We start from the raw sequence: 56,416 nt of genomic DNA, 5'->3' as shown, positions 1-56,416 counted from the left end.
CTCAACCAGCATAATGGTTGGCTGCTGGAAGGGCAAATCGAGCGCAATCAACAGGCACTCGAGGTGCTTAAACCGCACCAGGAACCGACGCTGTATGGCGCTAATGGCCAGACATCCTCAGCCCATCGCGGCGGAAAAAAATTCTCAATTTAATCATTGCCTGATGGCACGCAGCGTTAGGGCCTACGCATTAAGTAGGCCGGGTTAATCGCCACGCCGCCATCCGGCAATCAGTTCGTTACGCCGTCCGGCGCACAAACTCTTTCACTTTAAAGCCCAGTACTGCCAGTGCGGCAAAGTAGGCCATAATACCGACCAGCACCACCGCCATCAGGCGCAGCAGACGCCACAGCATTGTCCCCTGAGACCACTCCGGCATGATGTACAGCATCCCCAACAGCGCGGCGGTCATGGCCAGCACCGATATCACCAGACGCGTCAGGAACCAAGCCCAGCCCGGCTGAGGGGTGAAAATGTTCTGTTTACGTAACTGCCAGTACAGCAGTGAAGCGTTCAGACACGCCGCCAGACCGATCGACAGCGACAGCCCGGCATGCTTCAGCGGCCCGATAAACGCCAGGTTCATTACCTGAGTCATAATCAGCGTGACGATGGCAATTTTCACCGGTGTTTTAATATCCTGACGTGAGTAAAAGCCGGGTGCCAGCACTTTTACGACGATCAGACCAATCAGTCCAACTGAATACGCCACCAGCGCGCGCTGGGTCATGGACGCATCAAAAGCGGTAAACTTACCGTACTGGAACAGCGAAACCGTCAGCGGTTTTGCCAGAATCCCCAACGCTACGGCGCTGGGCAACGCCAGCAAGAAGCACAGACGCAGACCCCAATCCATCAGTCGGCAATACTCATCATGATTACCGCTGGAAAAGCTTTTCGACAGCGAGGGCAGCAGGATAGTCCCCAGCGCCACACCCAACACACCTGACGGGAACTCCATTAAACGGTCGGCGTAGTACATCCATGAAACTGAGCCTGATGCCAGAAATGACGCGAAGATCGTATTGATAATCAGGGAAATCTGGCTGACGGAAACGCCGAGAATCGCCGGGCCCATCTGCTTGACAACGCGCATCGCGCCCGCATCACGAAAATTCACACGCGGCAGCACCAGCATGCCAATTTTCTTCAAGTGCGGAAGCTGATAAACCAGTTGCAGCACACCGCCGACGGTCACAGCCCACGCCAGCGCCAGCACCGGCGGATTAAAATACGGGGCGGCAAACAGCGCAAAACCGATCATGCTGATGTTAAGAAACGTCGGCGCAAACGCCGGAATAGAGAAGCGATTCCAGGTATTAAGAATTGCACCCGCCAGTGAAGCCAGCGAAATCAACAAGATATAGGGAAAGGTTATCTGCAGCAGCTGGGTGGTCAGAGCAAATTTGTCGGCGGTATCGGCAAACCCTGGTGCGGTGACCATGATCACCCACGGCGCTGCGAGCATCCCGGCAACCGTCACGACGGCCAGTGCCAGCGTCAGTAATCCTGACACGTAGGAAACAAACACGCGGGTGGCATCTTCGCCCTGCTTACTTTTGTACTCAGCCAGAATAGGGACGAACGCCTGAGAAAATGCACCTTCAGCAAAAATTCGACGCAGCAGGTTAGGAAGTTTGAATGCCACAAAAAAGGCATCTGTCGCCATCCCTGCGCCAAAGATTCTGGCAACGATTGCATCACGCGCAAAACCCAGCACGCGTGAAAACATCGTCATCGAGCTGACGGCTGCCAGCGACTTTAATAAATTCATCTATGTTGTATTCCAGACTCTGAGGCAAAACCCCGCATTCACTGTCAGAATGCGGGGTTATTTTGAGTGGGCATATATACCCGTCATACTTCAAGCCGCATGTGCGTTGGCTGCGCTCGCTCACCCGAATCACTTACCAGAGTAAGCTCAACGGGATTCACTCCCTTGCCGCCTGCCTGCAACTCGAATTATTTTGGGTATAGTACCTGGATTATGCTGAATTACTACCGCCAGATGTTACAGGGGGTTATTCGGCCATCGCATCCCGCCACAGCTTATCCACCACGCGCTGAGCCATAATTGCCTGTTCTCCAGCCGTCTCAGGAACGGTCTGATTTTGCACACATTCAATAAAATGGCGCGCACATCCGGCAAAGCCTCGCTGCTCCAGCGTCGTTTGCCAGCCAGGTATCGGTTGCAGGACCACGCCACGTCCGCGTTCTTCACGCCATTCTCGCATATCTGTGATGTCAATTAACCCACCGTCGGTGACCGCCTGCACGCTCTCACGCTGGCTACCAGCACGACGATGCATACTGGTTGTTATCTGCACCTGATCAACACAAAAATGGTGTTCTGCATACAGCATTGCTCCGGACTCATTGGTTAACAACGTGCCGCTATTTAACTGTGCCTTTCCCCCCGCCAGCCACAGCGCGGTGTCCACCACATGCAGGTAGTCATCCAACAGCGTAAAACGCAGATCGTGAGGCCCGACGCTATCGCTACGATGCTTATCCATGCGGATGGAGGCTGGCTCGCTTAGCTGCGACTTTAACTCGCGGTACAGCGGCGCAAACCGGCGGTTAAATCCAACCATCAGCGTCAGTTTTTTTCGCGCCGCCAGCTCCACCAGTTGTTCCGCATCGCGCAGGTTTTCCGCCAGCGGTTTATCCACACAAACGTGGACCCCGGCATGAAGCAACTCGCCGACAACCGCATGATGCGTCGCGGTGCTGGAGTGTACGAAAACCGCATCACAAGTAGCCGCCAGATTCTGTAGCGAATCAACATACGGCATGCGCCAGGCTGCACAAATCCGTTCTGCTTTTTCACGCGAAGGCGACCATGCCCCCTGTAACGTCCAGTCCGCGGCAACGCCCAGCACGGGCAGCCAGGCCTTTTGCGCAATGCCACCCAAACCCACGACACCGATACGAAGTTTTGTCACATTATTCTCCCAGATGCTCCAGCAATGATTCGAGCCGCTGTTTTAACTCTGCTACTTCGCTTTCCAGCACCTCGACGCGCGCCTGCAAATCGCTGGATGCCACCTGAGATTGGTCTGCGGTTATCGCCATCGTCTCATCGACGTCACCACAGAACAGGTGCATATAGCGGCTTTCGCGTTTACCCGGTTCCCGCGCCAGACGGACCACGTAAGGACCATCTTCGCGGGTGGCCAACTGTTCCAGCGTTGACTCCACTTCCGCCACATCGCTAAATTCATACATACGGGATGCGCGGCTTCGCAGCTCACCCGGGGTCTGGGCACCACGCAGAAGCAGCGTGGTAATCAATGCCACCTCACCGGCGCTGAGCTTAAGATTGCCAAACTCAGAATTGCAGAAGCGCTGTTCGTATTTGGTGACGCGATTGCCAAACCCGCTCACCGTACGCAAAAAATGGCGTTTGACCAGATTATCGAGCTGATCCTGCACGTCCGATTCTGACAGGTTCATCACCGGCTCACGGTTAGTTTTTTGATTACAGGCGGTCACAACACCATTTACGGAGAGCGGATATTGTTCCGGCGTAGTCACCTGTTTTTCCAGCAAACAGCCAATCACGCGCGCTTCGGTAGCGGTTAATTCATATTTCATCGTCTTCTCCATTCATCAGCTAATACAGCTGAAACTTAGCGACCGGGGGTCCATTCTGATGTTGTTAACGCCGTCAGCACATGATCGCGCCACTGCCCATCAATCAGCAGGTAGTCTTTGGCATAACCTTCTTTTTCAAATCCGAGTCGCGCCAGCAAATCGCCGCTACGTTTATTGTGCGGCATATAGTTCGCCATAATGCGATGAATATGCTGTGTGCGCTGCATATAGCGAATAGCCGCGACTAAAGCTTCATACATCAACCCCTGCCCTTGCCACTTTTGCGCAATGGAGTAACCGAGATAACACGCATGAAAAGATCCGCGCACGACGTTGGAGAAGTTTGCGACGCCAATAATCTCTTTCTCTTCCAGATCGAGCAGCGCAAAATAATAGGCAGAGCCTTGTTTATGAAACTCGGTGATCATACTCAGACGCGCCTGCCAGCCAGAGGGATAGCAGTGGCTTTCATCGCGAATAGGTTCCCAGGGTTTTAAGAAATGACGATTCTCTGCGTAATAATCTGCCAGACGCCAGGCATCACGCTCATGCACTAAACGCACGACCAGGCGGTCCGTGGTTAAGCGCACTTTTGGCACGTTACTGCGATAGCCAAACATTCTATACCTACTCCTTCCCGTAACGTCTTCAATACGCTATTCGCGATACTATACCTGTACAAATATGCCCGATGAAAAGAGCAAAACATCATTTTTTGAATTATTCACACATTTTGATGAAAACTCTCTATCAAGACGGACTTTTGATAAAAAAATATTGTCCCGCCGAGGGTGGGAAAAGACCTGACAACACCGCAGAATAGGAGGTGCTTATCTTTTAAACTCTAATCAGAGTGACGAGTTTTTCCCTGGAGGGGAAATGTCGCAAGTCTCGCAGGCAAGGAACCTGGGTAAATACTTCCTTCTTATCGATAACATGCTGGTCGTGCTGGGTTTTTTCGTCGTTTTCCCGCTGATCTCAATTCGTTTCGTCGACCAAATGGGTTGGGCCGCCGTGATGGTCGGTATCGCACTCGGGCTACGCCAATTTATTCAGCAGGGATTAGGGATTTTTGGCGGGGCTATTGCCGATCGTTTTGGCGCAAAACCGATGATCGTCACCGGCATGCTGATGCGCGCCGCCGGATTCGCGACGATGGGGATCGCCCATGAGCCCTGGCTACTGTGGTTTTCCTGTTTTCTCTCAGGATTGGGCGGCACACTGTTCGACCCTCCCCGCTCGGCACTGGTGGTCAAACTGATCCGCCCGGAAAAGCGCGGGCGCTTCTTCTCCATCCTGATGATGCAGGACAGCGCCGGAGCTGTCATTGGCGCATTACTGGGAAGCTGGCTGTTACAGTACGACTTCCGACTGGTCTGCGCCACCGGGGCCATCCTGTTCATCCTGTGCGCCGCCTTCAACGCCTGGCTGCTCCCCGCGTGGAAGCTATCGACAGTGAAAATTCCGGTGCGTGAAGGGATGAACCACGTGATGCGTGACAAGCGATTCGTCACTTACGTGCTGACGCTGGCGGGTTACTACATGCTGGCAGTCCAGGTCATGCTGATGCTACCGATCATGGTTAACGACATTGCCGGATCCCCCTCGGCCGTCAAATGGATGTACGCCATCGAGGCGTGCCTCTCGTTAACGCTGCTCTACCCGATTGCCCGCTGGAGCGAAAAACGTTTTCGCCTTGAACACCGCTTGATGGCTGGTCTGTTAATCATGTCACTCAGCATGATGCCAATTGGGTTGGTCGGAAACTTACAGCAGCTATTCACCCTGATTTGCACGTTCTATATCGGCTCCATTATTGCTGAGCCAGCACGTGAAACGCTCAGTGCCTCGCTGGCGAGCGCGCGTGCTCGGGGGAGCTATATGGGCTTTAGTCGGCTGGGACTCGCCATCGGTGGGGCAATAGGCTACATCGGCGGCGGCTGGCTGTTTGATATGGGCAAAGCAATGTCGCAACCCGAATTACCGTGGATGATGTTGGGCGTTATCGGCTTTATCACCTTCCTGGCGCTGGGCTGGCAGTTTAGCCACAAACGCCCGTCGCGCGGAATGCTGGAGCCTGATGCCTGACGCGTAATTCGCTGCACGGGCACCTTTTCAGTTTTTTCTGCTGGTGTCCGGGGCGCTGGTACTGGATGCTGCTTTGTGTCACGATTACACCATAAGCATCATGTTGAGGAACCCCATGAAAAAGTTTTTTTTTGCTGCTGCACTGATTGTCAGCGGCCTGTTGGTTGGTTGTAATCAACTCACACAATACACGGTAAGCGAGCAAGAAATTAACCAGGCGCTGGCAAAGCATAATAATTTTTCGAAAGATATCGGTTTGCCCGGCGTGGCTGAAGCCCATATCGTTTTAAGTAACCTTACCAGCCAGATCGGTCGTGAAGAACCCAATAAAGTGACCCTGACCGGCGACGCCAACCTGGACATGAATTCATTGTTTGGCAGCCAGAAAGCGACGATGAAGCTGAAATTAAAAGCATTACCGGTCTTCAATAAAGAAAAAGGCGCGATTTATCTGCAAGAGATGGAAGTGGTTGATGCGACCGTCACACCAGAAAAAATGCAGTCGGTCTTGCAAACCCTGATGCCATATTTAAATCAGTCACTGCGCAATTATTTCAACCAGCAACCGGCATACGTCCTGCGTGAAGACAGTAGTGAAGGCGAAGCGCTGGCGAAAAAGCTGGCAAAAGGAATTGAAGTAAAACCGGGCGAAATAATCATCCCGTTCACCGATTAACACACCAAAGGGCGCATCGGCGCCCTTTTTTTTCGTGCAAACGAAAACGTTTCCGCTTATCCTTTGTTTCCGGCAAAAAAGACTATCCTCAGCCGGAGCATATTGATGACTGCACCATCCCAGGTATTAAAGATCCGCCGCCCAGACGACTGGCATCTTCACTTTCGCGATGGCGACATGTTGAAAACTGTCGTTCCCTACACCAGTGAAATTTATGCACGCGCAATTGTCATGCCGAACCTGGCACCGCCCGTCACTACTGTTGACGCAGCCATCGCTTACCGTCAGCGTATTCTGGACGCCGTACCTGTCGGACACAATTTCACCCCGTTAATGACCTGCTATCTGACAGACACACTGGATCCCAACGAGCTGGAGCGTGGGTTCAACGAAGGTGTTTTCACCGCCGCTAAACTCTACCCGGCTAACGCCACCACCAACTCCACTCACGGCGTGACCTCTATTGATGCCATCATGCCGGTACTGGAGCGGATGGAAAAACTCGGTATGCCTTTGCTGGTGCACGGTGAAGTCACGCATGCGGAGATCGATATATTCGATCGCGAAGCACGCTTTATTGACACGGTGATGGAGCCATTGCGGTCGCGCCTGACCTCACTGAAAGTGGTATTTGAACATATCACCACTAAAGACGCCGCCGACTACGTGCGTGACGGCAATGACCTGCTGGCAGCGACCATTACCCCGCAGCATTTGATGTTTAACCGCAACCATATGCTGGTCGGGGGCATCCGGCCGCATCTGTATTGCCTGCCCATCCTCAAGCGTAACGTCCACCAGCAGGCGCTGCGTGAACTGGTCGCCAGTGGTTTCAGCCGGGCGTTCCTCGGCACTGACTCGGCGCCGCATGCGCGTCATCGCAAAGAATCCAGCTGCGGCTGCGCAGGGTGCTTTAACGCCCCTACCGCACTCGGCAGTTATGCCACCGTCTTCGAAGAGATGAACGCCCTGGCCCATTTTGAGGCCTTCTGCTCGCTCAACGGCCCTCGCTTCTACGGACTGCCGGTTAACGACACCTATATTGAACTGGTTAAAGAAGAGCAGCAGATACCGGAAAGTATCGCGCTGGAAGGGGACACGCTGGTGCCTTTCCTCGGCGGTGAAACAGTACGCTGGTCAGTGAAACGCTAAAAAAATGTCGCCACCTGTTGTTATTTACTGAACTTAACTGTATAAATAACCAGTATATTCAACAGGGGGCTATTATGCGTATTGAAGTCACTATTGCCAAAACTTCACCTTTGCCTGCTGGCGCCATTGACGCGCTGGCAGGTGAACTCTCCCGTCGTATTCACCATCATTTTCCGGATAACGAAGGTAACGTCACCGTCCGTTATGCCGGCACAAATAATCTGTCGGTCATTGGCGCGACAAAAGAAGACAAAGAACGCATCAGCGAGATCCTGCAAGAGACATGGGAAAGCGCGGATGACTGGTTCATTAATGAATAAAAAATGATATGCAGTGATGTTTTTTGCCGGGTCGCCCCGGCTTTTTTATTTGCATTCGCCTTATAGATTTCAATCAATCTCTGCCAACAAAACAGTTAATTTTTATTTACAGGCTGATTATCTTTTAGTCAAAACCACAAAATAACTGCACAACATACCAAAAAAATATGAATGACATGCCGGTTTATCGTTCAGATAACACTTAAAACAAAAAAATTATGCCCTGCCCTCTTTAAATTTTCAGTGAATACCCTTATTTATTGATATACTGAACTTGCTTCAGATAAAAACGCATTGAACCTCGAAAACCGTTGTCTAGTAACACGAATTAGGGGGCATGATGGAAAAGAATAATGAAGTCATTCAGACTCATCCGCTTGTAGGATGGGACATCAGCACTGTTGATAGCTATGATGCGCTGATGCTGCGTTTGCACTACCAGACCCCAAATCGTCCAGACCCAAATGGGACTGAAGTTGGTCAAACGCTCTGGTTAACCACTGATGTTGCCAGGCAATTTATTTCGATATTAGAAGCCGGAATCGCCAAAATTGAATCAGGTGATTTCCCCGCGAATGAGTATCAGCGTCATTAAATCTGATGCACCTAACCTTCAAAAGGCACCCTCACGGTGCCTTTCTTATTTGATAGTTGAATAATGCGGGTCAGTTATTTACCCTGCTATACCTGTCATACTTCAAGTTGCATGTGTGTTGGCTTTCTTCGCTCACCCCAGTCACGTACTGATGTACGCTCCCAGGGATTTGCTGCGTCGCCGCCTTCCTGCAACTCGAATTATTTAAGGTATACTATCGCGATTGCAGAGAGAAGCGGATGAAATACGACTTAATCATTATTGGCAGCGGTTCCGTAGGCGCCGCCGCCGGATACTATGCCACGCGCGCCGGTCTGAATGTACTGATGATCGATGCACATATGCCGCCACACCAACAGGGTAGCCATCACGGCGATACACGCTTAATTCGTCATGCCTATGGTGAAGGTGAAAAATACGTTCCGTTGGTCCTGCGCGCGCAGACATTGTGGGATGAACTCACTAAACATAATGAAGAACCTATTTTTGTCCGTTCTGGCGTTGTCAACCTCGGCCCGGCAGATTCCACGTTCTTATCTAATGTGGCGCAAAGCGCAAAACAGTGGCAGCTCAACGTTGAACAGCTGGATGCCGCTGCCATCATGGCCCGCTGGCCCGAAATTCGTGTTCCGGAAAACTATATTGGTCTGTTTGAGGCCGATTCAGGTTTTCTGCGCAGTGAGTTAGCCATTAAGACCTGGATCCGCCTGGCTGAGGAAGCAGGCTGCGCTCAGCTATTTAAATGCCCGGTCACCGCGATTCACCATCATGATGATGGTGTAACGGTTGAGACCGCAGATGGCGACTATCACGCGAAAAAAGCGCTGGTCAGTGCCGGTACCTGGGTGCAAGCATTAGTACCGGAACTACCGATCCAGCCTGTGCGTAAAGTGTTCGCGTGGTATCAGGCCGACGGACGCTACAGCGTTAAAAACAACTTCCCGGCATTTACCGGAGAATTACCTAATGGCGATCAATATTACGGTTTCCCAGCCGAGAACGACGAACTGAAGATTGGTAAACATAACGGCGGGCAGGTTATTCAATCAGCCGAAGAGCGCAAAGCGTTTGCCACTGTCGCCAGCGATGGTTCAGAAGCCTTCCCATTCCTGCGTTCCGTTTTGCCGGGTGTAGGATGTTGTCTGCACGGTGCGTCCTGCACCTACGATAACTCTCCGGATGAAGATTTTATTATTGATACGCTACCAGGGCATGACAATACGCTGATCGTTACCGGACTGAGTGGGCACGGTTTTAAGTTCGCCTCAGTGCTGGGGGAAATTGCAGCTGATTTTGCCCAGGGCAAACCTTCAGCTTTCGACCTGACACCGTTTAAACTTAGCCGTTTTAAACCATAGCCACAAAATGGCCTCGTCAATGAGGCCATTTTTATTTAAGGAATACTGTTGATGCGCCGCATCGTTGACTATCTGGTGAATAATATACGCGAGCATTTTATGCTCTACATTATTTTATGGTCACTGCTGGCGATCATGGACGTAATATATATTATGTTTTTTTGACCTTACCTTACTGACAATAATTGACAGTAATTGAAATTACCTTAATTTTTATTGCAATTAATTGAATAATTAAAAAACCCACCAACCACCAGTAGAGCAAGCATCATTTATCATCTCTCACTAATCCCCTGATGATCAATCCACAAATAAATCAAATTTATTGAATTAAAAATAAATATCATCACTATTGTTATTTATTAGTTGCATTAATGTCTTTTACACGCCATTTTCATTCACTTCTGAATTATTTATCGGTGTGCTTATGCAATTCAATAATAGTCCACAGCGCTATGGCGTTGTGTCAGCCGCATTGCACTGGCTTATCGCGCTTGCCGTGTATGGCATGTTTGCGTTGGGTTTATGGATGGTCACGCTCAGCTATTACGATGGCTGGTATCACCAGGCCCCTGAGCTGCATAAGAGCATCGGTGTGCTGCTGATGATGGGGCTGGTGGTACGCGTGGTCTGGCGGCTGCTCTCCCCTCCACCTCCAGCGCTGAAAAGCTACTCTCGTTTAACACGCATGGCTGCTGCCCTGGGTCACCTCAGTTTATATCTGTTGCTGTTTTCCATTGTCATCAGCGGGTATTTGATTTCGACCGCAGACGGCAAGGCGATCTCCGTCTTTGGCTGGTTTGAGGTCCCTGCCACGCTTGCCAACGCAGGCGCTCAGGCCGATCTCGCCGGTAGCCTGCACCTGTGGCTTGCCTGGACCGTTGTGGTTCTGTCACTTCTGCATGGACTGATGGCCCTGAAACATCACTTTATCGATAACGACGATACCCTTAATCGCATGTTGGGAAAATCGTCATCTGACTATGGAGCTTAAAATGAAAAAAAACCTGCTGGGACTGACTCTCGCTTCTTTACTGTTTACCACCGGCTCGGCCATCGCGGCAGATTACAAAATCGACAAAGAAGGACAACATGCCTTTGTTAATTTTCGTATTCAGCATCTGGGCTACAGCTGGCTATACGGCACCTTTAAAGACTTCGATGGATCGTTTACCTTTGATGAAAAAAATCCTGCCGCCGATAAAGTGAACGTCACCATTAACACCAACAGCCTTGACACCAATCACGCTGAACGTGACAAACACCTGCGCAGCGCAGATTTCCTCAATGTCGCCAAATTCCCGCAGGCGACCTTCACCTCCACCAGCGTGAAGAAAACAGGTAATGACCTGGATATCACCGGGGATCTGACCCTCAATGGCGTCACCAAACCGGTCACGCTGGACGCTAAGCTCATCGGTCAGGGTGGCGATCCTTGGGGTGGCACCCGCGCGGGCTTTGAGGCCCAAGGGAAAATTAAGCTGAAGGACTTTAACATCACCACCGACCTTGGGCCTGCGTCACAGGAAGTCGACTTAATTATCTCGGTGGAAGGCGTTCAGCAGAAATAACGTAGCTGCTATGCCAGATAGGGATGCCGGATGACATTGCTGATATCATCCGGCATCATTTTATTGCGCAGGGTCCGGAATACCCAGTTTGGTATTCAAACGTCCGCGGGACTTATTAAAGATTTTATTGCCATTCTCACGACCCGCACGACGGCGGCGTTGCTCTTCTTCCGGCAAGATACTCTCTTCACAGCACAGATCGCTGCAACACCCTTTATGCTTTTCGGCACAGACAGGGCATTGAATAAACAGCAGATGGCAACCATCATTCTTGCAATTAGTATGGCTGTCGCACGCCACCCCACACTGATGACAATGCGCAATAACGTCTTCAGAGATCCGCTCTCCCATACGCTCATCGAAAACAAAATTTTTACCGATGAAGCGTACCGGAAGTCCTTGTTCACGGGCTTTGCGCGCATATTCAATAATACCGCCCTCAATGTGCCAGACTTTACTGAATCCGTTATGTTTCATCCAGGCGCTGGCCTTCTCGCAGCGAATACCGCCAGTGCAGTACATCACGATTTTTTTGTCTTTATGTTCCTGCATCATTTCAACGGCTTTCGGCAACTGATCGCGGAACGTATCTGCCGGGATCTCCATGGCGTTCTCGAAATGGCCTACCTCATACTCATAGTGGTTGCGCATATCGATAAATACCGCCTCAGGATCGTCAAGCATGGCATTCACTTCTGCCGCCTTCAGATAATCACCGACGTTGCTGGCATCAAAAGTCGGATCATCGATGCCATCCGCCACAATTCGCTCACGGACTTTCATACGCAGTACCCAGAACGATTTTCCGTCATCGTCCAGTGCAATATTAAGACGCAACCCGGAAAACGCAGGATCAAACGCGTACAGTTGCTGACGGAAGGCTTCAACCTTGCTTTGCGGCACACTGATTTGCGCGTTAATGCCTTCGTGCGCCAGATATACGCGTCCGAAAACGTTCAGTTCGGTGAACAGTTGGTACAGCGCATCACGGGTATGCTGGGGATTAACGAGAGTAAAATATTTATAGAACGAAATCGTGATGCGCGGCTCAGACTCAGCCAACATTTTAGCTTTGAGCGCGTCATTCGAAATGCGGTTGTGTAACACTGGCATGGTGTACGTATCCTGCAATCAGTAAAAAGATGAAAATCGGCCGGCATAATAAAGCAAACATCGACAATTTACATCCACACATTTTACGCTACATTTCATACTTCATGATAAAAACGTCACAACAATTGACGAAAACTCAGCCATTCTCCCGTCACAAATTTTTGATACGCGCGAAAAAATGCGACAATACAGGGCATTGGTCGTTTAATGACAGGATAGACATGACGAATTTACCCAAGTTCTCGGCTGCGTTACTGCATCCACGTTATTGGTTAACCTGGCTAGGTATTGGCATCCTTTGGTTAATCGTGCAGTTACCCTATCCGTTTCTCTATAAGCTGGGCTGTACATTAGGCCGTCTGGCATTGCGAGTAATGAAACGCCGGGCAAAAATTGTTTCGCGTAATCTGGAACTCTGTTTCCCGCAAATGAATACGCAAGAACGCCAGCAGATGGTAGTAAAAAACTTTGAGTCCGTCGGCATGGGCGTGCTGGAAACAGGCATGGCCTGGTTTTGGTCCGACCGCCGTATTATGCGCTGGACAGAAGTTATCGGCATGGAGCATATCCGTGACGTTCAGGCGCAGCAGCGCGGGATCCTGTTAGTTGGCCTGCATTTTCTGACGCTTGAGTTGGGCGCACGCCAGTTTGGTTTACAGGAACCCGGTATCGGTGTGTATCGCCCCAACGACAACCCGCTGCTCGACTGGTTGCAAACCTGGGGACGTATGCGCTCCAATAAATCAATGCTCGATCGTAAAGATCTGAAAGGAATGATCAAAGCGCTGAAGAAAGGTGAAGTAGTCTGGTATGCGCCGGATCACGACTACGGCCCGCGTGCCAGCGTCTTTGTGCCGCTGTTTGCTGTGGAACAAGCTGCAACGACGTCAGGTACGTGGATGCTGTCACGGATGTCCAATGCATGTCTGGTACCGTTTGTTCCCCGTCGTAAACCCGACGGCAAAGGGTATCAGCTGATTATGCTGCCGCCAGAATGTTCGCCACCGCTGGACGACGCTGAAACCACCGCCGCGTGGATGAACAAAATTATTGAGAAATGCATCATGATGGCGCCGGAGCAATATATGTGGTTACACCGCCGCTTCAAAACACGCCCAGAAGGCGCCCCTTCCCTGTACTGAATCCCTGTTGCAGCCCTCGGGCTGCAACGCTTCGCCCCCACTGTTTAGGTTTAACTGCTCTGCGCATTGCAGCGACTATCAACCAGGCGCATAATTAGTCTGCTCATTTATTTTCAAACGATAGCGCAAACAGCGCGCCACACTGCGGATCGCTATGTCACCCTCAGATGTCCCCATAAACTGGAAACGTAATCTCACGGTTGCCTGGCTCGGTTGCTTTTTAACCGGCGCGGCATTTAGTCTGGTAATGCCATTCTTACCCCTGTATGTCGAAAGCCTTGGCGTGACGGGCCACGGTGCCCTGAACATGTGGTCGGGTCTGGTATTCAGCATTACGTTTCTTTTTTCAGCCATCGCTTCACCTTTCTGGGGCGGCCTTGCGGATCGCAAGGGCAGGAAAATCATGCTGCTGCGATCAGCACTGGGAATGGCTGTCGTGATGCTGTTGATGGGACTGGCGCAGAATATCTGGCAGTTTTTGATCCTGCGTGCGCTGCTGGGGCTACTCGGTGGATTTATTCCCAATGCCAATGCGCTGATCGCCACCCAGGTTCCGCGCAATAAAAGCGGCTGGGCGCTGGGAACGTTATCAACCGGCGGCGTCAGCGGCGCATTGCTGGGTCCGCTGGCAGGCGGTTTGCTTGCCGACCAGTATGGACTGCGCCCCGTTTTCTTTATTACCGCCAGTGTGCTGCTACTCTGTTTTATGCTGACGTTATTTTTTATCCGCGAGAATTTTCAACCGGTCAGTAAAAAAGAGATGCTGCACATTCGGGACGTTGTCGGCTCATTAAAGAATCCAAAGCTGGTGCTGAGTCTGTTTATCACCACCCTGATAATCCAGGTCGCCACCGGCTCCATCGCACCCATTTTGACGTTATATGTGCGGGAACTGGCGGGTAACGTCAGCAATATCGCTTTTATTAGCGGCATGATCGCTTCCGTGCCCGGCGTGGCAGCCTTAATCAGCGCGCCGAGGCTGGGCAAATTAGGTGACCGGATAGGCCCGGAGAAGATCCTGATCGTCGCTCTGGTGATTTCCGTGCTGTTGCTCATCCCCATGTCGTTTGTACAGACGCCCTGGCAGCTCGGCGTCCTGCGCTTTTTGCTGGGTGCGGCCGACGGGGCGCTGCTCCCTGCCGTGCAAACGCTGCTGGTCTATAACTCAACCAACCAAATAGCCGGACGTATTTTCAGTTATAACCAGTCATTTCGTGATATTGGCAACGTGACGGGGCCGCTGATGGGCGCGGCTATTTCAGCCAACTATGGTTTTCGCGCCGTCTTCTGCGTGACCGCAGGCGTCGTGTTGTTCAATGCTATCTACTCATGGAACAGCCTGCGTCGACGTCGGGAGATCCAGCGTACTGAATGATTTTTGTGCATTCATACTTGCACTATCAAAGAATCAACTATTATTTCCCTGAATACCTCATTAAATCAAAGGGAGATGCTGATGACCATGTATGCCACGCTGGAAGAAGCCATTGATGCTGCCCGTGAAGAGTTTCTGGCTGATAACCCCGACCTTGACGCTGACGAAGCCAGTGTTCAGCAACTCAACATACAAAAGTATGTGCTACAGGATGGCGACATCATGTGGCAGGCTGAATTTTTCGCCGACGAAGATGAGGAAGGCGAATGTTTGCCGATGCTGAGCGGTGAAGCAGCACAAAGCGTCTTTGATGGCGATTATGATGAGATTGAAATTCGCCAGGAATGGCTGGAGGAAAACACCCTCCACGAATGGGATGAAGGCGAATTCCAGCTTGAGCCGCCTCTGGATACCGAAGAAGGTCAGACGGCCGCTGACGAGTGGGATGAACGATAATTACTCATAAGGCCCATTGTGGATGTCCAGAGGGAGCAGCAACGTATCAAACACCAGCGAAAAAGGCAGATCGAGGACGGTAACATAACGCCATGCTGAATCGCGGACATCCCATTGTACGCCTGGATAGTATTGATTTCCGTGCCCCTGCCCCGGGATCGTGCGGCTAATAATACTGCCGCACCCGCTCAGCAAGATGACCATGATTCCAACCGCAAATATTCGCACCTGAACCCTCATTAACAGTGTAATCCGCATAAAAAAATACCGGCACCAGGCCGGTATTTTCATCTCTCAGGAGGTCTATTTCTTCCTGAGCGCCAGCGGGTTCAGGGCTATCCCCTGATAATAATTAACCCACGACGAATACTTATCCGGGGAGTTCCAGACGCGATAATGTAAACGCGCCATGGTCACCGGATCGCTCAGCAATACAAGGCGGCGATCGCGATTCAGTTTCTCCGGAGTATCATTCAGCGCCTGTTCGACATGGCGGTCACGGGCAATCTCCAGCACGTTACTGGCGCGGTGACGTGCAGTCGCCATCGCCGTGGCCAGAGCGTTAAATGACGGATTAAATACCGCGTGCATAAAGCCGTCATCCAGCGAGCGATTACGATTCATTACCAGGTAGTTATCCGTATCCACCAGCACCTGCGGAGGGGAATACTCTTCCGGGATCAGGAACAGCTTCCAGCGCTTGGTACGCAGCCCCACCGTTGAACGGCTGGAAATCACCGACACAAACGGCGACAGGATCAGCGAGAAGACAATCGGTGCCAGCCAGAACAGGAATCGCAGATCCAGCCAGGCCATACCGACAGCCCATACCAGACCCAGCAGCAGCTGGGAGCCGTGACGCATAAACGCTTCGCCCCATGGGGTGGAGTCGTCATCACGCTGCGGCGAGTTCCAGACCACTTCCCAACCGAGGAAAGCGCTAACCACGAAGACGGTATGGAACAACATACGCACTGGTGCCAGCAGCACAGAGAACAGCACTTCCAGCAGCAGCGACAGCGTGACGCGGATAAAACCACCGTACTCTTTCGTCCCTTTACACCAGATGAGCAAAATACTCAGCAGCTTCGGCAGGAACAGCAGCACCATGGTCGAGGCAAACAGCGCAATCGCCAGTTCAGGACGCCACTGTGGCCAGACCGGGAACAGCTGGCGCGGCTGCAGGAAATATTGCGGCTCCGTCAGCGCATGCACCACCTGCAATGCGGTTGAAAGCGCAAGGAACATAAACCACAGCGGGGCAGACAGATAAGACATCACGCCCGTCAGGAACACCGCACGGTGAACTGGGTGCATCCCCTTCACCAGGAATAGACGGAAGTTCATCAGGTTGCCGTGACACCAACGACGGTCACGTTTCAGCTCATCAAGCAGGTTTGGCGGAAGTTCTTCATATGAACCCGGCAGATCGTAGGCAATCCAGACGCCCCAGCCTGCACGACGCATTAACGCCGCTTCCACGAAGTCATGGGAGAGGATTGAACCGGCAAACGAGCCTTCACCCGGTAGCGGTGCGAGCGCACAGTGCTCGATAAACGGCTTCACGCGAATAATCGCGTTGTGACCCCAGTAGTGCGACTCCCCGAGCTGCCAGAAGTGAAGCCCGGCGGTAAACAGCGGCCCATACACGCGCGTAGCAAACTGCTGGCAGCGTGCATACAGCGTGTCCATACCGGACGCTTTTGGCGACGACTGAATAATACCGGCATTCGGGTTCGCTTCCATCAGACGCACCAGACCGGTCAGGCAATCGCCGCTCATCACAGAGTCAGCGTCCAGGACGACCATATAACTGTACTGATTCCCCCAGCGACGGCAGAAGTCATCAATGTTGCCGCTTTTACGCTTCACACGACGACGACGACGGCGGTAGAAAATCTGTCCTTCGCCCTGCACTTCAGCGATCAGCTCCATCCAGGCTTTTTGTTCCGCCACGCAGATATCAGGGTTGTAGCTATCGCTCAGGATATAGACATCGAAATGCGCAGCGTTGCCCGTGGCCTTAACCGACTCCCACGTGGCTCGCAGCCCCGCAAAGACGCGGTCAACGTCCTCGTTACAGATAGGCATGATCAGTGCAGTGCGATGCTCAGGATTTAAGGCTTCATCCCCCACCGTTGACGCGGAAATACTGTACTTGTCGCGCCCAATCAGTAGTTGCAAGAACCCCATCAGCGCGGTCCAGAACCCCGCCGATACCCAGCAGAACAACACGGCAAACAGAATCAGGATACCTGTCTGCAGCATGTAAGGCAGCAGCTGCATAAAGGAGACCCACAGGTCCTGCCCCATCATGTCTGCCGGGTTAATGAACGCCCAGCCCTGGTAAGGAAGAATGGTCTTCATATACCAAGTGGCGACGACCGTTTGCGCCAGCGTTAAAATCAGAAGCGTATAGCGGCGGATTGTCCCGACGGTACGCCATTTCTGTTCACTCTCTTGTTCTTCTTTCGTCAAACGCGAAAGATAACGCGGCGTGACATCGCGCCCACGCAGACGATCCCAAAAACGGCCTACCGGGTTGGTACGCCAGGGATCGGGAAACATCGACGTACGCGTTGCCTTAGGCATAGCCTGCAGCTGGTCCCGCCCTTCGTCATCCTTAATTAACTGCTCTTTGGCCAAAGAGTCCGGCCAGGCTTGCTCAAGACGAGCTTTAACAGACCCCTGCGGCGAATCGTCTTCGCGCGAGTAAGTACGATGCTCGGCATCCAGCGCCTGGTGAACGGCACGGATGTCAGTTTTCGGCAGTGCCGCTTTCTCGATATCCGAAAGCGGCATTGCGTCAATATACTCAGTTGTCTTATTCATTGGCAGGTAACTGGTAGCTCCAGGTTTCACTCAACGTCTGATCGGCATTGACCAACGCAGCACGCATTTCAGTGGTTTTCTTCGCATCTTTCACTTTCACGCGCAGCATCAGACGCCAACCTTTAGTGACCGGGTTGTAGTCTACGGTGTTCTCAACGATTTCACCGTTGTCGCCAATGCTGGTTTGCGCGGTGACAGGGGTATCTTGCGGCAGTTTTTTCATATCTGCGCCGGCAAAATCCACCATAAACGCAATCGTGCCGTCAGGCTGACGAATGAGGTTCGATTGTTTGACATCACCGGTAGAACGACGTGTCTGCTGTACCCAGGCGTTATCCGGCGCATGAAGTTTGTCTTCATCGCGGGTGAACGTCAGCGTGTACTTGAAGTTCATTTCTTTGCCCGGTTCAGGCAGTTGATCCGGCGTCCAGTAGGCGACGATGTTGTCGTTGGTTTCATCGTTGGTCGGGATTTCAACTAACTCAATTTTACCCTTACCCCAGTCGCCTTTCGGTGTTATCCAGGCACTCGGACGCAGGTCGTAGCGGTCGTCGATATCTTCAAAACGTGCGAACTGGCGACCACGTTGCAACAGACCAAACCCCTGCGGGTTTTCCATCGCAAAACTGCTCACCGCAAGATGTTTCGGGTTATTCAGCGGACGCCAAATCCACTCACCATTACCGGCGTGGATCGACAAGCCGTTAGAATCATGCAGTTCCGGACGGTAGTTGGTCGCTGGAGAAGGCTGGTTCGGCCCAAACAGGAACATACTGGTCAGCGGCGCAACGCCCAATTTGCCTACTTTGTCGCGCAGGTAAACTTTGGACTGCACATCCACCACCGTGTCACGGCCAGGCATAATCACAAAACGATAGGCCCCGGTGGCACGTGGGGAATCCAGCAGTGCATAGATGGTTAAACGTTTATCGGTAGGTTTTGGACGCTCTATCCAAAACTCGCGAAAGCGGGGAAATTCTTCACCGGAAGGCAGGGCGGTATCAATAGCGAGGCCGCGAGCGGACAGGCCATAGACCTGACCAGCACCCAGGACGCGGAAATAGCTGGCACCGAGCATGCTGACGATTTCATCGTTTTTATCTTTGCTATTGATCGGATACAGCACCTTGAACCCGGCGAAACCGAGATCTTTTACCGTGTCTTTATCATGCTGAACATCGCCAAAATTAAAATAATCCGGGCTATATTTGATTCTCTTTACCGCTGTAGCGGTAACTTCGTTGATCTTGACCGGCGTGTCGAAGTACATACCCTGGTGGTAGAACTCGAGCTTAAATGGGGTCTTAAGGTTGCTCCAGTAAGCTTTGTCGTGATTAAACTGGATCTGCTGATAATCCGCATACTTCATGTCACGGAAAACGGAGGGCAAGTTACTTTTTGGCGCCTCATAGCCTTTATCGGCTAAGGATTGAGCTTGCTTTGCCACATCATCAATACTGAATGCCCAGCTCGAAGATGTGTACAGCGTTAACATGACTGCTGCACCCAACCAACGCATTTTCATCATTTGTAGTTTATGTTTCATAATTAGTAAGCACTTCCCCCTTTGTGTGCTTATATTGATCCGATCCATTTTAATGGATAATCGGGTATTCCGACAACTGAATCCCTGTATTGTTCGCGCGCTGGCTCATGGTTTAATCAGGTTCATCTACCTGTTTTCACTTTGCGTGCTTATCCTGGAGACAGGTTGCTGGACTTCGTGTAGGGTTGCCCTCGAATGTAACCATTATTCGTCTTAGGGATAAGACGAAAAGTCTGAGAATACGTAACTGTCTATGAGCTCTGTATCCCCACCGCGTGAATACTTTCTTGACTCCATCCGCGCCTGTCTGATGTTGTTGGGGATCCCATTCCATATCTCATTGATCTATTCCACACACACCTGGCACGTCAACAGTGCCGAGCCGTCGTGGTGGCTGACCCTGTTTAACGATTTCATTCATGCGTTTCGCATGCAGGTGTTTTTTGTTATTTCGGGTTATTTTTCCTACATGCTTTTTTTACGCTATCCATTAAAACGTTGGTGGAAAGTGCGTGTTGAACGCGTGGGGATCCCAATGTTGACCGCTATTCCTTTGCTCACCCTGCCGCAATTTATCATGCTGCAATATGTGAAGGGAAAAGCAGACAGCTGGCATACCCTTAGCGGGTACGATAAATACAACGCCCTTGCCTGGGAGCTTATTTCTCATTTGTGGTTTTTGCTGGTTCTGGTTGTGTTAACGACCGTGAGCATGTGGGTGTTCACCCAAATGAAAAAAACACAAGAAAGCAAAGAGGAAAACAGCACTGACCCAGTATCAATGGTGAAGCTAACGCTGATTTTTGCCTTGCTTGGTGTGGGATATGCCGCCGTCAGACGGACCATTTTTATCCTCTACCCTTCTATACTCAGCGACGGCATGTTTAATTTTGTGGTCATGCAAACGCTTTTTTATGTGCCTTTCTTTATGCTCGGTGCGCTGGCGTTCATCAACCCCAATCTGAAAACGCTGTTTACCACCCCCTCGCGTAGCTGCACATTATGGGCAGGGCTGGCTTTCGTGGCGTACCTGCTCAACCAGCGTTATGGCAACGGCGACGCCTGGATGTACGAAACCGAATACGTAATAACCATGGTCCTGGGACTGTTGATGGTTAACGTGGTCTTTTCGCTCGGCTATCGTTTGTTGAATTTTCAGTCCGCACGCGTCACCTATTTTGTCAATGCATCGCTGTTTATCTATCTGGTGCACCATCCATTAACGCTATTTTTCGGCGCGTATATCACACCATATATCTCATCGAATCTGCTGGGTTTTCTCTGTGGGCTACTGTTTGTGGTCGGGATCGCAGTGATACTGTACGAAATTCATCTCCGGATACCGGTACTGAAGTTTCTATTTTCAGGAAAACCCCCGGTTAAGCAAGACAAAAACAAAGCCGTAGCCGGTTAACTTTAGTTGTTCAGTTCAGAGCAACCATTCAATCGGTAATACGGATGCCAGCTTCACCAATACCCGCTTCCAGAATCCTGTGGCGGGTTCTTTTTTCAGTACTTCTTCAGTCCCCTGCTGGCGATCAACCCAGTTAATCCGTCCCCAGCGATCGAGACGCAACTGCCAGGCAACATCATGCTGGCTCTGCATAAAACGGTTATGGATCAGCGCCGCCAGGGTTTCACTTTCAATCACAAAGCCCATTTCGGTGTTGAGCAACGTAGAACGCGGATCGAAATTAAGCGAACCGATAAACACGTTACGCCCGTCAATGCTGAAGGTTTTTGCATGCAAACTGGAACCCGAATTACCGGTTAATCCACGATCGTGCACGCCCGTAATGCGATCGCGTGTCGGTTTAAGCTCATATAATTCCACACCATAGCGCAACAGCTTTTTTCGCCAGCGCGCGTAACCGGCATGAACAATTGCCACATCATTCGCCGCCAGCGAATTGGTTAAAATGGCAATCTTGACCCCTTTTCTCACCAGACGCAGAAGTTGCGCCACGCCCGCCCGGGTGGGGACAAAATAGGCGGAAATAATATCAATACGCTCGGTGGGTGAGCCCATAATATCAAACAAGCGCTGAGGTAATAGCGAATGGCGCGGCGCCTTCCCCTCACCTTTTAGCGGGTCGTCGCTGAGCAGGCGTGTTTTGGCCCAAATCAGCGGTAACACTCCCCGATCGAGGCTGGCCATAAACTGGCTGGTTTCCAGCTTATTCAGGTAGCGGCGAGTCATATCATCGTTATACCAGGACTCCGGCAGATCAATGCGCTGCGTAGGCTCAGGTTCTGACAGTGAGAGCACTTTTTTGAGTGTTGAAACGGACTGACACTGCCAGTAACGTTCAAAGTCATCCGCGACGTCTTTCACCACTGGCCCTACGGCCATAACATCCAAATCAGAAAATAGCGGTTGTTCGCCCGCGCCAAAATAGGCGTCGCCGATATTGCGCCCGCCAACAAGCGTCACCACCCCGTCGGCGGTATAGCTTTTATTGTGCATGCGACGGTTAAGCCGGGCAAAATCGGTTAAATAGCCCACGGCGCGCAATATGCGAAAAGAGAAAGGGTTAAACAGGCGGACTTCAATATTTGGGTGGTTATCCAGCAATTGCAGCGTGTCATCCAGCCCCGGCGTATTGTTGTCGTCCAGCAGTAGACGGACCCGCACCCCGCGTTTCGCTGCGGCCAGCAGAACCGAAAACAGCAGCAGCCCGGACATGTCGTTCTCCCAGATGTAATACTGTACATCCAGGGAGCGTTCTGCCATTTCGGTTAACCGATAGCGGGCGGCAAACGCATCCAGACTGTCATCCAGCGCAAGAATGCCGCACAGTTCAGGATGGCTAACGCAAAGAGGTGTAATCGCACGCTCAAGTCGTGTCATATCAGGCCGGATTATCATTGCCTTGCTGGGTGAGTAATCTGTTATATAGCTGGGTGGTTTCTTCATCAAAACAGACGAAGTAAATTTGCTCCGGTAGCGCCCGACGGGTAGTAAACTTCAACACTGTGTTCACGGCTATTTCTGCTGCTGCAGCACGCGGGTAACCATACACACCCGTACTGATCGCCGGGAAAGCAATGGACTGATAGCCATTGGCTAAGGCCAGTTGCAGCGTATTTAAATAAGCCTCTTCGAGACGTTCTGCTTCGTGATGATCGCCCCCTTGCCACACAGGTCCTACGGTATGGATCACCGCCTTCGCAGGAAGATTACCCGCCAGAGTGATTACCGCATGGCCGGTCGGACATTCCCCCTGCTGCTGAATAACCAGTTTGCAGGCTTCTAGCAATGCAGGGCCAGCAGCTCGATGTATTGCCCCATCCACGCCGCCGCCTCCCAATAATGACGAATTGGCAGCATTGACGATAACATCAACAACGATCGTCGTAATGTCGCCCTTTAACACATGAACACGCGATTGCATAAGTTTCCCCTGACAAAACACCCTCAACTCAGTGTACAGCAGGGTTTTCCAGGAAATCTCAATTTTTAACGATACCTGTGCATATCTACGCCATAACGATTCATTTATATTCAATATGCAGAATAGCGAGATTTTTCTGCTCATTAAGATAGTGCATTTTCACCGCCGCAATTTGCTTAAATCGCTGACTGACCGTCGTCACCTGTTGCGCGTTGAAGCGACTATTGTGCATCTTGCCGTCGCGTATACATGACATTTCAATCTGTTGTTGATGGGTGCTGACTTCACAAGGCGGTTCCACTATTTCACCACGAAAACGAATAATCCCGCCTGCTGAGATTTGTTGAGCACTTACGGAGACTGTAAAAAGAGAAAAAAAACCTATGCCGATACTTAGAATTCTCTTCGCTAAAGTACACATAAAGGTTCCTCAATGATTAACCATCTGAGAGATCGGTCTGATCCTTCACCGCTGCGATTAACGACCCGATAAAAACACATTCATGTTTCTATATTCATAGAACAGCAATGCGCTCCCAGCCACACCCATAATGCAAATATCTCAACGCATCAAGAATGGCTGGATGAGTCTGACCACTGCTGTGAGAGATGCAACGATTGCCCATCCGAAACGGTGACAATAATTTTTACTGAATCCCCGGCTGAAATATTAAAGCTCAGTTTAGTTAAATCAATCGGCCGATTAGCAGGGACCAAAAGGCTTGTTTTCTGTTGTGTTTGGCTTTGCCCCCCTTTTCCTTCACGTATAGCAAAGACTTGTACCTGACACTCGCAGGGTTGCGTTAACGTTACCTGAGGAATAATGGTGTACATTTCGCCTTGCTGGGTTGTATTGAACGTGATTTGATTTGACAGTGCGGCAATAAGTAATAGCGTATGCATATTATTCTCCCGAAAAAAAACAGGGCTTTCGCCCTGTTTTTTTTCAATCAGAAGACTAAATTAATGTTGGTTAGCCGTAGCGTTGTTGCCAAAACCAACCTGACGAACCAGAACGTTGGAATCAGACGCAGTCTGATTAACCACCGCACCGTTACGACCACCGTACTGGGTTACGCTAATATCCGCGCGTTTAGCATTCCACTGATTGATATCAGCACTGTTGCTAAAACCTGATTGTTTCAGACTAATGGTACTGTCATCAGCACCTTGTCCGACTGTTGCACCGTTACCACGGCCATGCTGAGTGATGGTCACATCGGATTTACGAGCATCACTTTGCAGCGCATTCGCAATGTTGCCAGAACCATACTGGTAAATACTCATTGATGAGTCAGGGCCAAAGTTATTACCGCCATTATGATGATTATTGCTGCCCCATTGCGGAACAACACCAGCCAGAGCACTGCCAGAAACTACGATTGCTGCGAATGCTGCCACTTTTAAAAGTTTCATGGTAAACCCCCATCGGATTGATTTAAACGTCGTTAATGGATTAGCGTTGAGTTACGCGAATGGCCATTTGCGACTGTCTCTGCACCACAACTGCTGTTTTTTGTGTACCGTACTGGGTAATATTCGCTTTATTACCAGAACCTTTCTGGATAATCATTGCTGTATTACCGTAAGAACCTTGTTTTATACTCGCATCATTGGAACTACCCGCCTGATCTATATATGCAAAGTTATATGATCCTGCCTGATCTATTTTCGCTCGGTTGCCTGAACCGTCTTGCGAAATGACTGACAATAGCTTCGAGCCCGACTGGCGTGTATTGGCACTGTTTCCTGCGCCTACTTGACCAATAATGGCTGCCTGATTAAATGAAGACTTACTTAATTCATTTACCGCAAAGTTATATTCTGAATTAGCCATATCATAACTTGTTGCGGATGCAATCCCAGGCACTCCCAGTATTGTAAACATCATAAATAACAACTTGTTTTTCATGTTGTCACCTGGACCTGGTCGTACATGAAGTTAAATTATTTACCACTCAAGTTTTGTTGTTAACGTAGCTTATTTTTGTTAACGCCACGTTACGATGAAGAGTATGTCCGTTGAAACATTTTAAATAACTCACCCACGAGTGGTATTTTTATATTCAGATTCACCCCAAAGTACTAATTAGCAGCCAATATCGCTGTTATCCGTATACATTTTATTTCTGACTTATTGTGGGGTCTGCATTTCTATGCAGTAAGAGAAAAAGGCAGTCTTCAGCGCTTTCAAGCGCCTCGCACCTCCCCATGTTGATAGGTCTCGGCACAAGTCGTGACAAACATCATTTTTTTCTGTCGAAAATGTCCCAACGTAAAGTGAGACAGAAAATCAAGAATTCATTAGAATACTAAAACGAAAGAACTATAAATAAAAACATTATAAATCAATTGATTAATATAATTTGTATGATTTTTTAAATCTATGCAATAAGAGTAAAGTGTACAACTTTCCTATCAAATCTAAACTCAATAAAAACCATAAAATCACATTTTAATATATAAATTTACATTATGTAACAAGTTTAACACTTGCTTTAAGATTTGTAATAGCTAGATTGAAATCAGTTGAAGTCCATTTGTTTTAATATTTTCACCCCTTTGGGTCGATATTTTATTTCTACACAGCAGTGCAACATCTGTCAGTACTTCTGGTGCCTCTATTTTAGTAGAGACAGCTGTCAGGTGTGCGACTATAAAAGTGGAGTTTCATCATGTTTAATGAAGTCCATAGTATTCATGGTCATACATTATTGTTGATCACAAAACCGTCTCTGCAGGCAACTGCATTATTACAACATTTAAAGCAATCACTGGCGCTCACCGGAAAACTACATAATATTCAACGTTCTCTGGACGATATTTCCGCCAGCTGTATTGTTTTACTGGATATGATGGAGGCAGATAAAAAACTGATCCATTACTGGCAAGATAACTTAAGTAGAAAAAACAACAATATAAAGACTTTATTGTTGAATACACCCGATGATTATCCTTACCGGGATATTGAAAACTGGCCGCATATCAATGGTGTGTTTTACGCAGCTGAAGATGAACAGCGTGTTGTGAATGGACTACAGGGCGTTTTGCGAGGCGAATGCTACTTTTCGCAAAAACTCGCCAGCTACTTGATCACGCATTCTGGAAACTATCGTTATAACAGTACAGAGTCGGCACTACTCACGCATCGTGAGAAAGAAATCCTTAATAAACTGCGTATCGGCGCCTCAAATATTGAAATCGCACGCTCACTGTTTATCAGTGAAAATACGGTTAAAACACATCTTTATAATCTTTTCAAAAAGATAGCTGTCAAGAATCGTACGCAAGCGGTCTCGTGGGCTAATGATAACCTCAGGCGATAAAGCCATGAAACGCTATTTGACCTGGATTGTGGCAGCAAATCTATTCCTTGCTGCCGGGGATCTACACGCCGCTGTAGAAGTGGAGGTTCCCGGACTATTAACCGACCACACTGTCTCTTCAATCGGCCATGATTTTTATCGTGCGTTTAGTGACAAGTGGGAAAGTGAGTACACAGGAAATTTAACCATCAATGAAAGGCCCAGTGCGCGTTGGGGAAGTTGGATCACTATAACGGTCAATCAGGACGTTATCTTCCAGACTTTTTTATTCCCGACGAAAAGAGACTTCGACAAAATAGTCGTCTTCGCTCTGGCAGAAACTGAGGATGCATTAAATCGCCGGCAAATAGACCAAACACTATTAAGCACAAGCGATTTAGCGCGTGATGAATTCTAAAAATGATTTTGTCCGGAGGCTTTCATGCGTGTCAAACATGCAGTGGTTTTGCTCATGCTAATTTCACCATTAAGTTGGGCCGGAAACATGACGTTCCAGTTCCGCAATCCAAACTTTGGTGGCAACCCTAATAACGGCGCTTTTTTGCTGAACAGTGCGCAGGCGCAAAACTCGTATAAAGACCCGAGCGGTGACGACTTCGGTTTCGAAACCCCATCGGCCCTCGACAACTTTACTCAGGCTATCCAGTCACAAATTCTCGGAGGGCTGCTTACCAATATTAATACAGGTAAGCCGGGCAGGATGGTAACCAATGATTTTATTATTGATATCGCCAACCGAGATGGGCAACTGCAACTTAATGTCACAGACAGGAAAACGGGCAAAACATCGACAATAGAAGTGTCGGGTTTACAAACACAGTCAGCCGATTTCTAAGCTATAGCTACGAAAGGAAAAAATCATGCAGCGCTTACTTATTTTGGTTGCAGTATTTTTACTCAGCGGATGCTTAACCGCCCCGCCACAAGAAGCCGCTAAACCGACATTAATGCCCCGTGCCCAAAGCTATAAAGACTTGACGCACCTGCCGATGCCTACCGGTAAGATTTTTGTCTCGGTTTATAATATTCAGGATGAAACGGGTCAATTTAAACCTTATCCGGCAAGTAACTTCTCAACCGCCGTCCCACAAAGCGCCACGGCGATGCTGGTCACCGCATTGAAGGATTCACGCTGGTTTGTGCCGCTGGAGCGTCAAGGATTGCAGAACTTGCTTAACGAACGAAAAATTATTCGTGCGGCACAGGAGAATGGCACTGTAGCCGTGAATAACCGTATTCCTCTTCAGTCACTAACCGCCGCAAACGTAATGGTGGAAGGGTCTATCATTGGTTATGAAAGCAATGTTAAGTCTGGTGGGGTAGGTGCGCGTTATTTCGGTATTGGTGCAGATACGCAATACCAGCTTGATCAGATTGCGGTCAACCTGCGTGTGGTTAACGTCAGCACCGGTGAGATTCTTTCGTCGGTAAATACCAGCAAAACCATTCTCTCCTATGAAGTCCAGGCTGGGGTATTCCGCTTCATTGATTACCAACGTCTTCTGGAAGGCGAAATTGGTTATACCTCTAACGAACCGGTTATGCTTTGTCTGATGTCGGCCATTGAAACCGGGGTTATTTTCCTGATTAATGACGGAATTGATCGCGGATTATGGGACTTGCAGGACAAGAAACAGGTCGATAACGATATTCTGGTTAAATATCGTCATTTGTCAGTACCACCGGAATCCTGATACTCGATATAAAGAGACAGCGAGAAGCGTGAGGTTAACCTCACGCTTTTTATTATTTACTGGTCAACGAAGGTGATTCTCGGTTTTCACGGCGGGCCGCCAGCCACAGTCCGCTATTCTTCATTGCATAGCCAAACACCAACCCGACAGCCAGTGAAGGCAGAACCAGACGCCAGTCTCCCTGCCCTGCAAATGTTGCACATGCACCAATAAACGTTCCCGGCACAAATGAAAGCAACCATTGCTTCGCCTGAATGCACATCAAGAAGGCGACAATACCCGTGATGACATAACCGATGATGTCCATATGCGGGGCAAGCGCACTACCGTTAATAATCACCAGCGCCCACACCACACCGCTTAACAGCGTACACGCTGAGATCCACAGCCCTTTTAGCCCACCTTGTGGACAGGCAAAATAGGCCGTACAGCCTAAAAAACCCGCCCAACTGAGTAAACCAAGAGAAACGGCCACCCATCCCCAGAGACCGGAGAGAATGCCCGTTGTGATTGCAATAGAAAGAAGTATGTTCATGCCGCGCATCTTAGCAGAAAAACGGCATGATAATGAGATCGCGCACACAATTTATGCAAGTAGACAAATTGCGTTGCACGATAAGGTGATGCAAATCACATTTACTCTTCTGTATCTTCCTGCAACTCGTCCCACATAGCGCCAATCGCATCACGCGTCAGCGGCGCCATGGTACGCCAGAATGGGGAGCTGGCATGCGCTTCAACTTTGCCAAGGAACGTGTCGCACCACGGGAGCAGATAGTCGACGAATAACGTTTCCAGCGCTTCACTTTCATCTTCAGCAGACTGGTCTTCAAGCCAGGATGCAGCCAGCAGTAATGTGCCGATATGATCAGCAGGAGTATCCGCCAGCGGCATACCGCGCGAAGAAAGGAATGCGCGAACGTCGGATTCCTTAGCGCCGTCTACCCAGGCACTGCGATAAGGCGGCACCGCACATTCTTCACCGACAAATAGAGCGTTATAATCTGCAGCCAGCAGCGGCATGTCACAGCTTTTCTGTAAGCGAGTCAGCAGTTCATCTTGTTCCAGCGGCCAGCTTGCCGACAGTTTACCCTCACCGATCATGGTAAAAAGAGGAACCAGTAACGGATCCTGCGGTTGGCGGTAAAACAGCGATCCCAGGACACGACACAGGATAGAAAACTCGTTCATAGATGTATTCCAGTTAGTTCACAATTAAAGTTCAGCAAATTCCGCGATAGGCTCCATGCCGCGCGATTCCAGAAACGCCAGCAAGCGTTTTGGCGATACGTTCAAAATTCTGTCTTCCGGGAAGTTCACATCATCCAGGATTTTACGGCACTCACCAAATTCCCCTAGCGTGAAGGCGGTATGAGAATCCGAGCCTAACGCCACCCAACCACCGGCATCACGTACCGCTGCGGCGACTGCGCGGCAGTTGTCTTCACTACCCTTGCGTGAGTGCAGGAAGGAAGAGTTATTGATTTCCAGCGCCACCTGGTATTTCGCCGCCGCCTGCGCAATAGCGGTGATATCCACCGGATACTTCGGATTTCCTGGATGGCTTATCACATGAACATGTCCGCTGGCCATCGTGGCAATCATAGCCTGAGTATGCGTGTCTTTATCATGTGGCGCAAAAACCGGCTCATGGAAGCCCGCAATAATCAGATCCAGGGAGGTAAACATCGGACCAGAACAGTCAATTTCACCATCGATATTCTTAATATTCGCTTCAATACCGCGGAGAATTCCCACCCCGTCCACCATACGTGGCCAAATACGCATATTAATAAAATGCCAGTGATGCGGGGCATCCGCCATATCCGGCCCGTGATCGGTAATAGCAAACAGCTTGATACCTTTGCGTTTGGCTTCAGCGATGTAATCACTCAGGGTACTGTAGGCGTGGGTGCTGGCGACGGTATGCATATGCAGGTCAACGGGATACATAATTCTCTCCTGTAGTCATTTTTCGTCAAGGATAGCAGGTATCGTCGCCATTAATACCTTAAATAATTCGAGCTGCAGGAAGGTGTTAATCGAAACCCGGCACTGGCCGGGTTGTTATCAATATCCCCTAACGCGATCGACCTGACCCGTTACGGCTTTGCCACTTTCTAAATTCAAGATAGTACGCGAGATATAGTCTACAGCCTCCGCAGGACGCGTCACGGCGGCAATATGCGGCGTCATCGCCACGCGCGGATGTTTCCACAGAGGGTTATTTTCCGGCAGCGGTTCGCTACTGTAAACATCCAACATCGCGCCCTTCAGCTTCCCGGTATTCAGCGCCGCCAGCAGGTCGTCTTCGTTCAGATGAACCCCGCGCGCCAGGTTAAGCACGTACGCCCCATCCTGCAATTGATTCAGCAGCCCGGCGTTAATGATGCCGACCGTTTCTGCCGTATTTGGCAGAAGATTAATCAGCACCCGCGTTTGGCTCAGGAACGCCGCCAGCTCTGGGGTACCGGCAAAGCTTTCCACGCCTGGCCAGGATTTACGCGTCCGACTCCAGCAACGCAGCGGGAAGCCCCAGGCTTGCAGACTCTCAGCCACTTTTGCCCCTAATACCCCTGCCCCCATAATCCCGACGGTGAACTCTTCGCGGGTATACTCTTGCAGCGGTTGCCATTTCGCCTGACTTTTTAGCGCCTGATAGTCATCAAAACGTCGAAACCAGTGCAGTACCTGACTCACCGCGTATTCCTGCATTTGCAGACCCATACCGGTATCTTCCAGACGGAAAAGCGGGATTGAGGTATCCAGCATTTCAGGGTGGGCTTTTAGCTTACTGAGGATAGAGTCCACGCCAGCACCCAGGGCGAAAACGGCTTTTAGCTTGCGACCAGCCAGCATATCAACCGGTGGATGCCAGACGAGGGCATAGTCAGCATGAGCGTTATCACCCCGCTTCCATTCACGGACATTTGCGCCAGGGATTGCCTTAGCCAGTGCCTTCAGCCACCAGGCCGTATCGAATGTCGGGTGATAGAAAAGTATTTCCATATTAACTCCTGAGCAGTGTTATGCGGAACTTTCTCGCACTTATCATCATTTTCCAAGGAATATCAGAATAGCAAATTTTAGGATGCTGGCAAAAAAAGCAATTCTTGCTTATTTACGCCCCATGTTGCTTGAAGTTTGTGTAAATGCACGTTTTTTTTCAAAAGTAGATTGACGCCGGGGCGGTGTTTCCCCTACATTAGCGCCCGTTCCGCTAACGCAGGAACAACAATACGGTGAGGTGTCCGAGTGGCTGAAGGAGCACGCCTGGAAAGTGTGTATACGGCAACGTATCGAGGGTTCGAACCCCTCTCTCACCGCCATATTTGAAGAAGAGCTCGTACGCAAGTACGGGCTTTTTTTTCGTCTAAATTTACCGGATGCGGTGCCGGCACCTAATCCGGTCTACCACGCATATCCCCGCTGGCCTGATAAGCGTAGCGCCATCAGGCATCTTGCAAAGAAGCGTGTCTGTGCTTTTTATATGCATATAAACGATTATTCCTGCTTATAAAAAACAAAGCCCGGTTTCCCGGGCCTTGAACACATAAAACTAATCAGCTGTAAGCGTTAAGCGTCCGCTGGCAGAGCGCCGAGCGAACGCAATCATCTTTATTAAAACGAACAATTCCAACCATGTCATCTTCTTCGAAGCGGGCCAGCGCATCGTTAAGCCCGGATCGAACATGTGCCGGTAAATCGCACTGGGTAATATCGCCGTTCACAATTACCGTCACATTCTCCCCGAGGCGCGTCAAAAACATCTTCATCTGCGCTGCCGTCACATTCTGAGCCTCGTCGAGAATGACAACAGCATTTTCAAATGTCCGACCACGCATATACGCGAACGGCGCGATTTCCACCTTTCCAATCTCAGGTCGCAGGCAATATTGCATAAAAGAGGCACCCAGACGTTTTACCAGCACGTCATACACCGGGCGAAAATAAGGAGCAAACTTCTCGGAAACATCCCCAGGTAAGAAGCCGAGATCTTCATCAGCTTGCAGAACTGGACGGGTGACAATGATCCGGTCCACATCTTTGTGGATCAGAGCCTCTGCTGCTTTTGCCGCGCTGATCCAGGTTTTACCACACCCGGCTTCACCGGTGGCGAAGATCAGCTGTTTACTCTCAATAGCATTCAGGTAGTGCGCCTGAGCCTCATTTCGCGCCGTGACAGGTGTGGCATCGCGACTGTCACGCGCCATACCAATCGCTTCTACGCCGCCCATCTGCACAAGCGAGGTGACCGATTCATCTTCACGTTGTTTATGGCTACGCGAATCCCGTCTCAGCACACGTTTTGCTTCACGACGAGCTTTGATCACTGCTTTTTGTCTTCCCATGGATAGCACCTTGAGTTGTAGGTATACATCACACGCGCCATTTTCGGCACGATTATGCGCACGAACATCTGAGGGTTGGCTTCCTTGTAAGCCATTGCTTGCCTACGAATAAGACACCACACACGGCTACGCGCACCGTATAAGGCGTCAGTAACAAGGATAAGATGTGGAAGAGAGAGGAATTTAGCGGTGACGAGATGGCTACCGGAAGAGAAACGTCCGCGTAAGGTGGTGATAATGTAAGAAACCTGTCCAATACAGGACGTTACCATTCGCGATCTCCATAGTGAATGACTATCACTGCCGGGAACTACCGCTGTTACATATAAGTACAACAGAATTTATTCTCAATGCAACAATATTTTTACTTATTGTTAACTAAATTCCATCTTATCGTTGGCAACAGTCTCTTACAGAGAGATGACAGAATTATTTCAGCGCAGACGCATCACGAAAAATAATTTTTTCGTTCATCACCGTGTCAGGTCAACATGTGAGGAATTGCCCCGCACAGGCGCGGGGCACGGGAATTAGGCTTGTAGAAGAGACTGTCCGAGATAGTGGTCCGGTGTTTTTACGCCCGGTAAAGCAAAGAAATAACCACCGCCAATCGGCTTAACGTACTCCTCCAACGCTTCACCGTTCAGGCGTTTCTGTACGGCCAAAAAACCTTTCTGCAGATCGTGTTGATAGCAGACGAACAACAGCCCCATATCCAGCTGACCGGATTGCGTCACGCCGAGCGAATAGCTGTAGCCACGACGCATCATCAGGCTGGATTCGGTCTCTTTGGTCCGCGGGTTCGCCAGCCGGATATGGCTGTCGAGCGCAATTACCTCACCTTCAGGATCGGCGGCATAGTCCGGTACATCATGCTCGTGCTGCATTCCCAGCGGAGCACCGGTCTGTTTATCGCGCCCAAAAATGGTTTGCTGCTCTTTAAGCGGCGTGCGATCCCAGAACTCCACGCGAAACTGAATAAGCCTCACCGCCTGATAGCTGCCCCCTATCGCCCATGCAGGCTCGCCCTGATCGGCCGTAACCCACACCACGTTTTGCATCAGCTTTTCATCAGTACCGTCCGGGTTCGCGGTCCCGTCTTTAAAGCCAAGCAAATTAACCGGGGTTTCTTTACCTTTACTGCGTGCAGCATGATCGGAGATAAATCCCTCGCGCTTCCAGCGTACGCTGAGCAGATCCGGTGTGTGCTTAATGATGTCGCGTAACGCATGGATAACGGTGTCCTGCGTGTTGGCGCAAATCTGTAACAGCACATCCCCGTGGCACAGCGCCGCATCGAGCGAATCATTCGGGAAACGCGTCATTTTTTGCAGCGTTTTCGGCATTTGTGTTTTCAGACCATAGCGCTCATCAAACAGTGAATGGCCGACCGACAGCGTCATCGTCAGGTTGTCCGGGGCAATGTAAGCCCCCAGAATGCCGGAGTCCATTGGCGGCAAGCGCGGATTCGGCGTTTCGGGTGCCGGGCCGCCGGTGGTCAGGAACGCAAAGCGATGAGTCAGTAAACGGAACAGACGTTCAAGGTCTGCTTTGTCGCTGGCGAGGACATCAAATGCCACCAGCAGCATCGAGGCCTGCTGCGGCGTCAGGATCCCCGCCTGATGCGGTCCATAAAAGGGTTGAACATCATCACGCGCATTGGGTGACAGAGTGCCCGGCGCACTTTGCGGTTTTTGCGCATGCGCAACCGGACAGCCACCCGCCAGCGCCAGCGCGCCGCCCAATGCTCCCATACCCTTCAACAGACGTCGGCGTGACGGTTCACTCACGCCGTTTTCATTATCTTGTTGCATGATGCTTAATCCAGACCCAGTACGCCGCGTAATTGCGACAAATCTTCTGCCAGTGTCGTAATTGGCCCTTTCAGCGCGTTACGGTCAGCATCGGTCAGTTTGTCGTAAGTTTCAAACCCGTCTTTGGTGCGATACTTGCTCAGGATACCATCGACTTTTTTGAAGTTCGCATCCACCTTTGCCAGCAGTTCAGCATTGGATTTTTGCAGTTGAGGACGCAGGAGATCGACAATTTTCTGTGCGCCATCGACGTTGGCCTGGAAATCCCACAGGTCGGTGTGGCTGTAGCGATCTTCTTCACCGCTAATTTTACTGGCGGCCACTTCTTCAATCAGACCAGCCGCTCCGCCAACCACTTTAGACGGTGGGAAGGCCAGTTCACTGATACGCGTTTGCAGGTCGATAACGTCGGTGTTCAACTGGTCGGCATATTTATCCATCCCCTTGGTGGTATTGTCGCCAAACAGCGCTTTTTCCAGACGGTGGAAGCCGGTGAATTTAGGATCGGCAGCCTTTTGCTCGTAATCATCTTCACGTGCATCGATGCTGCCATCGAGGTCAGAGAACAGCTCGGCAATCGGTTCAATACGTTCATAATGCTGACGCGTCGGTGCATACAGGGATTTAGCCTTCTCGATATCCCCGGCTTTAATGGCGTCTGTAAACGCTTTGGTCCCCGCCACCAGCTGCGCGGTTTCTGCGGTTACATAGGCTTTGTATTCGGCGATCGCACCGCTCAGGCTCAGCAGGGCGTCACTCTGCGGCGCATCTGCAGTTGCGCTGCCCTTGACGATCAGCTTCCCTTTCGGGTTCGTCAGCAGGCCGCAGGTCATATCATATTCGCCAGGTTGCAGGTTGGCGGTCATTTTCTGGCTGAAGCCCGGGGCAATATTTTCACGCTCTTCCACTACCATTACGCCTTTGAGGATTTCCCACTCCAGCGCTTTCTGACTGTGGTTCTGAATAATGAACTGGGTTTTCCCGGCATTGACCGTGATCGTCATCGGTTCACACTGTTTGTCGTTAACCGTGACGTTGACCTTGGGAATATCTGCGGCGTGTGAGGCAAAAGCAGAAGTAAACAGCGCAGCCATACCCAGCTGCAGCGCACTACGGCGAAAGTTAATCGTCATGACCTATCCCTATAAATAAGTATGTTGTAACTAAATGATATTCTGCGTCGCGTTGTTATCAGGGTGCAGTACGAGACGCCGTAGAGCCTGAACGAGGCGGTAATGCAAACATAATCAGTGCCGGGATCAGGTAGATAAACCAGACGGCAACCTCACTGACACTTGGCGCTTCCTGGTAACCAAAAATCCCTTCCATCAACGTGCCAAACAGCGAGTGCGTAGACAACACGCTGCTCAAATCAAATGCCACATCCTGGAAATGATTCCATAACCCGGCTTCGTGGAACGCACGAATGGCCCCGGCGGCAAGACCTGCGGCCACCAGCAGAATGAACAAGCTGGTCCATTTGAAGAAGGCCCCGAGATTCAGTCGGATCCCGCCGAGGTAAATCAGGTAACCCAGAACAACGGCTGTTGCCAGACCCAGCATCGCCCCGACCGGCGGCCAGATACCAACATCCTGCTGAAATGCCGCCAGCAGAAAGAAAACCGACTCCAGGCCTTCACGAGCGACGGCAAAAAAGACCATCATCACCAACGCCCAGCCGTGATGATTGCCACGCTGTAGAGCGTTATCGACCGCCTGCTCCAGTTGAACTTTGACGTTGCGCGAAACTTTACGCATCCAGAAGACCATCCAGGTGAGGATCACCACGGCAATCACTGCCACGATCCCTTCAAACAGCTCCTGCTCTTTTTGCGGAAATTCACCGGTGGTTTCATTGATGAAAATCCCCAGCGCCAGGCATAGCGCCGCCGCCAGCAGAACACCAATCCACATCACGCCAATCCAGCGACCACGCTGAGTCCGTTTCAGGTAACTGGCTATCAGGCTGACAATCAGCGCGGCCTCTAAGCCTTCGCGCAACATAATCAGAAATGGAACAAACATGCGAAGCACCCTTAAACGTTATTCTCAGTCAACTCGTGAAAAGAAAAGTAAATTACAGTGATAGTGATTATCATTACAGAAAAGAAAAACTCAAGCAGAATGTTTTGAGAATGATGACTTAATGTAAACAGTTAGTCTGATAAGGATTACGGTGATTTTGCGAAGAGGAAAAAAAGCCCGCACGCGGTGCAATATTGTTCAGTTGAGCATGTATGGAGAACATTTTACCCTGAATAAGTTTCCGTTCAGCCGTCAACGTCTCATCGATTTTCAGCCGGACCAGGGTGTCGCTTCAGCGTTTTGGCTTTCAGCTATATCCGTTTTGCTGTTCAGAGATATTCAAGTAAAAGCTCAGGTAGTCAGGTGTGGGCTGGTCCGGCTGAAAATTGCCGACGTGTTTCCGTAAGGCCGGGAGAACCCGCAGGGATGCGGGTTCAGGGCGCGTTTTGCATGGACGCTTCCTCGCGCCCGGCCCGATAGCCTGGAGGAATAAGCGGAGGGAACCACGAAGTGGCAATTTTCCTGCCGGGAGCCGGGATTGTAAAGGGCGTGGCGGAGAACGCCCTTTACACGTTCACAGGAATCGGTGCTTCAGAAAAACGATGAGCATGAGGTGAACGGAACCTTTCTCTGAGATAGCATGTTCATTGCCTCCGCCTGCACATCTTGATGCCTTCTGAAACTAGTCGTTAACTGAACGGCATAGCCCGCAGGGATGCGGGCTGTAGAAGCAATAGGCAGATTACTCAACCTGTAAACGTGACGGCGGTGCAGAATGATAATGCGCATCAGCCTCAGCAAAGCGTTTTTGCATTGCGGCTGACGGTGCTTTACCCAGCAAGCTGAACACCACGATACCGATACTACCGAACACAAAGCCCGGGATGATTTCATACAGGCCCAGCCAGGCGAACTGTTTCCAGACGATAACCGTAACCGCACCAATGATCATCCCCGCCAGCGCACCGTTACGGGTCATTCGCGACCACATTACGGAGAACAGCACCACCGGTCCGAACGCGGCACCAAAGCCAGCCCAGGCGTAGCTCACCAGACCGAGAACGCGGTTTTCCGGGTTAGCCGCCAGCGCAATAGAGATCAGCGCAACAACCAACACCATGACGCGGCCAATCCACACCAGTTCTTTCTGGCTGGCATTTTTACGCAGGAACGCTTTGTACAAATCTTCCGTAATGGCGCTGGAACACACCAGCAGCTGGCAGCTCAACGTCGACATCACCGCCGCAAGGATAGCCGACAGCAGAATACCGGCAATCCACGGATTGAACAGGATTTGCGCCAGTTCAATAAACACTCGCTCGGCGTTCTGGTTAACCGCACCCGCCAGCGCCGGATTATTATTGAAGTAGGCGATACCGAAGAAACCAACGGCCACGGCCCCCGCCAGACACAGGATCATCCACGCCATGCTGATGCGGCGTGCGTGCACAATGCTATGGTGAGAATCTGCCGCCATAAAGCGCGCCAGGATGTGCGGCTGACCGAAGTAACCCAGCCCCCAGCCCATCAGGGAAATAATGGCAACAAAGTTCAGGCCCTTGAGCATGTCCACGTTCTCAATGCTCTTTTGTTTGATCACTTCCAGCGAATCTTCAAAGCCACCGACGCCAATAATCACCATCACCGGCGTCAGGATCAGAGCAAAAATCATCAGGCTGGCCTGCACGGTATCGGTCCAGCTGACGGCCAGGAAACCGCCAATAAAGGTATAGATAATCGTCGCTGCCGCACCCGCCCACAGCGCTGTTTCATAACTCATGCCGAAGGTACTTTCGAACAGACGCGCCCCTGCAACAATCCCTGAAGCACAATAGATGGTGAAAAACAGCAGAATAACCAGCGCGGAAATAATACGCAGCACACGGCTTTTATCTTCGAAACGACCGGTGAAGTAATCCGGCAGCGTCAGGGCATTATTATTAAACTCGGTGTGTACGCGTAAACGCCCGGCCACCAGCTTCCAGTTGATCCATGCGCCTAATGTCAGGCCGATAGCGATCCAGCTTTCTGAAATTCCCGACAGGAAAATCGCCCCCGGCAGCCCCATCAGCAGCCAGCCGCTCATGTCGGATGCCCCGGCGGAAAGCGCGGTGACAAACGGCCCCAGGCTGCGTCCACCCAGAATGTAATCATCAAAGTTTTTGGTTGAACGCCATGCAATAAACCCTATCAACAACATGCCAAAAATATAGACACAGAATGTCACTAACATCGGTGTGCTAATAGCCATCAAAACTCTCCAAAATTATGTATCGACAATGCCGTGGCTTGCCGTTTTATTACCCTGCCGGAACGTGGCAAAGATATCTATGTTGACCTGGGCGACCGTATCCTGCCGGAAGCGAGGGTCATTCACAATCGATTTAACACACCATTTACATCAATTTTGATCTCGAGTAGATAGCATTTTTCTGGAGGTTGCACTCTCTCACACTTTTTTCGGTTGCACCTTTAAAAAGTGTTAACTGCCGCAGAGAAAAAGAGCGCGTTATTTTTATCGCTGCCTCTGCAAACACCATATTCATTAACATTTCATTCATTTTCAAGCTTGCAAACCAAGTCACATTTAACACGGTTGCACAAAGTTGCAACATAGTGGATATTTCTCGCTAACTATCAGTTTCGTATTTGAGCACAACAGGAGTAAATGGCATGGGAACCACCACGATGGGGGTTAAGCTGGACGACGCCACACGCGAGCGTATTAAAACAGCCGCATCACGAATCGATCGCACGCCGCATTGGCTGATCAAACAAGCCATCTTTAATTATCTCGAAAGACTGGAAAATGACGATGCCCTGCCTGAGCTGCCTGCCCTGCTGGCGGGTGCAGCCAATGAAGGAGATGACGCCGCGGCATACCAGAATGAAACCCACCAGCCTTTCCTCGAGTTTGCCGAGCAGATCCTGCCGCAGTCTGTTTCCCGGGCGGCGATCACCGCCGCGTATCGTCGTGCAGAAACCGACGCCGTACCGATGCTGATGGAACAGGCGCGCCTGCCGCAGCCGATCGCTGAACAGGCTCATAAGCTGGCATATCAGCTGGCCGACAAACTACGTAACCAGAAAACCGCCAGCGGTCGCGCCGGCATGGTTCAGGGACTCTTGCAAGAGTTCTCGCTGTCTTCTCAGGAAGGTGTTGCGCTGATGTGCCTGGCAGAAGCCCTGCTGCGTATTCCCGACAAAGCTACGCGCGATGCGCTGATCCGCGACAAAATCAGCAACGGCAACTGGCAGTCGCACATTGGACGCAGCCCGTCGTTATTCGTCAACGCGGCAACCTGGGGGCTGTTATTTACCGGCAAACTGGTTTCCACGCATAACGAAGCCAGCCTCTCGCGCTCACTGAACCGCATCATCGGAAAGAGCGGCGAGCCGCTGGTCCGCAAAGGCGTCGATATGGCGATGCGCTTGATGGGGGAGCAGTTCGTCACCGGGGAAACCATCGCTGAGGCGCTAGCGAATGCGCGGAAACTGGAAGAGAAAGGTTTCCGCTACTCCTACGATATGCTGGGGGAAGCCGCACTGACCGCCGCCGACGCGCAGGCCTACATGGTGTCTTACCAGCAGGCTATCCACGCTATTGGTAAAGCGTCTAATGGACGCGGTATTTATGAAGGGCCGGGGATTTCGATCAAGCTGTCGGCGCTGCACCCGCGCTACAGCCGTGCGCAGTACGATCGCGTAATGGATGAGCTTTATCCGCGCCTGAAGTCGCTCACCTTGCTGGCGCGTCAGTACGACATCGGCATCAATATTGACGCCGAAGAAGCAGATCGTCTGGAAATCTCCCTCGATCTGCTGGAAAAATTGTGCTTCGAACCTGAGCTGGCTGGCTGGAACGGGATTGGTTTTGTCATCCAGGCCTACCAGAAACGCTGTCCGTACGTGATTGATTATCTGATTGATCTGGCCACGCGCAGCCGCCGTCGCCTGATGATCCGCCTGGTCAAAGGCGCATACTGGGACAGCGAAATCAAACGCGCCCAGATGGACGGCCTGGAAGGCTATCCGGTGTATACCCGTAAAGTCTACACCGATGTTTCCTATCTGGCCTGCGCCAAAAAACTGCTTGCCGTGCCGAATCTAATCTACCCACAGTTCGCCACCCATAACGCTCATACGCTGGCGGCCATTTATCAGTTAGCGGGTCAGAACTATTACCCCGGTCAGTACGAGTTCCAGTGCCTGCACGGCATGGGTGAACCGCTGTACGAGCAGGTCACCGGCAAAGTGGCTGATGGCAAACTGAATCGCCCATGCCGTATTTACGCACCGGTAGGGACCCATGAAACGCTGCTGGCGTACCTGGTGCGTCGTCTGCTGGAAAACGGCGCGAACACCTCGTTCGTTAACCGTATTGCCGACACCACCCTGCCGCTGGATGAACTGGTCGCCGACCCGGTCGAAGCCGTAGAAAAACTGGCGCAGCATGAAGGCCAGGCGGGTCTACCGCATCCGAAGATTGCGCTGCCACGCGACCTGTACGGCAAGGGACGCGAAAACTCTGCCGGGCTGGATCTGGCGAACGAACATCGCCTGGCCTCGCTGTCCTCTGCCCTGCTCAATAGCGCACTGCAAAAATGGCACGCGAAACCGATGCTGGAGCATCCGGTGACTGACGGACAAATGACGCCGGTGATTAACCCGGCGGAGCCGAAAGATATCGTGGGCTACGTGCGCGAAGCCTCCCCGAATGAAGTGGAACAGGCGTTACAAAGCGCGGTGAATAATGCACCGATCTGGTTCGCTACGCCGCCGCAGGAGCGTGCCGCCATTCTGCATCGCGCCGCCGTTCTGATGGAAGGCCAGATGCAGCAACTGATTGGCATTCTGGTTCGCGAGGCGGGTAAAACCTTTAGCAACGCCATTGCTGAAGTGCGTGAAGCGGTCGACTTCCTGCATTATTACGCCGGGCAAGTCCGCGATGATTTTGATAACGAAACCCATCGTCCACTCGGCCCGGTAGTCTGCATCAGCCCGTGGAACTTCCCGCTGGCCATCTTCAGCGGGCAAATTGCCGCCGCGCTGGCTGCAGGCAACAGCGTGCTGGCAAAACCGGCAGAACAGACACCGCTGATTGCCGCCCAGGGGATCGCCATTTTACTGGAAGCCGGCGTCCCGCCAGGCGTGGTACAACTGTTGCCCGGTCAGGGTGAAACCGTCGGGGCACAGCTGACGTCCGATGAGCGCGTACGCGGCGTGATGTTCACCGGTTCAACGGAAGTCGCCACGCTGTTACAACGTAATATTGCTCGCCGTCTTGACGCGCAAGGCCGTCCGATCCCGCTGATCGCCGAAACCGGTGGAATGAACGCGATGATCGTCGACTCCTCGGCGCTGACGGAGCAAGTGGTCGTTGATGTGCTGGCCTCCGCCTTTGACAGCGCCGGACAGCGCTGCTCGGCACTGCGCGTCCTGTGCCTGCAGGATGACATCGCCGATCACACGCTGAAAATGCTGCGCGGCGCGATGGCCGAATGCCGGATGGGCAATCCGGGCCGCCTGACCACTGACATTGGGCCGGTTATTGATGATGAGGCCAAAACCAATATTGAGCGCCACATTCAGGCCATGCGCGCCAAGGGACGTCCGGTATTCCAGGCAGCGCGTGAAAACAGCGAGGATGCGCGGGAATGGCAAACCGGTACCTTTATTGCGCCAACGCTGATTGAGCTGGAGAGCTTCGATGAACTGCAAAAAGAGGTGTTTGGTCCGGTGCTGCACGTGGTGCGCTACACCCGCAGCAACCTGGGCAATCTGATTGAGCAAATCAATGCTTCCGGCTACGGCCTGACGCTGGGTGTGCATACCCGTATTGATGAAACCATCGCTCAGGTTACCGGCTCCGCACACGTGGGTAACCTGTACGTCAACCGTAATATGGTTGGCGCAGTAGTCGGCGTGCAGCCCTTCGGCGGCGAAGGCTTGTCAGGCACCGGCCCGAAAGCCGGCGGTCCGCTGTATCTGTACCGTCTGCTGGCTAACCGTCCGGAAAATGCGCTAAGCATCACCCTGGCACGCCAGGATGCCGACTACCCTGTCGATGCACAGCTCAAGGCGGCGCTGATCCAGCCACTGAACGCCCTCACCGAATGGGCAGCCGATCGCCCGGCGTTGCAGACCCTGTGCCAACAGTTTGCTGAACTGGCGCAGGCCGGAACCCAGCGTTTGTTGCCTGGCCCTACCGGCGAGCGCAACACCTGGACGCTGTTACCTCGCGATCGCGTTCTGTGTATTGCCGATAACGAACAGGACGCGCTGGTTCAAGTCGCCGCCGTGGCTTGCGTGGGCAGCCTCATCCTGTGGCCGGATGATGCTTTCCACCGCGATCTGGCAAAACGTCTGCCTGCCGCTCTTTCCGGGCGCATCCAGTTTGCCAAAGCGGATAATCTGACCGTACAACCGTTCGATGCCGTTATCTTCCACGGTGATTCCGATCAACTGCGCGCGTTATGCGAAGAGGTTGCCGCCCGGGATGGCGCAATTGTCTCGGTACAAGGCTTTGCCCGTGGTGAGAGCAATATCCTGCTGGAGCGGTTGTATATTGAACGCTCATTGAGCGTCAACACCGCTGCTGCTGGCGGGAACGCCAGCCTGATGACAATCGGCTAAGGGTATGGTTATGGGGTATACGCTTCAGATCGGTCAGTAAAGCGTCGCCAGAGGACAATGAATATATTACCTCTGGCGCCTTGTTACGTTCACCTTGAATGCTTCACCACTCTGAAACCATTATACCTGTGAACGTGTAAAGGGCGTTCTCCGCCACGCCCTTTACAATCCCGGCTCCCGGCAGGAAAACTGTTGCTTCGCAATCCCCTCCGCTAACTCCTCCAGGCTACCGGGCCGGGCGCGAGGTAGCATCCCTGCAAAACGCGCCCTGAGCCAGCATCCATGCTGGCTCTCCCGGCCTTACGGAAACGCGTCGGCAATTTTCAGCCGGATCTATCCACACCTGACCTCCTGCATTTTTTGTTTAAACAGCAAAAAGGAAATACCTGAAAGCCAGTGCGCTGAAGCGGCCCCCTTAGTCCGGCTGAAAATCGATGAGGCGTTGACGGCTGACCGGGGCAGCCCGCAAGGAAGCGGGCTGAGGGGACGGCCTGCAGGGATGCAGGCTCGGCACCGACCCGACAGGCAGACGGAATAAGACGAATAAATCGCGCAGCGACGATTTTCCTTGCCGGGAGCCTGGGTTGCAAGGGAGGCGGCGGTGAGCCTCCCTTGCACGTTCACAGGGACAGAGGCATCAAAAAAGTCATGAACATAAAGTGAACGGAACCCTGTTCCAGAGTAAAATGTTCTTCTAATACTTAACAAACAAGCATTACCGGCACGTTGCCATTATTATTAAGCCAGAGGGAAGCATGAAACGAATTGTACTGACATGTGCGGCACTGCTGCTCAGCAGCCCGGCGCTGGCGGAAGACTGCGCCAACGCGAACACCCAAACTGAGATGAACACCTGCGCCGCTGAGCAGTTTAAAGCGGCGGATGCAAAGCTCAATGATACCTATCAGAATGCGCTTAAGCGTGCAGCGCCCACTCAACGTGAATTACTGAAAAAGGCGCAAGTCGCGTGGATAACACTGCGCGATGCTGACTGCGCGTTAATCAGCTCAGGTACGGAAGGCGGCAGCGTCCAGTCGATGATCGCCAGCCAGTGTCTGACCGACAAAACTCACGAGCGTGAAGCGTTTCTCGCCTCGCTGCTGCAGTGTGAAGAAGGTGATTTAAGCTGCCCGTTACCGCCCGCCGGTTAACGCACGCGGATCCCTTCGATAATCATCCGCTGGACGTTCTCAACCGTTTGGTTAAAAAAGGCTTCATCGCGCAGTGTTGCACCCGTCACTGCTTCCACCTGTGGAGCAAAGTCGGCGTAGTGCTGGGTTGAAGCCCAAATCATAAAAATCAGATGATGCGGATCGACCGGTGCCAGCTTGCCACTGCTGACCCATCCGGCAATCAGCGCAGATTTCTCATCGATCAGCGTTTTAAGATCCCCCGTCAATTCGGTCATCAGCAGCGGCGCGCCTGCCAGCATCTCCATACAAAACAGCCGTGATGCCTGCGGGTAATCGCGGGAAACTTCCAGTTTGAGGCGGATATATTCTTTGATCGCCACCAGCGGCGCAAAGTCTTCACGAAAGGCCTTCAGCGGCGCCAGCCAGATGTCGAGGATCTGGCGTAACACGGCAATATAGAGCACTTCTTTTGACGGGTAATAATAGAGCAGATTGGTTTTTGACACGCCCGCCTGTTCAGCCACCTGTTCAAGACGCGTTCCGTGGATCCCATACTGGGAGAAGATATTTAGCGCCGCAGTTAAAATGGCCTGGCGTTTCGCGTTGACCGCCTGCGAGCGTTTACCTGTTTTTTTCTCTGCGCCTTGAGCCATCCGCCCTCTCCTTGTTCTGAGGGCGTCAGCATAACAAATCATACGGTGAATGGATAAATTAAAGCGGGCACGGGAAGTGGCGTGCAACCTTCAAACAAAAAAACCGCCGGACAATCCGGCGGCGGTGGCTTGCGACGTCTGTCGTTGAACGCTCAGACGTCACGATATAGTTAACAGACAGCCTGGCAATTACGTTTTGTTATTGCCGTGGCTATTTTTGCCCCCTTTTTTGCCTGCCTCTGAAGCGCGTTGCGGGTCATTCTTGAAATTACCCCCGCTATGCTGGCCACCTTTTCGACCTGCTTCTGATGCTCTCTCACGGTCTTCCGCAAAGTTGCCGGAACCGCCTCGATGGTTTGCCATTACTGACCTCCGTCATTGATTAGACATCATATTGCATAGGTACTGAGGAGTGATACCTCACGCAAGCTGTGGGCAATGCCCGATGTTCGCTGCGTGGGATTAAGCATAGTGAAGACTGGCCTGACAACCGGCTAACGGTAATATTCTGCAACAGGTTTGCCGGTATTTGGCGAATAATCACCACCTAAAATCAATAAACCTTTCTTATGACTAGCAAATCCAACCTGCTCAAAAATGTATCATTTTGCGACAAAAAAGAACTGCCATTAAAATTGTTATAAATCAAAGAAATGATGGTGAAATTTGCACTCCTGGCAGTACGTCATATCTTTAAAGAGAGGTAGCGATTCGCTACACAGACGGTTAACTCGAGGAGTAGTGTAAAATGGCAAAAGTTCTGGTGCTTTATTATTCCATGTACGGACACATTGAAACGATGGCCCATGCAGTCGCAGAAGGTGCAAATAAGGTCGATGGCGCGGAAGTCATTATTAAGCGTGTGCCAGAAACAATGCAGCCTGAGATCTTCCTGAAAGCGGGCGGTAAAACACAAAACGCCCCCGTCGCCACCCCACAGGAGCTGGCTGATTACGACGCCATTATTTTTGGCACCCCTACCCGCTTTGGCAATATGTCAGGCCAAATGCGTACCTTCCTGGATCAGACCGGTGGCCTGTGGGCTTCTGGCGGCCTGTACGGCAAACTTGCCAGCGTATTCAGCTCAACGGGGACAGGCGGTGGTCAGGAACAAACCATTACCTCAACCTGGACAACACTTGCCCACCACGGGATGGTCATCGTTCCTATTGGATATGCCGCGCAAGAGCTGTTTGATGTCTCACAAGTTCGCGGCGGGACGCCGTACGGTGCAACCACCATTGCCGGGGGCGATGGCTCTCGCCAGCCAAGTCAGGAAGAGTTGTCTATCGCCCGCTATCAGGGTGAATACGTCGCCGGTCTGGCAGTAAAACTCAACGGCTAATCCGCAACAGGAGGATTCGTATGCCAACTCAAGAAGCGAAAGCCCATCGCGTCGGTGAATGGGCGCGTCTGCGCAACACGTCGCCGGAAATCGCCGAGGCTATCTTTGAAGTCGCCCATTACGACGAGAAACTGGCGGAAAAAATTTGGGAAGAAGGCAGCGACGAGGTACTAATCAAAGCTTTTGAGAAAACAGACAAAGATTCACTCTTTTGGGGTGAACAGACTATTGAACGTAAAAACGTCTAGCGTCATGACTCCCCCGTCTGCACGGGGGAGTTTCTTTTTTCACCTTACTTTACCGCCGCATTCAGCACGTTATCGAATTTATCGATCGGGCAGAAGCCATTCGCATCTATCGGGCAGCCTTTCAGTTCCAGCGTCACGCGCTGCGCGGGTGATTTCAACGTCAACACCTGTGCATCACGCAGCTGGTGCGAGCTCTGATAAACATACTCGATTTTCATCAGATCCCGGTTAGCATTACTGTCATGCCAGCGCTGGAAGACAATCTTCCCGCCAATCGGCGTGCGTTCGTTCTGGTCATGCAGCTGATACGGTTTGAAATCCAGCGCGGTGAGTAATGACGCAATGTTGGAGTCGTGACCGACCAGCACGGTAATTTTCGGCGCTTTTGTACGCTCGGTCACCAGTGCGTTATCGATATATTTCACCAGTGGCTTGGCCACATTTTGCGCCACGGCCGGCGAGGTAAACAGGCTGTCCTGATAGCCATTTTTCAGCTTCGACAGCACTTTCCACTGTTGGTCAGATTTGATCTCACCCCAGGCCACCTCATTTAGCGGGAAACCTTCGTAATATTGCAACGTGAACGCATCCACCAGCGAGTTACCGACCTTCAACGGTCCTGAAACCCCAGGCTCCTGTTGGTACTTCGCAGTAAACGTGTCTTTGGCGTCGGTCAGTGAGCACTGCTGTTTTTCTTTACAGGACGGTGAGTCTTTGTAGTTCGTCATTTGCTCTAGCAACTGGTAGCTGTCGCTAAGCTGCATTTTGCTGCGCTCTTTTTCCATCGCCTGCACGGCCTGCTGACTAAATGCGGCAGAGTCGTCAGTGATTACCGGGTTGAAGGTGGGATCCATGGTGCCCATTTTTTCTTGATGGTGCACGGGTACGTCGCAACCCGGGAACGCGCCGGTCACAAAGAACTGCGCCGTTGCGACCGTACGCTGCAGGCTATTGGCGTAGGTATACACCGTATCCGGGGCCGGACATTCACCGGATTTCACCATCCCCTGCTCTGCCAGCCATTCACGCATGTAATGGCCCATATAGATTTCCAGCACCCCGCCTTTGGTGGTGAGCTGACCGCCCGGTACATCCCATTGTGGCCACTGCTTCGGCGTCGATTGCTCCAGAACGCTGCCATTATTGGCTAAAGGTGCACGTAAGTTATGTCGGCTCATCATCAATACTTGCTGGAGTTGATAGCCCTCCGGCGCGGTCTGCGCCTGTGCGGCGGATGACAGTAATATGACCCCTGCCACGGCTGCGGCGATTAACGATTTATTCATCCCTACGACCTCTTGTTGTTATCAATCACCACTGAGTGTGACAGAAACAAGACATTTTTCCGGGAACGCTTTCGCAAAATGGGTCATCTAGCGTGTCACTTTAATGCCAAATTCGGTCTGGAGTTTGCGGATCCCAAGCGGGGTGAAAGTAACATGCCGACTCCCGGCTTCAGTTTTAATCCATCTCCGCTCGGCAAACCAGCGCAATAGCGTGGCACCAAGCACGCCGCCCGGATGGTAGCGCCGCTCACTCCAGTCCAGACAACCACAGCTTAGTTTCCGTCGGGAAACGCCTGCCCTGATGACGATCCCCAGTTGTGCAAACTGTTCTTGCCCCAGAGACGTCACCGTTTCGCCATCCGCGCTTATCCATCGCCGGGTAACCAGCGTATCAAAAAGCCTCACAGCCACTTCTCCGGCAAGGTGGTCATAGCAGGTTCGGGCATGTCGTAAGCCTGGCGGTGTGGTGATTTTTCGTGGTTTTGGTGTAGCCCACGCCACGCCCATCAGACGCTCCAGCAGTTCCGCGATATCCGCGCCTGCCAGACGAAAATAACGATGTCGCCCCTGAGCGAGCGCCACAACAAAACGCTGTTCGCACAGTCGCGCCAGATGCGCACTGGCCGTCGAGGCCGACACATCTGCCACAGCGCTAAGTTCGGTTGCCGTCCAGGCGCAGCCATCCATCAAAGCGCACAGCATGCGCGAGCGCGATTTATCCGCCATCACGGCCGCAGTAAGCGCCATCCGCGACTCCAGATCACCTTCTTCTTCATTCAGCATGATGGATGTCATAGCGACCCCTTTAACCCTGAATATCTGTATTAACGATGTCATGACATTATCATGAAGTCACCGCGAGGATTATGCCGCGCGAAATATCATTTCCGCCCCTAATCCCACCAGGCAAAACAGAAAACAGCGCTTGAACACCACAGGAGAAATCACCCGCCGCACACGCGAGCCAATCCACTGACCAATCAACGCCGGCACAATGGCAAAAGCGGATAAGCTTAGCGACTGAACGGGCAGCGCATTGTGCCACCACAGACCGAGCGCGAGAGCCAGCGTCGAAAACGTAAAGGAGATCCCAAGCGCCTGCACCAGTTCATCCTTTTCAAAACCCAAGGACTGGATCCACGGCACGGCTGGCATTACAAACACCCCGGTACCACCGGTCAATAAGCCGGTCACAAATCCAATAACCAGAGAAAGCGGTTTTTCACGCTGCGGATCTACCGGGATCTTTTTTCCTGCCAACGTCCAGATGGCGTAAGCCACCAGCGCTACGCCGAGCGCAAACTGCGTGCGAGAGGTGTTACCACTGGTGATCCAGGTACTGGCCAACAGCGTTGCCACCACCACCGCCAATAACATGGGCCACAGGCGTTTCAGTAATACCTGAGTATTTCCCCCACCGCCAAACTGAAACAGATTACTGATTAAAGAGGGTAGCAACAGCATGGCCGCTGCCGCCACCGGGGAGATAAGTGAGCCGAGGATCCCCATCGCCACCGTAGGTAACCCCATGCCGGTCACGCCTTTCACCATGCCTGCCAGCACAAAGGTTGCGGCAATCATTATCACCATCGACGGTCCAAACACTAAAAACATCGCCATACTGCGCTACCCTGAAAATAAAGAAGATGACGTATTTTGGACGTGAATCGTGATGTTTGCTTCGTCAGGCAACGAACTATGCCCGCCAGTATTACCCGTAATACAATAAAAATGCCGGGTTTCCCCGGCACGATATTCAGAACGTTTTTGCCCACCACAGCCGCAATTTCATGCCCCAGTAACTGGTCCAGCCGCTGGTTGTGGAGACCACGCGACCTTGCGACATCACCACCAGCGTCGGCGTGACGCTAACCTCCCAACTGCGGGAGAGAGCGCCATCAGCGTCATTAATAACCGGGAAGTCCACGCCTTTGCGCGCCAGCCAGCGAGACACTTCCGCTTCACTGCCGGAGCGTAACGCAATGGTCATCACGTTCTCTCCTTCCCGCTGCAATCTGGCAACGTCCGGTGTGGTGAAGCGACAAACACCACACCAGCTAGCCCAGAAATAGAACAGCACAGGTTCTTGTTGACTGAGCGCCGCCAGGGTAACGGTTTCACCATCCAGCGTCTGCAAAGGCGTACTGTCAAAAGAGGCTGGGAGCGTGGGTGCACGCCACGCATCCATCAGCAGCATCGCTCCCGCAATCAGCGCCAGTAAGATGACCCCTTCGCGCAGCCAGCGCCGCAGTTTACTGAGCATTCGCAGCCGCCAGTTTTTCTTTGACCACCTGTTCCAGCGTTTCCCACGGTACGGCGCCAGGAATCAGTTCATCGCCGATAATCGTGGCAGGCGTACCGCGCACGCCCACCAGCCGCGCCAGTTGCAGGTTGGTGCTCAGCGTTTCCATACTTTTATCATCCAATGTGACCGGGGTTGCCGCCGATTTCTCCTGCGCCTGTTTAATACTGGCAGCAGTATGGTAGCCTCTTTTTTGCATCAGTTTTTCATGTAACGCCTGGAACTGCTGCGGGTGCTCACGCCAGGTCATCAGTGCGGTGCGCGCCGACAGCACCGAGCTTTCACCTTTAAACGGCAGTGGTTTAATCACTACGGCTACGTCCGGGTACTTTTGCACAATTTTTTCCAGCATCGGATCCAGCTGCTTGCAGTACGGGCAGTTGTAATCGGTAAAGTTAATCAGCGTCAGTTTTGCCTGCTTCGCACCAATGCGCGGGCTGTCCGGATCGTTAAACAGCGCTTCCTGAATTAACGCTTCAATTTGCTTTTCCTGCTCCGGGGTAAACGGCGCGGGTTCTTGCGCCACACTGACGGCAGAAAACAGGGACAACAGCAGAACAATCAACAGTTTCATGGCGTGACTCCTTTAGCATCTACCAGCGTGTTTAACACCGCATCGCGGGTTAACAGCGTCGGCAACGCCTGGCCTTCCGGCATGCCGGGGCCATAAATTTGGTTAAACGGCACAGCAACCTGGCCGCGTTTTTTTAGAAATTCGGTAATTGCTTCAGAGGGCAGCGTCCAGTCACCGCGCAGTGCCACCACATCGGGCTGCTGCAGGGCGGCCTGCACGTCTTCTTTATTCAAGACGTTGTATTTGTTGACCTTACAGGTAATACACCAGTCGGCGGTCACATCGATGAAAACACGTTTATGCTGAGCCAGCGCATCGGTGATGGCCTGTTCGCTAAGTGGCTGCCAGTTGACGCTCTCTTTAGCGGCACTTTGGCTGGTAAACCCCAGATGCGGGAGCAGCAACGTTGCCAGCCAGATGGCTGAACCGAGCATCATCACCCCGAGCAAACGCCGCAGGATAGTCATCCAGCGTCCCGGACGGGGTAAACGCAGCGCCAGACCCGGGCGCAGCGCCACCAGCAGCCACGGTAAACTCATTCCCAGCCCCAGAGCCAGAAACAGCCCCCACAGCGTGGGTAGTGAAGCCGTTAGCGCCACCGCCACCGCCGTACCCAGAAACGGCGCACTGCACGGCGTGGCAAGCAGCGTCGCAAACGCGCCCTGCCAGAAATGACCGGCCAGGCCATTGCCACCGTGGGTCGCCAGCGTAGTAGTCATCTTTGAAGGTAAACGGAATTCAAACAGCCCGAACAGGCTGGCACTGAACGTCAGCATCACCAGCACCATCACGCCGATAAACCACGGACTCTGGAACTGGATCCCCCAGCCGAGTGCCTGATTGGTCATCCGCAGCACCGTCATCAGCGCGGCCAACGCCATAAAGGAGACTACTATTCCGGCCACCGAAGCCAGAAACTGGCGGCGAACCTGGCGACGGCTTTTCTCCTCGACGAGTAAAATTGAGCCCAGCTTCATCCCAAGAACCGGCAGCACGCAGGGCATCAGGTTGAGGATAAGCCCGCCCAATAGCGCCATCAACACCACCTGCCACAGCGGGAGCGCCGCGCTTTCAGCTGCAGGCGCGTCACCAATAACAAGACGGCTTTCCTGGGCAACGCCGTTGTCTGCCAGCACCAGCGTGAGCGATTTACCGCGCAGATCTGGCGCTCCCTCGCCCCAGCTGTCATGCACCGGGATCGTGGCGCGCAGCGTTTCCCCCTCCACGCGCATTGTCGGCATGCCAAAGTCCGCCTCATCGACAGTATCCAGGTACACCCCCGGTGTAGACCAACCGCCCTTACGCTGCGCCTCGACGACCAGTTCTCCGGCGCGCGCCCCGGCGTGCAGAGAATCCGTCAGACCACTGGCAAGTGGGATCTGCCCCATGGCCTGTGCATAGTCATGGGCAAAAGTGGCGTCCTGGACAGAAGGCGTCACAGAAAAGGGATAATCCGTCAGCAGACAGACGTTGCTACAGGTCGACAGCGTCAAAACGCCGTTCAGCGTAGCCGGTGACGTACCGCGCACCACCATCGGGAACGTCACCCGATCGTGATAGCCCTGGGTGGTAATGTTGGCGACTTCAAAACGCGCAGGCGTGGGCCAGAACCAATCCACCGTTGGCATTTCACCTTTCCAGGTAACAGAGGGGGCGACCCCACCCTCACCCGGTGAACGCCAGTAGGTTTTCCAGCCATCCTCCAGTTTGACGTCCAGCAGCAGCCGGGTTTCTCCCTCGGCAGACGTATCGGCACGCAGCCGCACGCTGGCGTGGTCGTTCTCGGCTGAGCGCAGCCAGCCGATGTCAGCCGCCCAGGATACGGGCAGCCATAGCAATAACAGACAGAGCAGCGCCTGCCTGAAAACAGTCATCATATTTTTTCTCCGTGAATAATTATCTAACAGTCAGCAACGGCTGCTCTGTCATTCACGGAAGACGCAAAACCTGAGATGAACCCGCAGAGTGGGCGGCGAGATAGCTCGCGGTGGGAAAAACGGCAGACGAAAAGCCCGCACCGGCGCCAATAGCGACAAGAGCAGGCAAAGCACCAGAATAGCGCCTTCAAACAGCACCGGCGGCGAAGCCAGTAATGACTTCGCGCTCAGTTCGCAAGGGGTCACGGGTGAGGCGTCATCAGCCTCTGTTTGCGCGCTGGCAACAACGGTTGCGGCAAAGGTGTTCATCTGCAACGCGTGCAGACCCGCCATGCGCTGCGCGGTGCATACCATCACCACGACACATGCCAGGCACAGGAACCACCATCCCATCCGTTGACGTTTTGCCATTTTACCCTCACTGATTGACGCGGTTATCTTAGCTACTGGCGAGGTTTTGGCAACCTTTACGCTGTAAAGTTATGTCGGTGCAAGGATGCTCATCTACCGTGCCGATATGTAATAACATTAAATAATCGCCACCGATAAATATAACGAGGGTTATCTTTCGCTATTTTCGATGATTCACCGAAAAACTCCATCCAGATATTTAAATGCGTTCTTAAAATATACCCATGCGTAAATCAAAGTAAGGGACAGCGTATTTTAAAATAAATACTTTATTATAGGCAGGCGTAATGGACATCGCGTTCATTATAAACACCTTTGTTAATAATATGTTATTTAGAGTATATGGAAATGAAAAAATACTTACTCCCGCTGATCGGATTGCTGTTTACCGTAAATGCTCAGGCAGCAACATTTACCGATGGAAAAGAATTTATCACGCTTGAAAAAGCCGTACCGGCAGCTCCTGCGGCGCTGAAGTTTTTCTCCTTCTACTGCCCCTCCTGCTATCAATACGATGAGGTTCTGGAAGTTACTGATAATGTGAAAAAAGCTTTACCTGAAAATGTTAAACTCACAGAGTACCACGTCGATTTTTTAGGCCCTCTGGGAGCCGATATGACGCACGCCTGGTCGGTCGCCATGCTGTTAAATGTGGAAGAAAAGGTTAAACCTTTACTTTTTGATGCCGTGCAGAAGAAGCAGTCAATTAAAACCGCTGATGATATTCGCAAAGTGTTTATCCAGGCAGGCGTGAGCGCCAGCGATTATGATGCCGCGTGGAATAGTTTTGCGGTTAAATCACTAACAGCCAAACAGCAAGAATTGGCCAAAGCCGTCGATTTGAAAGGCGTACCGGCTATCTTTATCAACGGTAAATATATGATTAACCCGAAAGGATTAAATTCCGATAACGTTAATACCTTTGTGCAGAATTACGCAGAAACGGTCCGCTTTCTTATTACTAAACCCTGATCATTAATATTGCACGACGCACCACCCAACAGAAACCATCTACTGCTGTTGGTGGTGCAAAATGTCCAATACCTACCGCCAGGCGTAACCGTTTTCCGCCCCTTTCATAGTTGGCATTCGCACTTTTCAGGATTACCCTAAACTTAACGGTGATGCCTTTCCCGAGGGGTATCCTTCTTCATGGGTTGATTCATACGAGATAACACTATGGAATTAAAGGATTATTACGCCATCATGGGCGTGAAACCGACGGACGATCTCAAAACCATCAAGACCGCCTATCGTCGACTCGCCCGCAAATACCATCCTGACGTCAGCAAAGAAACCGATGCCGAAGCGCGTTTTAAAGAGGTTGCTGAAGCCTGGGAAGTTTTAAGCGATGAACAACGTCGTGCCGAATACGATCAGTTGTGGCAGCACCGCAACGATCCGCAGTTCAGCCGTCAGTTCCAGCAAGGCCAAGGTCAAAGCTACAACACCGAAGATTTTGACGATATTTTCTCCTCCATTTTTGGTCAACACGCTCGCCAGTCGCAACAGCGCCACGCCCGTCGTGGACACGATATCGAAATCGATGTGGCCGTGTTCCTCGAAGAAACCCTTGCTGAGCATAGTCGCACCATCAGTTACTCCCTGCCGGTCTACAATGCGTTTGGCCTGGTAGAGAGAGAAATCCCCAAAACGCTGAATGTGAAAATTCCAGCAGGTGTAGGCAACGGCCAGCGCATCAGGCTGAAAGGCCAGGGCACGCCCGGTGAGAACGGTGGCCCGAACGGTGATTTGTGGCTGGTGATTCATATCGCGCCGCATCCGCTGTTTGATATCGTCAATCAGGATCTGGAAATTGTTGTGCCCGTTGCCCCATGGGAAGCTGCGCTGGGCGCAAAAGTCACCGTGCCAACGCTCACAGAGAGTATTCTGCTGACAATCCCCGCCGGCAGCCAGGCCGGACAGCGATTACGCATCAAGGGCAAAGGGCTGATGAGTAAAAAACAGACCGGCGACCTGTACGCGATTATCAAAATTGTGATGCCACCCAAACCTGACGACAACAGCGCCGCATTGTGGCAACAGCTGGCGGACGCACAAAAGACCTTTGATCCACGCAAAGAGTGGGGGAAAGCATAATGGCTAACGTTACCGTCACCTTTACCATTACCGAGTTTTGCCTGCATACTGGCGTTTCTGCCGAGGACCTGAATGAAATTGTCGGCCTGGGGATGATTGAACCCCGGGAAGATGAGAGCGCCCACTGGCAGTTTGACGATCGCGCGTTAACCATCGTACGGCGGGCTTTACGTTTACGTCAGGAACTGGCGCTTGACTGGCCGGGGATCGCTGTTGCATTCACCTTACTGGAAGAGAATGCACAGTTGCGGCAGGAAAATCGCCTGCTGCGCCAACGCTTGTCGCGCTTTATCGTGCATTCATAATGTGTATATCACAACGTTATGAGGGGCAACATCGTGCTACCCCTTATTTTCTGATATTTAAGCTGATCCTAGCCTTAATGACATTGAAAGGCTGATAACATACATTCAGAGACAAGAATCATCTTTAAACAGAAGAAGTTGAGCCATGCAGCTTAAACCACTCACAAAAGGTCGTTTTCATAATATCTGGCAACAGGATGATGCCTTAATCGAAAAAATTTTTCAGGAATTGCTCTCAGAAACGCAGCTTATTCATGAGGATGAATACCTATACCACCAGGGTCAGATCGTCGATCGTCTGATTATGGTTCAGTCTGGGAGAATTTCTCTGCGTTACAGCGCTGAGAATGGTCGCCGTTTTCAACTGGGCGCAATGGAATGTGATGAGCAACTTTTTGGAGAAATGGAGTTTTTCACCGGGTATCGCTGCCAACTCGACATTGTGGCCGAAGAACCGCTCACCGTTGCAGTATGCAGTTGTGAACGGCTGGAGGACGCATTAAATCAGCACCCCAGGCTGGCAATTTTCTTCGCCAGTGCGATGGCGGTAGATTATCAGGATATGCTGGAAATTTTCCTACACCGTATGCTCTACCCGATTGTCCATAATGTGGCTTATGACCTTTACCGTCAGCATCAACATAAGCAACCGATGGACGGTTTCAGTAAAAAATATCAGGAAGCGGAGCGATTTGGCACAACCGACCGAGTCTACCGACGGGCGGTTAAAGCGCTTACTGACGCAGGGTTAGTAACCCGAACGAAGCAAGGGCTTGAAATCAAAGATTTGGATGGGCTACGGCACTTTTTGGGGAACGATATCATTGACTGATACACCAACACGGTGACATAGCGTGTTGGTGTATCTTTGGCAGTGATTAAAATTTATAGGTGAGGCTGAAGTAATGTCCAAGGCCCGTTGTGCGCCCCGCTCCTCCGTGATTTTCCATCAATGCCATATTACGAAAATACTTCAAGCCGTAGCCCACGGCATAGTGCTCCGAATGCCAGTAAATACCGTTATACCATTCAATAGCATTATTGCTGTATAACGCTTGATCAGCAATCTTGTTGGCGGCGAACTGGTAGTCGAAGTACCCTTGATAGTTTAAATAGCTG

The 56,416-nt window shown here is 51.6% G+C and carries 60 protein-coding genes and 1 tRNA gene (1 of these 61 cut by a window edge); 27 read left to right on the top strand and 34 right to left on the bottom strand.

The annotated features are described in order from the left end of the window. Window positions 1-153: the final stretch of a flagella biosynthesis chaperone FlgN gene (gene flgN / locus IMQ48_RS09210; RefSeq protein ID WP_196208786.1), read on the top strand. The gene continues 270 nt to the left of window position 1, outside the view; 153 of the gene's 423 nt are visible here — the last part of the coding sequence; its start codon lies off the left edge, out of view; the stop codon is at window positions 151-153. An 85-nt stretch (window positions 154-238) separates the two neighbouring features. On the opposite strand, the gene murJ is transcribed toward flgN, so the two are convergent. The 4 genes from murJ to rimJ all read right to left on the bottom strand — a co-directional run bounded on the left by murJ (window position 239) and on the right by rimJ (window position 4,217). Further along, entirely contained in the window at window positions 239-1,774 is a 1,536-nt protein-coding gene (gene murJ, locus IMQ48_RS09205; protein WP_196208785.1) for a murein biosynthesis integral membrane protein MurJ, read from the bottom strand. A gap of 247 nt (window positions 1,775-2,021) precedes the next feature. Beyond that, window positions 2,022-2,945 (bottom strand): Gfo/Idh/MocA family protein, encoded by a 924-nt coding sequence (locus IMQ48_RS09200; RefSeq protein WP_196208784.1) that lies wholly within the window; start codon window positions 2,943-2,945, stop codon window positions 2,022-2,024. Window position 2,946: 1 nt separating this feature from the next. Next, window positions 2,947-3,597: a YceH family protein gene (locus tag IMQ48_RS09195; protein ID WP_196208783.1), complete on the bottom strand. Its 651-nt coding sequence runs from the start codon at window positions 3,595-3,597 to the stop codon at window positions 2,947-2,949. 35 nt (window positions 3,598-3,632) lie between these two features. Further along, window positions 3,633-4,217: a ribosomal protein S5-alanine N-acetyltransferase gene (gene rimJ / locus IMQ48_RS09190; RefSeq protein ID WP_196208782.1), complete on the bottom strand. Its 585-nt coding sequence runs from the start codon at window positions 4,215-4,217 to the stop codon at window positions 3,633-3,635. A gap of 259 nt (window positions 4,218-4,476) precedes the next feature. On the opposite strand from rimJ, the gene mdtH reads away from it, so the two are divergent. The 9 genes from mdtH (at window position 4,477) to IMQ48_RS09145 (ending at window position 11,357) form a co-directional block, all read left to right on the top strand. Beyond that, on the top strand, window positions 4,477-5,685 hold the full coding sequence (gene mdtH, locus IMQ48_RS09185; RefSeq protein WP_196208781.1) for a multidrug efflux MFS transporter MdtH: 1,209 nt from the start codon (window positions 4,477-4,479) through the stop codon (window positions 5,683-5,685). A gap of 115 nt (window positions 5,686-5,800) precedes the next feature. Then, entirely contained in the window at window positions 5,801-6,361 is a 561-nt protein-coding gene (locus IMQ48_RS09180; RefSeq protein ID WP_096757571.1) for a lipoprotein, read from the top strand. Window positions 6,362-6,466: 105 nt separating this feature from the next. Then, the gene (gene pyrC / locus IMQ48_RS09175) at window positions 6,467-7,513 is read left to right on the top strand and encodes a dihydroorotase (protein ID WP_196208780.1); all 1,047 of its coding nucleotides are present in this window, start codon (window positions 6,467-6,469) and stop codon (window positions 7,511-7,513) included. 74 nt (window positions 7,514-7,587) lie between these two features. Then, window positions 7,588-7,833, top strand: a complete 246-nt coding sequence (dinI, locus tag IMQ48_RS09170; RefSeq protein ID WP_135322371.1) for a DNA damage-inducible protein I — start codon at window positions 7,588-7,590, stop codon at window positions 7,831-7,833. A gap of 340 nt (window positions 7,834-8,173) precedes the next feature. Next, on the top strand, window positions 8,174-8,428 hold the full coding sequence (gene bssS / locus IMQ48_RS09165) for a biofilm formation regulator BssS (protein WP_096757575.1): 255 nt from the start codon (window positions 8,174-8,176) through the stop codon (window positions 8,426-8,428). Between the two features lie 239 nt (window positions 8,429-8,667). Further along, window positions 8,668-9,786 (top strand): N-methyl-L-tryptophan oxidase, encoded by a 1,119-nt coding sequence (solA, locus tag IMQ48_RS09160; protein ID WP_196208779.1) that lies wholly within the window; start codon window positions 8,668-8,670, stop codon window positions 9,784-9,786. A 51-nt stretch (window positions 9,787-9,837) separates the two neighbouring features. Continuing rightward, the gene (locus tag IMQ48_RS09155; RefSeq protein WP_096757577.1) at window positions 9,838-9,951 is read left to right on the top strand and encodes a YceO family protein; all 114 of its coding nucleotides are present in this window, start codon (window positions 9,838-9,840) and stop codon (window positions 9,949-9,951) included. Window positions 9,952-10,213: 262 nt separating this feature from the next. Further along, window positions 10,214-10,780 carry a cytochrome b gene (locus tag IMQ48_RS09150; RefSeq protein WP_196208778.1) on the top strand — a complete coding sequence of 189 codons (567 nt, stop codon included), beginning with the start codon at window positions 10,214-10,216 and terminating at the stop codon, window positions 10,778-10,780. 1 nt (window position 10,781) lies between these two features. Further along, the gene (locus IMQ48_RS09145; RefSeq protein WP_196208777.1) at window positions 10,782-11,357 is read left to right on the top strand and encodes a YceI family protein; all 576 of its coding nucleotides are present in this window, start codon (window positions 10,782-10,784) and stop codon (window positions 11,355-11,357) included. A gap of 60 nt (window positions 11,358-11,417) precedes the next feature. Here the strand turns inward: IMQ48_RS09145 and IMQ48_RS09140 are convergent, their stop codons facing one another. After that, a complete protein-coding gene (locus tag IMQ48_RS09140) occupies window positions 11,418-12,470 on the bottom strand; it encodes a rhodanese-related sulfurtransferase (protein WP_196208776.1) in 1,053 nt (350 codons plus the stop codon). Window positions 12,471-12,691: 221 nt separating this feature from the next. Between IMQ48_RS09140 and IMQ48_RS09135 the strand changes: the two genes are divergently transcribed. The 3 genes from IMQ48_RS09135 to IMQ48_RS09125 all read left to right on the top strand — a co-directional run bounded on the left by IMQ48_RS09135 (window position 12,692) and on the right by IMQ48_RS09125 (window position 15,443). Then, entirely contained in the window at window positions 12,692-13,612 is a 921-nt protein-coding gene (locus tag IMQ48_RS09135) for a Kdo(2)-lipid IV(A) acyltransferase (protein WP_196208775.1), read from the top strand. Between the two features lie 154 nt (window positions 13,613-13,766). Then, window positions 13,767-14,987, top strand: a complete 1,221-nt coding sequence (mdtG, locus tag IMQ48_RS09130) for a multidrug efflux MFS transporter MdtG (protein ID WP_196208774.1) — start codon at window positions 13,767-13,769, stop codon at window positions 14,985-14,987. Window positions 14,988-15,068: 81 nt separating this feature from the next. Then, window positions 15,069-15,443, top strand: a complete 375-nt coding sequence (locus tag IMQ48_RS09125; protein ID WP_196208773.1) for a MysB family protein — start codon at window positions 15,069-15,071, stop codon at window positions 15,441-15,443. Here the strand turns inward: IMQ48_RS09125 and IMQ48_RS09120 are convergent, their stop codons facing one another. The 3 genes from IMQ48_RS09120 to mdoG all read right to left on the bottom strand — a co-directional run bounded on the left by IMQ48_RS09120 (window position 15,444) and on the right by mdoG (window position 19,803). After that, a complete protein-coding gene (locus IMQ48_RS09120; RefSeq protein WP_230326353.1) occupies window positions 15,444-15,683 on the bottom strand; it encodes a YceK/YidQ family lipoprotein in 240 nt (79 codons plus the stop codon). 63 nt (window positions 15,684-15,746) lie between these two features. Beyond that, window positions 15,747-18,275 (bottom strand): glucans biosynthesis glucosyltransferase MdoH, encoded by a 2,529-nt coding sequence (gene mdoH, locus IMQ48_RS09115; protein WP_196208771.1) that lies wholly within the window; start codon window positions 18,273-18,275, stop codon window positions 15,747-15,749. After that, a complete protein-coding gene (gene mdoG, locus IMQ48_RS09110; RefSeq protein ID WP_196208893.1) occupies window positions 18,268-19,803 on the bottom strand; it encodes a glucans biosynthesis protein MdoG in 1,536 nt (511 codons plus the stop codon). The genes mdoH and mdoG overlap by 8 nt, the downstream gene beginning before the upstream one ends. Before the next feature lie 271 nt (window positions 19,804-20,074). Between mdoG and mdoC the strand changes: the two genes are divergently transcribed. Further along, window positions 20,075-21,235, top strand: coding sequence for a glucans biosynthesis protein MdoC (gene mdoC, locus IMQ48_RS09105; protein ID WP_196208770.1), 1,161 nt, complete (start codon window positions 20,075-20,077; stop codon window positions 21,233-21,235). Between the two features lie 15 nt (window positions 21,236-21,250). On the opposite strand, the gene IMQ48_RS09100 is transcribed toward mdoC, so the two are convergent. From IMQ48_RS09100 to csgB, 6 genes are all read right to left on the bottom strand, one after another. Then, entirely contained in the window at window positions 21,251-22,741 is a 1,491-nt protein-coding gene (locus IMQ48_RS09100) for a phospholipase D family protein (protein ID WP_370551840.1), read from the bottom strand. After that, window positions 22,674-23,216, bottom strand: a complete 543-nt coding sequence (gene ymdB, locus IMQ48_RS09095) for an O-acetyl-ADP-ribose deacetylase (protein ID WP_196208768.1) — start codon at window positions 23,214-23,216, stop codon at window positions 22,674-22,676. The genes IMQ48_RS09100 and ymdB overlap by 68 nt, the downstream gene beginning before the upstream one ends. 100 nt (window positions 23,217-23,316) lie before the next feature. Continuing rightward, on the bottom strand, window positions 23,317-23,637 hold the full coding sequence (locus tag IMQ48_RS09090; RefSeq protein ID WP_196208767.1) for a type 1 fimbrial protein: 321 nt from the start codon (window positions 23,635-23,637) through the stop codon (window positions 23,317-23,319). A gap of 149 nt (window positions 23,638-23,786) precedes the next feature. After that, the gene (gene csgC, locus IMQ48_RS09085) at window positions 23,787-24,119 is read right to left on the bottom strand and encodes a curli assembly chaperone CsgC (RefSeq protein ID WP_196208766.1); all 333 of its coding nucleotides are present in this window, start codon (window positions 24,117-24,119) and stop codon (window positions 23,787-23,789) included. Window positions 24,120-24,179: 60 nt separating this feature from the next. After that, entirely contained in the window at window positions 24,180-24,632 is a 453-nt protein-coding gene (gene csgA, locus IMQ48_RS09080; RefSeq protein ID WP_196208765.1) for a curli major subunit CsgA, read from the bottom strand. 40 nt (window positions 24,633-24,672) lie between these two features. Then, on the bottom strand, window positions 24,673-25,128 hold the full coding sequence (csgB, locus tag IMQ48_RS09075) for a curli minor subunit CsgB (protein ID WP_196208764.1): 456 nt from the start codon (window positions 25,126-25,128) through the stop codon (window positions 24,673-24,675). Window positions 25,129-25,891: 763 nt separating this feature from the next. Between csgB and csgD the strand changes: the two genes are divergently transcribed. From csgD to csgG, 4 genes are read left to right on the top strand one after another with little or no spacing between them, the layout of a single operon-like run. Continuing rightward, on the top strand, window positions 25,892-26,542 hold the full coding sequence (gene csgD, locus IMQ48_RS09070) for a biofilm master transcriptional regulator CsgD (RefSeq protein ID WP_135322390.1): 651 nt from the start codon (window positions 25,892-25,894) through the stop codon (window positions 26,540-26,542). A 4-nt stretch (window positions 26,543-26,546) separates the two neighbouring features. Further along, window positions 26,547-26,939: a curli production assembly/transport protein CsgE gene (gene csgE, locus IMQ48_RS09065; protein ID WP_196208763.1), complete on the top strand. Its 393-nt coding sequence runs from the start codon at window positions 26,547-26,549 to the stop codon at window positions 26,937-26,939. 24 nt (window positions 26,940-26,963) lie between these two features. After that, window positions 26,964-27,377 (top strand): curli production assembly/transport protein CsgF, encoded by a 414-nt coding sequence (gene csgF / locus IMQ48_RS09060; protein WP_096757594.1) that lies wholly within the window; start codon window positions 26,964-26,966, stop codon window positions 27,375-27,377. Window positions 27,378-27,402: 25 nt separating this feature from the next. Further along, complete coding sequence (gene csgG / locus IMQ48_RS09055; protein WP_135322392.1) at window positions 27,403-28,236, top strand: curli production assembly/transport protein CsgG; 834 nt, start codon at window positions 27,403-27,405, stop codon at window positions 28,234-28,236. Window positions 28,237-28,288: 52 nt separating this feature from the next. On the opposite strand, the gene IMQ48_RS09050 is transcribed toward csgG, so the two are convergent. The 4 genes from IMQ48_RS09050 to ghrA all read right to left on the bottom strand — a co-directional run bounded on the left by IMQ48_RS09050 (window position 28,289) and on the right by ghrA (window position 31,245). Beyond that, on the bottom strand, window positions 28,289-28,771 hold the full coding sequence (locus tag IMQ48_RS09050) for a DUF1097 domain-containing protein (protein WP_196208762.1): 483 nt from the start codon (window positions 28,769-28,771) through the stop codon (window positions 28,289-28,291). Window positions 28,772-28,872: 101 nt separating this feature from the next. After that, complete coding sequence (locus IMQ48_RS09045; protein ID WP_196208761.1) at window positions 28,873-29,427, bottom strand: molecular chaperone; 555 nt, start codon at window positions 29,425-29,427, stop codon at window positions 28,873-28,875. A gap of 24 nt (window positions 29,428-29,451) precedes the next feature. Continuing rightward, on the bottom strand, window positions 29,452-30,189 hold the full coding sequence (locus tag IMQ48_RS09040; protein WP_196208760.1) for a phosphatase: 738 nt from the start codon (window positions 30,187-30,189) through the stop codon (window positions 29,452-29,454). A gap of 117 nt (window positions 30,190-30,306) precedes the next feature. Beyond that, entirely contained in the window at window positions 30,307-31,245 is a 939-nt protein-coding gene (gene ghrA, locus IMQ48_RS09035; protein ID WP_196208759.1) for a glyoxylate/hydroxypyruvate reductase GhrA, read from the bottom strand. A gap of 232 nt (window positions 31,246-31,477) precedes the next feature. On the opposite strand from ghrA, the gene IMQ48_RS09030 reads away from it, so the two are divergent. After that, a tRNA-Ser gene (locus IMQ48_RS09030) sits at window positions 31,478-31,565 on the top strand. Between the two features lie 234 nt (window positions 31,566-31,799). Here IMQ48_RS09030 and phoH read toward each other — a convergent pair. The 6 genes from phoH to putP all read right to left on the bottom strand — a co-directional run bounded on the left by phoH (window position 31,800) and on the right by putP (window position 38,678). Next, the gene (gene phoH, locus IMQ48_RS09025; protein WP_196208758.1) at window positions 31,800-32,588 is read right to left on the bottom strand and encodes a phosphate starvation-inducible protein PhoH; all 789 of its coding nucleotides are present in this window, start codon (window positions 32,586-32,588) and stop codon (window positions 31,800-31,802) included. Continuing rightward, window positions 32,567-32,860, bottom strand: coding sequence for a hypothetical protein (locus IMQ48_RS09020; protein ID WP_170973033.1), 294 nt, complete (start codon window positions 32,858-32,860; stop codon window positions 32,567-32,569). Before IMQ48_RS09020 ends, phoH begins: the two co-directional genes overlap by 22 nt. A 258-nt stretch (window positions 32,861-33,118) precedes the next feature. After that, on the bottom strand, window positions 33,119-34,402 hold the full coding sequence (efeB, locus tag IMQ48_RS09015; RefSeq protein ID WP_196208757.1) for an iron uptake transporter deferrochelatase/peroxidase subunit: 1,284 nt from the start codon (window positions 34,400-34,402) through the stop codon (window positions 33,119-33,121). A 5-nt stretch (window positions 34,403-34,407) separates the two neighbouring features. Further along, window positions 34,408-35,535 carry an iron uptake system protein EfeO gene (efeO, locus tag IMQ48_RS09010; protein ID WP_196208756.1) on the bottom strand — a complete coding sequence of 376 codons (1,128 nt, stop codon included), beginning with the start codon at window positions 35,533-35,535 and terminating at the stop codon, window positions 34,408-34,410. 58 nt (window positions 35,536-35,593) lie between these two features. Next, window positions 35,594-36,427 carry an iron uptake transporter permease EfeU gene (gene efeU / locus IMQ48_RS09005; RefSeq protein WP_096757602.1) on the bottom strand — a complete coding sequence of 278 codons (834 nt, stop codon included), beginning with the start codon at window positions 36,425-36,427 and terminating at the stop codon, window positions 35,594-35,596. A gap of 742 nt (window positions 36,428-37,169) precedes the next feature. After that, the gene (gene putP / locus IMQ48_RS09000; protein WP_196208755.1) at window positions 37,170-38,678 is read right to left on the bottom strand and encodes a sodium/proline symporter PutP; all 1,509 of its coding nucleotides are present in this window, start codon (window positions 38,676-38,678) and stop codon (window positions 37,170-37,172) included. 422 nt (window positions 38,679-39,100) lie between these two features. Here putP and putA point away from each other — a divergent pair, with 422 nt between their 5' ends. Beyond that, the gene (gene putA / locus IMQ48_RS08995) at window positions 39,101-43,063 is read left to right on the top strand and encodes a trifunctional transcriptional regulator/proline dehydrogenase/L-glutamate gamma-semialdehyde dehydrogenase (protein WP_196208754.1); all 3,963 of its coding nucleotides are present in this window, start codon (window positions 39,101-39,103) and stop codon (window positions 43,061-43,063) included. 755 nt (window positions 43,064-43,818) lie between these two features. Then, window positions 43,819-44,214: a lysozyme inhibitor LprI family protein gene (locus IMQ48_RS08990; protein ID WP_196208753.1), complete on the top strand. Its 396-nt coding sequence runs from the start codon at window positions 43,819-43,821 to the stop codon at window positions 44,212-44,214. On the opposite strand, the gene rutR is transcribed toward IMQ48_RS08990, so the two are convergent. Continuing rightward, complete coding sequence (gene rutR, locus IMQ48_RS08985) at window positions 44,211-44,849, bottom strand: HTH-type transcriptional regulator RutR (RefSeq protein WP_196208752.1); 639 nt, start codon at window positions 44,847-44,849, stop codon at window positions 44,211-44,213. The genes IMQ48_RS08990 and rutR overlap by 4 nt on opposite strands. Before the next feature lie 189 nt (window positions 44,850-45,038). Next, entirely contained in the window at window positions 45,039-45,212 is a 174-nt protein-coding gene (locus IMQ48_RS08980) for a general stress protein (RefSeq protein WP_096757608.1), read from the bottom strand. Between the two features lie 385 nt (window positions 45,213-45,597). On the opposite strand from IMQ48_RS08980, the gene wrbA reads away from it, so the two are divergent. Together wrbA and IMQ48_RS08970 are read left to right on the top strand one after the other, a co-directional pair. Beyond that, entirely contained in the window at window positions 45,598-46,194 is a 597-nt protein-coding gene (gene wrbA, locus IMQ48_RS08975) for an NAD(P)H:quinone oxidoreductase (RefSeq protein WP_003832057.1), read from the top strand. 20 nt (window positions 46,195-46,214) lie between these two features. Then, window positions 46,215-46,442, top strand: coding sequence for a YccJ family protein (locus IMQ48_RS08970; RefSeq protein ID WP_096757610.1), 228 nt, complete (start codon window positions 46,215-46,217; stop codon window positions 46,440-46,442). 44 nt (window positions 46,443-46,486) lie between these two features. Here the strand turns inward: IMQ48_RS08970 and agp are convergent, their stop codons facing one another. The 7 genes from agp to IMQ48_RS08935 all read right to left on the bottom strand — a co-directional run bounded on the left by agp (window position 46,487) and on the right by IMQ48_RS08935 (window position 52,892). Next, complete coding sequence (gene agp / locus IMQ48_RS08965; protein WP_196208751.1) at window positions 46,487-47,728, bottom strand: bifunctional glucose-1-phosphatase/inositol phosphatase; 1,242 nt, start codon at window positions 47,726-47,728, stop codon at window positions 46,487-46,489. An 87-nt stretch (window positions 47,729-47,815) separates the two neighbouring features. Beyond that, the gene (locus IMQ48_RS08960) at window positions 47,816-48,523 is read right to left on the bottom strand and encodes a helix-turn-helix transcriptional regulator (RefSeq protein WP_196208750.1); all 708 of its coding nucleotides are present in this window, start codon (window positions 48,521-48,523) and stop codon (window positions 47,816-47,818) included. Between the two features lie 69 nt (window positions 48,524-48,592). Further along, window positions 48,593-49,348, bottom strand: coding sequence for a sulfite exporter TauE/SafE family protein (locus tag IMQ48_RS08955; protein ID WP_196208749.1), 756 nt, complete (start codon window positions 49,346-49,348; stop codon window positions 48,593-48,595). A 136-nt stretch (window positions 49,349-49,484) separates the two neighbouring features. Continuing rightward, window positions 49,485-49,991 (bottom strand): protein disulfide oxidoreductase, encoded by a 507-nt coding sequence (locus IMQ48_RS08950; protein ID WP_196208748.1) that lies wholly within the window; start codon window positions 49,989-49,991, stop codon window positions 49,485-49,487. Further along, a complete protein-coding gene (locus tag IMQ48_RS08945; RefSeq protein ID WP_196208747.1) occupies window positions 49,981-50,604 on the bottom strand; it encodes a DsbA family protein in 624 nt (207 codons plus the stop codon). Before IMQ48_RS08945 ends, IMQ48_RS08950 begins: the two co-directional genes overlap by 11 nt. Next, a complete protein-coding gene (locus tag IMQ48_RS08940; RefSeq protein ID WP_196208746.1) occupies window positions 50,601-52,481 on the bottom strand; it encodes a protein-disulfide reductase DsbD domain-containing protein in 1,881 nt (626 codons plus the stop codon). The genes IMQ48_RS08945 and IMQ48_RS08940 overlap by 4 nt, the downstream gene beginning before the upstream one ends. Window positions 52,482-52,529: 48 nt before the next feature. Next, window positions 52,530-52,892, bottom strand: coding sequence for a copper resistance protein (locus IMQ48_RS08935; RefSeq protein ID WP_196208745.1), 363 nt, complete (start codon window positions 52,890-52,892; stop codon window positions 52,530-52,532). Between the two features lie 348 nt (window positions 52,893-53,240). On the opposite strand from IMQ48_RS08935, the gene dsbA reads away from it, so the two are divergent. From dsbA to IMQ48_RS08915, 4 genes are all read left to right on the top strand, one after another. Then, the gene (gene dsbA, locus IMQ48_RS08930; protein WP_196208744.1) at window positions 53,241-53,864 is read left to right on the top strand and encodes a thiol:disulfide interchange protein DsbA; all 624 of its coding nucleotides are present in this window, start codon (window positions 53,241-53,243) and stop codon (window positions 53,862-53,864) included. A 207-nt stretch (window positions 53,865-54,071) separates the two neighbouring features. Continuing rightward, window positions 54,072-54,992, top strand: coding sequence for a curved DNA-binding protein (gene cbpA / locus IMQ48_RS08925; protein WP_196208743.1), 921 nt, complete (start codon window positions 54,072-54,074; stop codon window positions 54,990-54,992). Further along, window positions 54,992-55,297 (top strand): chaperone modulator CbpM, encoded by a 306-nt coding sequence (gene cbpM, locus IMQ48_RS08920; RefSeq protein WP_196208742.1) that lies wholly within the window; start codon window positions 54,992-54,994, stop codon window positions 55,295-55,297. The genes cbpA and cbpM overlap by 1 nt, the downstream gene beginning before the upstream one ends. A gap of 145 nt (window positions 55,298-55,442) precedes the next feature. Further along, a complete protein-coding gene (locus IMQ48_RS08915) occupies window positions 55,443-56,129 on the top strand; it encodes a Crp/Fnr family transcriptional regulator (RefSeq protein WP_196208741.1) in 687 nt (228 codons plus the stop codon). A gap of 46 nt (window positions 56,130-56,175) precedes the next feature. On the opposite strand, the gene IMQ48_RS08910 is transcribed toward IMQ48_RS08915, so the two are convergent. Then, on the bottom strand, window positions 56,176-56,416 hold a 241-nt coding region (locus tag IMQ48_RS08910; RefSeq protein WP_230326348.1), incomplete at its 5' end, for an outer membrane protein OmpK.

Source organism: Citrobacter sp. Res13-Sevr-PEB04-36 (assembly GCF_015672735.1).
In the GTDB taxonomy this organism is placed as follows: domain Bacteria; phylum Pseudomonadota; class Gammaproteobacteria; order Enterobacterales; family Enterobacteriaceae; genus Citrobacter.
The sequence above is the reverse complement of the archived record's forward strand: the minus strand, read 5'-3'. Positions and strand labels throughout refer to the sequence as shown.

Excerpts from the sequence above, each read along its gene's own strand:
- murJ (WP_196208785.1), bottom strand. The coding sequence starts at position 1,774 with ATGAATTTATTAAAGTCGCTGGCAGCCGTCAGCTCGATGACGATGTTT.
- IMQ48_RS09195 (WP_196208783.1), bottom strand. The coding sequence starts at position 3,597 with ATGAAATATGAATTAACCGCTACCGAAGCGCGCGTGATTGGCTGTTTG.
- rimJ (WP_196208782.1), bottom strand. The coding sequence starts at position 4,217 with ATGTTTGGCTATCGCAGTAACGTGCCAAAAGTGCGCTTAACCACGGAC.
- mdtH (WP_196208781.1), top strand. The coding sequence starts at position 4,477 with ATGTCGCAAGTCTCGCAGGCAAGGAACCTGGGTAAATACTTCCTTCTT.
- IMQ48_RS09180 (WP_096757571.1), top strand. The coding sequence starts at position 5,801 with ATGAAAAAGTTTTTTTTTGCTGCTGCACTGATTGTCAGCGGCCTGTTG.
- pyrC (WP_196208780.1), top strand. The coding sequence starts at position 6,467 with ATGACTGCACCATCCCAGGTATTAAAGATCCGCCGCCCAGACGACTGG.
- dinI (WP_135322371.1), top strand. The coding sequence starts at position 7,588 with ATGCGTATTGAAGTCACTATTGCCAAAACTTCACCTTTGCCTGCTGGC.
- bssS (WP_096757575.1), top strand. The coding sequence starts at position 8,174 with ATGGAAAAGAATAATGAAGTCATTCAGACTCATCCGCTTGTAGGATGG.
- solA (WP_196208779.1), top strand. The coding sequence starts at position 8,668 with ATGAAATACGACTTAATCATTATTGGCAGCGGTTCCGTAGGCGCCGCC.
- IMQ48_RS09155 (WP_096757577.1), top strand. The coding sequence starts at position 9,838 with ATGCGCCGCATCGTTGACTATCTGGTGAATAATATACGCGAGCATTTT.
- IMQ48_RS09150 (WP_196208778.1), top strand. The coding sequence starts at position 10,214 with ATGCAATTCAATAATAGTCCACAGCGCTATGGCGTTGTGTCAGCCGCA.
- IMQ48_RS09145 (WP_196208777.1), top strand. The coding sequence starts at position 10,782 with ATGAAAAAAAACCTGCTGGGACTGACTCTCGCTTCTTTACTGTTTACC.
- IMQ48_RS09140 (WP_196208776.1), bottom strand. The coding sequence starts at position 12,470 with ATGCCAGTGTTACACAACCGCATTTCGAATGACGCGCTCAAAGCTAAA.
- IMQ48_RS09135 (WP_196208775.1), top strand. The coding sequence starts at position 12,692 with ATGACGAATTTACCCAAGTTCTCGGCTGCGTTACTGCATCCACGTTAT.
- mdtG (WP_196208774.1), top strand. The coding sequence starts at position 13,767 with ATGTCACCCTCAGATGTCCCCATAAACTGGAAACGTAATCTCACGGTT.
- IMQ48_RS09125 (WP_196208773.1), top strand. The coding sequence starts at position 15,069 with ATGACCATGTATGCCACGCTGGAAGAAGCCATTGATGCTGCCCGTGAA.
- IMQ48_RS09120 (WP_230326353.1), bottom strand. The coding sequence starts at position 15,683 with ATGAGGGTTCAGGTGCGAATATTTGCGGTTGGAATCATGGTCATCTTG.
- mdoH (WP_196208771.1), bottom strand. The coding sequence starts at position 18,275 with ATGAATAAGACAACTGAGTATATTGACGCAATGCCGCTTTCGGATATC.
- mdoG (WP_196208893.1), bottom strand. The coding sequence starts at position 19,803 with ATGATGAAAATGCGTTGGTTGGGTGCAGCAGTCATGTTAACGCTGTAC.
- mdoC (WP_196208770.1), top strand. The coding sequence starts at position 20,075 with ATGAGCTCTGTATCCCCACCGCGTGAATACTTTCTTGACTCCATCCGC.
- ymdB (WP_196208768.1), bottom strand. The coding sequence starts at position 23,216 with ATGCAATCGCGTGTTCATGTGTTAAAGGGCGACATTACGACGATCGTT.
- IMQ48_RS09090 (WP_196208767.1), bottom strand. The coding sequence starts at position 23,637 with ATGTGTACTTTAGCGAAGAGAATTCTAAGTATCGGCATAGGTTTTTTT.
- csgC (WP_196208766.1), bottom strand. The coding sequence starts at position 24,119 with ATGCATACGCTATTACTTATTGCCGCACTGTCAAATCAAATCACGTTC.
- csgA (WP_196208765.1), bottom strand. The coding sequence starts at position 24,632 with ATGAAACTTTTAAAAGTGGCAGCATTCGCAGCAATCGTAGTTTCTGGC.
- csgB (WP_196208764.1), bottom strand. The coding sequence starts at position 25,128 with ATGAAAAACAAGTTGTTATTTATGATGTTTACAATACTGGGAGTGCCT.
- csgD (WP_135322390.1), top strand. The coding sequence starts at position 25,892 with ATGTTTAATGAAGTCCATAGTATTCATGGTCATACATTATTGTTGATC.
- csgE (WP_196208763.1), top strand. The coding sequence starts at position 26,547 with ATGAAACGCTATTTGACCTGGATTGTGGCAGCAAATCTATTCCTTGCT.
- csgF (WP_096757594.1), top strand. The coding sequence starts at position 26,964 with ATGCGTGTCAAACATGCAGTGGTTTTGCTCATGCTAATTTCACCATTA.
- csgG (WP_135322392.1), top strand. The coding sequence starts at position 27,403 with ATGCAGCGCTTACTTATTTTGGTTGCAGTATTTTTACTCAGCGGATGC.
- IMQ48_RS09050 (WP_196208762.1), bottom strand. The coding sequence starts at position 28,771 with ATGAACATACTTCTTTCTATTGCAATCACAACGGGCATTCTCTCCGGT.
- IMQ48_RS09045 (WP_196208761.1), bottom strand. The coding sequence starts at position 29,427 with ATGAACGAGTTTTCTATCCTGTGTCGTGTCCTGGGATCGCTGTTTTAC.
- IMQ48_RS09040 (WP_196208760.1), bottom strand. The coding sequence starts at position 30,189 with ATGTATCCCGTTGACCTGCATATGCATACCGTCGCCAGCACCCACGCC.
- ghrA (WP_196208759.1), bottom strand. The coding sequence starts at position 31,245 with ATGGAAATACTTTTCTATCACCCGACATTCGATACGGCCTGGTGGCTG.
- phoH (WP_196208758.1), bottom strand. The coding sequence starts at position 32,588 with ATGGGAAGACAAAAAGCAGTGATCAAAGCTCGTCGTGAAGCAAAACGT.
- IMQ48_RS09020 (WP_170973033.1), bottom strand. The coding sequence starts at position 32,860 with ATGGTAACGTCCTGTATTGGACAGGTTTCTTACATTATCACCACCTTA.
- efeB (WP_196208757.1), bottom strand. The coding sequence starts at position 34,402 with ATGCAACAAGATAATGAAAACGGCGTGAGTGAACCGTCACGCCGACGT.
- efeO (WP_196208756.1), bottom strand. The coding sequence starts at position 35,535 with ATGACGATTAACTTTCGCCGTAGTGCGCTGCAGCTGGGTATGGCTGCG.
- efeU (WP_096757602.1), bottom strand. The coding sequence starts at position 36,427 with ATGTTTGTTCCATTTCTGATTATGTTGCGCGAAGGCTTAGAGGCCGCG.
- putP (WP_196208755.1), bottom strand. The coding sequence starts at position 38,678 with ATGGCTATTAGCACACCGATGTTAGTGACATTCTGTGTCTATATTTTT.
- putA (WP_196208754.1), top strand. The coding sequence starts at position 39,101 with ATGGGAACCACCACGATGGGGGTTAAGCTGGACGACGCCACACGCGAG.
- IMQ48_RS08990 (WP_196208753.1), top strand. The coding sequence starts at position 43,819 with ATGAAACGAATTGTACTGACATGTGCGGCACTGCTGCTCAGCAGCCCG.
- rutR (WP_196208752.1), bottom strand. The coding sequence starts at position 44,849 with ATGGCTCAAGGCGCAGAGAAAAAAACAGGTAAACGCTCGCAGGCGGTC.
- IMQ48_RS08980 (WP_096757608.1), bottom strand. The coding sequence starts at position 45,212 with ATGGCAAACCATCGAGGCGGTTCCGGCAACTTTGCGGAAGACCGTGAG.
- wrbA (WP_003832057.1), top strand. The coding sequence starts at position 45,598 with ATGGCAAAAGTTCTGGTGCTTTATTATTCCATGTACGGACACATTGAA.
- IMQ48_RS08970 (WP_096757610.1), top strand. The coding sequence starts at position 46,215 with ATGCCAACTCAAGAAGCGAAAGCCCATCGCGTCGGTGAATGGGCGCGT.
- agp (WP_196208751.1), bottom strand. The coding sequence starts at position 47,728 with ATGAATAAATCGTTAATCGCCGCAGCCGTGGCAGGGGTCATATTACTG.
- IMQ48_RS08960 (WP_196208750.1), bottom strand. The coding sequence starts at position 48,523 with ATGACATCCATCATGCTGAATGAAGAAGAAGGTGATCTGGAGTCGCGG.
- IMQ48_RS08955 (WP_196208749.1), bottom strand. The coding sequence starts at position 49,348 with ATGGCGATGTTTTTAGTGTTTGGACCGTCGATGGTGATAATGATTGCC.
- IMQ48_RS08950 (WP_196208748.1), bottom strand. The coding sequence starts at position 49,991 with ATGCTCAGTAAACTGCGGCGCTGGCTGCGCGAAGGGGTCATCTTACTG.
- IMQ48_RS08945 (WP_196208747.1), bottom strand. The coding sequence starts at position 50,604 with ATGAAACTGTTGATTGTTCTGCTGTTGTCCCTGTTTTCTGCCGTCAGT.
- IMQ48_RS08940 (WP_196208746.1), bottom strand. The coding sequence starts at position 52,481 with ATGATGACTGTTTTCAGGCAGGCGCTGCTCTGTCTGTTATTGCTATGG.
- IMQ48_RS08935 (WP_196208745.1), bottom strand. The coding sequence starts at position 52,892 with ATGGCAAAACGTCAACGGATGGGATGGTGGTTCCTGTGCCTGGCATGT.
- dsbA (WP_196208744.1), top strand. The coding sequence starts at position 53,241 with ATGAAAAAATACTTACTCCCGCTGATCGGATTGCTGTTTACCGTAAAT.
- cbpA (WP_196208743.1), top strand. The coding sequence starts at position 54,072 with ATGGAATTAAAGGATTATTACGCCATCATGGGCGTGAAACCGACGGAC.
- cbpM (WP_196208742.1), top strand. The coding sequence starts at position 54,992 with ATGGCTAACGTTACCGTCACCTTTACCATTACCGAGTTTTGCCTGCAT.
- IMQ48_RS08915 (WP_196208741.1), top strand. The coding sequence starts at position 55,443 with ATGCAGCTTAAACCACTCACAAAAGGTCGTTTTCATAATATCTGGCAA.